The following is a 47894-nucleotide window of genomic DNA, read 5'->3' as shown; positions in this document are numbered from 1 at the left end:
AACGTGCTGGACCGGGAGGGGCTTCCCCCTCAGGAGGTGCTGAGGCGGTACAAGGACCAGGCCCGGACGGTGGAGCGGGGGTTCCGGTTTCTGAAGGACCCCCTGTTCTTTGCGGAGAGCACCTTCTTGAAGCGGCCCGAGCGGGTGATGGCCCTGGGGATGGTGATGGCCCTGGCCCTTCTGGTGTACGCCCTGGGGGAGTGGGCGCTGAGGCGGAGGCTTTGGGAGGCGGGGTCCAGCCTGCCGGACCAGAAGGGGAGACCCACAGCCAAGCCCACCTTGCGCTGGGTGTTTCAACTCTTTATGTGGGTCCGACTGGTGGAGCTGGGGGGCAGGTGGTTCGTCCTCAACCTGGCTCCCCATCACGAGACCGCGGCGCGCCTCCTGGGGGCCGGGCGATATTACCTGCTGGAGTGAAGGGGGTGCGGAATGTGGGCTGAACGTAAGAACGGGGGTTGAGGCGCGGCCCAGCCCGTGTAGCGCACCTGGGCGAGGGGGTCCGGCAAGGTTGCCGGGAGGGGACGCTCACGGGGCCGGAACGCTAGGGGCAACCTAGCTAAGACTGCTTCTGCGCCGATCCAGGACGGACGAGCCGCCCGAGTTCCGCAAAGGGAGCATCCCAGTCCTCCCCTTCGGCAAAGACCAGGAAGGGGATGCCCAAAAGGGTGAGGCGCTCCCGTATTTGCCGGTCCTTTTCGCTCCGCTCTGGGCTTAGGTGTGGGGGCCCGTCCACGTAAATGCCCAAGCCCTGCTCGTAGTAAAAGTCAAACCGGGTGAAGGTGTCCTCGAGGCTCAGGGTGTGCTGGGCTCGCTCGGGCAGGGGAAGGCCCCGCCTATGGCATTCCAGGAGCCATCGCCGCTCCAGGTCGCTTTGGCACTGCGCGAGCAAATGCGCCAAAAGGTCCGGCCCGCTCTCTTCCTGGAAGGAGGCTTGCGCCAGCTCCTGGAAGAAGGGTAGGACGAGGCGGCGGTCTAAGACGGGGTGGTCCGGCTGGTTGCTGTAGTCCATGAGGCAGTCATAACAAGCCCGTTCGCAGGCCTCCGGTTCGCCCTCGTGCATGAGGCGGAGGGCGGTCTCGGCCAGCTCCTGAAGCGGGTGGGGTTTTTCCTCCGAGGGCCATTCCGCCAAAGCGGCAAGGGCCCCGAGCCCCCCTTCCTGCCCCTCCACCAGGACGACCCGGTAGGGCACCTCTAGGGTAGGGGAAGGCTGGAGAAAGCCGAAAAGTTCGTCTTCCGCCAGCTCCAAAACCACCAGGGCCGCCTTGCGGAAAGCGGCGAGCAAGCTCTTGTAGAAGGCCACCTTCTCCGGGCCCTCGAGCCCGGGTGGAACGGGGACTTCCAGCGCTAAAACATCGCTTTCCGCCCGTGCCTCCAGGACAATCCCGCCCCGAAGATCCTCCGGCCCACCCCCGGCAGGGCACCGCCCTTCCTTCCCCTCTTGCCAGGGGTGCTCTTCCAGTTCCTTTTCCGTGAGGAGAAAGCGGCGGCACCGCCGGCAATAGACAAAGCCCTCTTGCAGGGGGTTCGCCTCCTCCTCGTCCAAAAACCAGGCCCGCAGGCCTTTGTTCATGGCCACCACTTCGGCGTTGTGCTCGTAGAGGAGCCGGACATTCCCGTGGCGCAAGGCCTTGGGCGCTTTGGGGCGCCAGTCCCACTCCACCTCGTAACCCAGGCGGGAGCGGTCCTCCTCCTCGCTACTGATGCGCCTTTTGGGGAGGCCCAGGAGGGGAGGTGGGGGCATAAGGCGGACGCTCGGGGGCTCCGTGCTCAAGTCCTTCCCACAGGCCCGGCAGCGGCCACCCAGAGCCTCCACGTGCCCGCAGGTGCAACGCTTGGCGGGCCGGAAGGCCTCCTCCTTGGGCAAGTAAGCCAGCCGGTCCAGGTGGTACCGCCGGGCGCCAAAGTAGACGCTATTACCGGGGGCGAGCTCGGTGAGGGCGATGAAGGTGGGCCGTTCCAGGCGGTGCGTCTCTCCTCGCGGGCTGAGGAGCTCGGCCCAGGCGTTCACCCGTCCGAAGGCGTAGTTGGGCAGAAAGCCCCGGGCTCCCAGGTAGTCCCGTAGCTCCAGGTCCACCAGGTGGCGGCGCTGTTGGTCAGCGCGCTTGGCCTCGGTTTCCACCTCCTCGCGGTTCGGGTGTCTGGGCCCCATGTGGGTGAGGCGGGTCATGTACTCGGTGTAGCGGGCTTGGGCGTCGTGGTACTCTTCCCGCCAGGGCCTAAGCTCAGCGTCCAGCTCGGCCACGAAGCCTTCCACCGTGGACCGGGCCAGTTCCTCCGTGAACCAGGGAAAGGCCGCCATTTCCCGGGCGAACGCTTCCCGCACCGCCTGAAGGATGGCCTCCTTGTGCCGGGCGATGCCCGCCTCGAGGGCCTCGGCGAAAGCCGCCTTGAGGGGGTAGAAGTGGGCTTCGTCGGCGGCGTCCACCGCGTCTAAGAGCTTTCCGGGAAGGGAAAACCCCCACTGGGCCAGGGTTTCCAGGACCAAGGCCCGGAGGTGGGCCTTCACCAAGCGGGGGTTGTCCAGGAGGAAGCGGGGGGCTTGGATGCTTCCCCGCACCATGCGTTCCGGGAAGCGGTAGAAGTACTGGTCGTGGCCCAAGGCCCCGGCGAAGGCCTGGATGAGGGCCGGCTGCCCCTTCCGCCCGGCCCGGCCCGAGCGCTGGGCGTAGTTGGCGGGGGAAGGGGGGATGTTGCGCAGAAAGACCGAGGAGAGCGCCCCGATGTCTATGCCCATCTCCAGGGTGGGCGTGGCCACCAAAACGCCTAAAGGATCGTTGGGGTCGCGGAAGCGTTCCTCCAGCTTGCGCCTTTCCTCCCCGGGAACCTGGGCGGAGTGGGCGCGGGCCTCGAGGGGCAGGGGAAACCGCCGCCTTTGGTACAGGGTTTCGTAGAACGGGTGAACCCCCCGCTCCTCAAGCGCCTGGGTGGGGTGTTCGGGCGAGATGCGGAGGGTGTAAAGGGGCCCGGTGTAGCCGCTCCGGGGGCAGAAGAGGTACCGCCCTTCCGTCCTTTCCAGGAGGATGGCGCTCGGGTTTAGGGCCAGGCCCGCTACCCTGCTTCGGCCCCAGGCGGGAAGTTCCCAGGGTATCAGGACCCGCTTTGCCTTAAGGGCCCCCACCACCCGCCTGAGCAGGGCCGTGGCCTCTTCCCGGGGAAGGCCTAGGGCCCGCATGGTCCAAGCCTCAAAGCGGCTTGGGCGCCGGTCGCCGTAAAGGCGGAAGGTGTGGCCAAAGCGAGGAGGTTGCGGGGCCCGGGCCTCGAGGACGATAGCCGCCCCCACAGGGTCCACGAAGATCTCGTGCGGGAATGCGAAAAGCCTTTCCTCCACCTGGTAGCGGAAGCTCGTGGGTTGCAGAAGCTCGTGGAAGATGGCCCCCCGGCGCCGCATCAGGTCCAGGAGGCCCGTGAGGTAGTCCCGGCGCACTTCCTCCGGCGCTAGGAGCCCCTGCCAGACCCCTTCGTCCTTGAGGATTTCTTCCAGGTGGCGGTAGCGGTAGCGGATGAGCCCCGCCGCTTCTAGGTTCTTGAGGTTGGGCTGGGTGTTGCGGCTTGCCTCCAGAACCGCCACCAAAGAGAGGAGGCTCCGAAAGGCCGCGCCTTCGGGGGAGAACTCCTCATAAAGCGGGCGCACCTCCGCCCGGGGATCGCTCTGGGCCCAGATGCGGTAGACTTGGCCGCCAAGCTCGGAGAGGTAGGTGGCGCCTTGGGCCAGGACCTCCATGGCCGTCTGCCGGAAGAGCACCTTGCGGAAGAGGTCCTGAAAGTGGCCCGCCTGGAACTCGGCGTCCTGGCGGTTGTCGGTGAAGACGATGATCTTCCGCTCCTCTTGGGGGAAGGTGCCCAAGGTGGAGATAAGGAGGAGGTCGGTGGCGGTGGAGCGACCCACCAGGCCAAAGGCGGCGAGCTTGCGGATCTCGTTGCCCTTGCGGGTGTGGGCCACCTGGCAGGTGGGGCAGAACTGGAAGGGGTAGGGAAGGGCAGCCACGGGAACCCCTCTTTCCGCCACCTCGCCGGAGAAGGGGTCTAGGGTGAGGTTGCGCGGGAGAAGGTTGCGGCGGTCCCGTTTCACCTGGCCGGCCTCATCCAACCACTCCTCGGGAAGGGGCTCTTGGTCGGGGATCCAGGCCCCGGGCCTCAGGTAGCGCACCTCGCCCCGGAAGGGCTCTAGCAGGGATGGACCGGGAACGAAACGGCCCCGCTCCTCCCGGGCCACCAGGTATTCCTGGCCGCAGTTGCGGCAGAAGACCACCGGGTAGGCGGGCTTGCCTTCCAAATAGCGCTCTCCCTTGAGGGACAAGGCCTGTAGGTCCAAGGTGGCGGTGAGGTCGGGGGCTTGGGCGTAAAAGGCGTGAATGCGGGGGACCAGGTATCCCGTGGCCGCCCCCACCCGCAGGGCCAAGGCCACCTCCGCTTGGGCTTGGTCTCGCGGGATGCCGTCTTCCCGAGAAAGCCCCTGGGCGAGCTCGCTCAAGGTGCGGGGTTCTGCTAATGCGCCTTCCAGGTAAAGGAGGACCCGCCGCACCCGCTTTTCCCCGTCGGGCCGAGCCCTCACGGCTTCCCCTAGTTCCTCGGGCAGGTGGCTCAGGTCTAGGGGAGGGGGGTCTTCCAGGTACTCGCCGATGACGCGGGCCACGGGGGAGCCGAAGAGGTTTTCGGCGAAGCGCCGGATGGCCTCTTCCCCGCGGTCCACCGTGGCCGAGGTACCGATCACTTGCAGGCTCTTAGTGGTGCCCGTGTGCTGGCGCAGGCGGCGGATGAGGAGGGCCACGTCCGCCCCCCGGAGGCCGGCGTAAGTGTGGACCTCGTCCAAGACCAGGTAGCGCAGCACCCCGCGGTGCTCTGGGGGAAAGAGGAAGCGATCCTCGCCCCGGGTGAGAAGAAGCTCCAGTTGCACGTAGTTGGTCATGAGGATGTCCGGGGGGTTTTGCCGGATCTCTTCCCGGCTCAACACCTCGGCGTCGCTCACGGGCCTTTCTAAAAGGAGCCGCTCCCTAAGGGCCTGGCCCTCCGCCTTGCTATAAGGGGTTTCCCCGTTGTACAGGGCGATGCGCAAGCCTGAGCCGTGTAGCCTTAGGGCGAAGTCCCGGTACTGGGAGTTGGCCAGGGCGTTCATGGGGTAGACCAGGACCGCCTTGATGCCGGGCCGCCTTTCCGTCAGGGCGTAGGCCAGGATGGGCATGCCGAAGGCCAGGCTCTTACCCGAGCCGGTTCCGGTGGCCACGACGAAGCTCTCTCCAGCCAAAGCCGCCCGCAGGGCCTCCTCCTGGTGAAGGTAGGGGTGGAAGGGGGTAAGGTTTTGGAAGTCCTCGGGGTTTTTGCGGAGAAGGGGGCGGATGCTTGGCGGCAGAAGCCCTTCCCGGATGAGTTCATCCACGCTCTTGCCCAGGCGGTAGCGGCGTTTCTGCGCCACGAAGGGCTCGCGCCAAAGGAGGTCCTCTTCCTCTATGCCCTGGCGCAGGAAGTCAGCGATCTTAGGGTTTCTCGGAGACACGAAGCTTTCGGCGTAGCCTCGGAAGCTCTCCTGGATAGCCTCTAGCTGGCGGAAGGGGTCGCGCACGCTTCCCCGCTCGGGCAAAGGCTCCACGGGAAGGCCTAAGCGGGTGGCCACGGCGGCGCGCAGGGCGTCGTTCATGGTGCTTAGGCCCAAGCGCCGGGCCAGTTCCTCGGGGGAAAGGCCTAGGGTGAGGAGGGGTTGGAGGAGGGCCTCGAGGCCTTCCGCCTTGACTTCTCCCAAAGCTGACCAGTCTAAGGTGCCACCCTGGACTACCGCGGGGAGCACTCGCACCAACCAGCGGTCTGGCCGCAGGTCCTCTGGTTGCAATGCAAGGACCATGTTGCCCCTAGTTTACTTCGGCAGGCTCTAGAAGCTTGTTGCAGCTAGACCTTGAAGAGGGGCAAGGTAAGGGGAGGTAGGCCCATCTGGGTGGTAAGGAAGTCCACGTAGAACCGAAGATACGGCCAAAGGTTTAGGGGAAGGTTGTGCTCAGCGAACATCTGGAACAAATCTCCTTCCGGAAAAACAGAGGAGCGATAGCTGGCGGCCACTTTTACCTCCAGGTGGCCAAAGAGGTCGCCGTCTTCCAGAAGTTGCGCGGTCAGGGTGAGCCCTGCCCGAAAGCCCCCATCTAGGGGCTCGGGACCAAAGGGCTTGACCTCTAGGTTTGCTCCCTTCTTACCCTCAGGCATACGCTTAAGCTCCGCTGAAAGCGCTTGAAGAGCAACACCTTGAAGTTCTAGCCCGGCGATGAACGCCTCGTATGCTTGCGGGGTAGCAGGGATTTTCTTGGGCTTTAGCAGTCCTGACCGCCTGAGCACGTTGTACACGTGCTGGTAGCTAATTCCTAGGACTTTGGCAATCTCGGAAACGTCCTTGCCTTCTTGGAAAAGCTGTCGGATTTGCTCCGATTTGCTCATGTTAAGCGGCGGTCTTCCCTAAGGCTAGAAACCCCTTACTTGGTTTTAGGCTGATTCCCCAGCCCGTTTCCTTGGCGGGCACCTCACTTAGGGGGAAGAGAACTTCAGCCCCAGCCTCGTCGGTAAAGGTTAGGTTGACCCGGTACCCTAAAACGCTGGCAAAGCGTACGAGGGTCTCCAAGGACAGGGCAAGCCCTTCAGCGTTTTCAATCTGAGCAATGCGAGAGCGGTGAACACCCATGCGTTCTGCTAGGTCCTTTTGGTTCAAGCCGCGCTTTTCCCGAAGTGCCTTTAAGACTTTCCCCAGTTCTTCGTCTAGAACCTCTCGGTACGCCTGGCGGAGTGAAGGGGTATCCAGGTCATCTTTGAAGAACTCGTCTACACTTACAAGTTTGCGTTTCATGGCTCATTCCTCCGAGTTAAATTCCTGGTACGCTCGCAAAGCGTAAGCGATGAGCTTAGGGTCGGCTTTGTTTTGCTGCTTCACCTCTCCCGCTGCTGCCACGAAGATGGTAGTTTCCTGGCGCCAGTAGTAGATGCGGATGCCCGAGTTATGACGGAGCTCCCATATGGGGCCATTAATATGCTTGGCGTAGGGCTCGCGTAGATTAGGTCCTTGACTTGGGAGAAGCTCGTAAAGCAACCACCGGGCCTTTGCGTAAGCGCTCGGGTTGCTCTTTTTGAGGGAGTGGAGCCACTCCTTAATTTGTGAATGCCCCGAAGCATCTTCGTAAAGGAGGACTTCATAGCGTACCGCCACACCTCACCTCATAGGTTAGGTTTTACTAACCTCACATGTCAACCCTCCGGTGCGAAGCCGTTCCCAAGCTTCCAGCACGAGCCTCCGGGTGCGGTACTCGCCGTAGCGCTTGATCTCCTTTTCCCTGAGTACCCGGAAGGTTTCCCCGGGGAAGGCGCTGGCTCGGTGGCGCTTCTGGTAGTGGCGCTCCTCCAGGGGGTCTTCCACCTCCTCGTAATCCGACAGGATGTCGGCGAGCTCCTTTGGCGTGAGGTCCTTGGGGTCCAGGATGTAGCGGAGTTGCTTGCGGTTCAGGCCGTAGAGCCTGGCGTAGTAGGCGTCAAGCTCGGCCCGGAGGATGGCCCGCCGCTCCTCGTCCCAGCGGAAGGGCGGGAAAGGGTAGGGGCCCTCTAACCACTCGGGGGGTTCGTCTGGGTGGGTTTTGGCCTTTTCCCGCCAGCGCCCGATGGCTTCCCGGAGGCCCTCGTCCGCTTCCTCCCAGACTTCCTGGGCGAAAGGCGCCAGGTCCCAGGCGGTGTAGGTGAGTTCCAGGACGCGGGGGACGATGAAGCGGAGGTCTTCTTCCGTGTAGCGGTCGGGGGGGAGGATGGGGAGTTGCTTCACCACGTGGTATTTAAGATGGGTTCCGCCGATTTTTTGCCGGGTGGCGTAGTCCACCACCAAGGCGTTGAGGGAGCCCAGTAGGAGAAGAGCTTCCGGGGCAAGGCAAGAAGGAAGCATCTGCAAGAAGGTATCCCCTGCACCCACGCGCGGGTACACGGAGGCGATTAGGGTGCGCTCGTTAGTGGCATTGGTAATATCCCGCCACCCCATGGACCAAGGGCGCTCCCACCGCCATATCACATTTCCCTGCCTGTCCCTGACCTCGAGGCGCCCCTCCACCTCTTGAGCCGCCACAAAGTAGCGGGGCAGGGGCAGGCGGGTGGGGTCTTGGTGCTCTTCAGGGGTGAGGTCCCGGGTGTCTTCCCCCTCGTAGGTGGCGAAGCGGTGGTCGTAGTGCCAAATCATCTTGGCCTCGTAGAGGGGGAGGAAGACCTCCTCTCCGCGTGCGAAGCGGTTAGCGATGAGGGTAAACCCTTCACCTTCCAGCTCCTTTTGCGTCCGGAAGAGGTAGGAGTCCGTGTTCATCATGAACATCAAGACCAACCGCACCCCCCATGGGTTGTCCTCCGGGTCTTCCCGCCAAAGGACGGGCACACGCCTGTAAATCGCCTTGGTGAGCTCGGCGTCCTGGCGGGTGCGGAAGACGGGGCAAGTCTTGGTGTTGGGGTTGAGGAGGGCGAAGTCCTGGGGTGCCAGGGTAAAGGTGCGGGTGGGGTCCAGGACTTGGTCGGGCTGGGTGAGGAAGAAGGCCAGTTTGGCGGGCTCTTTGGAAGGGGGGCGGAGGGCGAAGACGGCGAACTTGTAGGAGCGGTGTACGCCAGGGAACAGCGCTTCCCGGTTCTCAAAGTCCACCAAGGCCGCAAGCTCGCCTTTATGCACAAGATCCGCGAAGAAAAACTGCGTAAAGCTGTCCGTTGCTATGCCAGTGGGCACAATGAGGCCAACCCATCCATCGTTTTTCCGGAGCACACGTGCGTTTTCAGCAAACAAAGGCGCTAAGTTTAGCCTACCATTGCTAGTCAGGGGGAAACGCCCAGAGTGGTGGATAAATCCTTGAAGTGCCTTGGTTGTGTACATTGCGGCCTGGTATCGTTCCCACAAGGCGGGGTCTTCGTGCGAAAGCTTTTGGATCATGGCTTTTCGCTTAGCCATGTTTGGTGCATTGGCAATATCTGGGCGCACTTCCCTGAAAAACTCTTCGTCGTCAAACTGAACTTGGTCCCACGGCGGGTTCCCCAGCACCACGTCAAACCCCCCTTGGGCGAAGACCTCGGGGAACTCCAGCCACCAGTGGAAGAAGCGGTGTCGTTCCTTGGCCGCTCGGATGGCGGCCAAGGTGGCGGGGGTAAGGTAGGAGCTCTGGGTGAGTTGCGCCAGGGGAGCGCGGCTTTGCTGGGCAAGCCAGTTGAGGCCCGTTCCATCGGGCAGGCGCACGCCCGGAGCGGGCCGCAGGAAGAAGGCGGCGGTCCAATAGTCCGCCAGAAGCTCCATTTTGCGCACTTCCTCGCTTTCCCGCCACTCCTGGTAGCGGCGGCGCTTCTCCTCCACCTGGCTCGCCGTTTCCTCCTCGTAGTCCAGGGGCGGGGGCTCGGGGGGGCTAAAGAGCAGGGTGTCCACCCCGGGGCCGAAGCGCAGGGACTTGCGCGCTTCCTTGGGCACGTCGTCCCTTTGGTAGGCTTCCTTGGGAATGCCCCGGCGGAGGAAGTCCTGGGGGGCGCCCACCAAGGAGTTCCCCACCTTCAGGTGGTGGTCCAGGAAGGAAAGGGGCTTGCCCTTGGCGGCGGAGGCCACCCACAAGGAGAGCTTGGCGAGCTCCACCGCCATGGGGTTCAGGTCCACCCCGTAGAGGCACCGGGCCGCCACTTGGTGCCGGGCGGCGAAGAGGGCCTCGAGGTCTTCCTTGGCCTGGCCCCGGATTTCCAGGAGCTTTTCTGCCAGGTATTCCATGGCAGAGATGAGAAAGGCCCCCGAGCCCATGGCTGGGTCCACCACCTTGAGGGAAAGGAGGGCTTCTTCCTGCTTCTTGGGGTCTTCGCCCGCCTCCTTTAGCCTCGCCTCCACCGCTGGGGCCAGGGTCTCTTGGATGACGAGTTGCACAAGCTCCCTGGGGGTGTAGTAGCTTCCCGAGGCCTTCCGCTCCAGGAGGTGGCTTTCCAGGGAGTAGCGCCCGTCCACCCACTTGGGGGCCAAGGCCAGGATGCCTTCGTAAACGTGGCCGATTTCCTCCACCTCGAGGTCGCGGTAGTTGATGCGCTCCAGGGCGCCTTCCCGCTCCACGTGGGTGAGGAGGAGGATGGCCTTGAGAAGCTCGCTGTTTTTGGGGCGGGGCAGATCGGGGTGGCGCGCCCTTTCCCCCGGGTTGAGCACGCCCCCGGTGAGGATGGGCAGGGCCTCGGGGTAGAAGAGTTCCCCGTTCAGGGCGGGGACCCCCAGGCGTTCGTCCCCTTGGTGGACCAGGTGGAAGGTGAGGAGAAGCTTCTCCCACAGGTCTGTGTTGCGGTCCTCCCCGTAAGGGAGCCGTCTTGCCGCCCGCTCCCGCAAGGCGGAAACGCTATATTCCCGCTCGTAAACCCAGGAAAGCTCCCCGCCGCTGGGGATGAGGTTGCGGCTTTCGGCGTAGAGGAGGAACAGGAGGCGGTGGACCAGGCGCAGGAGCTCGGCGTGGTAGGCGCGCAGGCGCTCCTCGTCCTGGAGTTCTTCCCGGAGGGCCTCGGTGAGAAAGGCGTTGCCCAGGACCTCGAGGGCCTCCACCACCCCCTTGCGCAAGGCGTCGCGGGCCTTGATGCCGCTTTGGCGGGCCGCTTCGTAGTAAAGGTCCAGGGGGGTATTCTCGCCGTTACCTTTTTGGAAGCGGCTAGGGGAGAGGAGAAGGAGGAGGATTTGGAACTCCTTGAGGGCTTGTTCCCGAGGGGCCTCAAAGAGCTCCACCAGGTTGAAGGCCACGTACCCCGGAAGGGAGACGTGGTAATACTTCCGCAAAAGCCGCACCTCCCAGGGGGCCGCCAGGATGCCCCAGCTTTGCGTGGGGTGCAGGTTGAGGTAGGTCTGCAAAAGGGCCTGCGGGCTCTTTTCCCTGCGGCTTGGCCGTAGGTCTAGCTCGGTGGCCACCAGGTGCAAGGGTGGGGCATCCTCCCCGTCCCAGCCCCGGTGGCTGATGGGGAAGGACTGGTCCCCCGCCGCAAGGTGGCTTCGGTTGAAGACGGGCTGGAAGCCCAGGGCGCGGAAGAAGGGCAGAAGCCAGGACTCCCGGGCCCGGGAGGTGTCCCTAAGTTGGGATAAGGGCGGCTGGCGCTCGTAGAGGCTCAGCAGGGCGTAGAAGCGGTGCCGCACCTCCTCAGGGGTCAGGGCGAGCTCCTTGAGGGCCTCGAGGCGGGTCAGGCTTTGCAAGAACTCCTCGGTGAAGAGGCCGCCGGAAACGCGTATGGCGTGGAACACCCACAACCTCCTTTAGCTCGGCACAGGGGCCAAGAGGGTGATGGCGAGCAGCTCGGAGCCCAAGACCTCCAGCTGGTCTAGGGCTTGGAAGGCCTGGGGCAGGACGCCGTAGGCCCGTTCTAGGTCCCGCTTTAGGGCCGTTCGTTCGGCCTTTACCCGGGCCAAGGCTTCCTCGGCTCCCCGCTTCCCTAACTCCTCCAGGGGAGCCTTGAGGGCCCGCTCGGCCAAAGCCTTGGCCTGGTCCTGGGCGAGGGGGCGTGCCTTGAGCCGGGCGCGCCAAAGGGCTTCCGCCTCCTCGGGGGGGAGTTCGCTTAGATCCAAAAGGCGCACCGCCCGGCGCACCAGGGTTTCCAGCACCTCGCCGCCCGGTCCGGCGAAGCGGGCCCGGTAGTGGTAAAGGGCGACAGGGGGGGTACCCAGGGGGCCGGGAAAGGCCATGAGGGCGGTGCGGGCCCCGTCCAGGTCCCGGTAGGCCCGGTAGCGCAGGTGGGCTATCAGGTGCTCCACCAGGGGATGGGAGAGGTCCAGCACCTCCACCCCCAGGGGCGCTTCCGGATGGAAGCTGAAGGGGCCAAAGGCGTTGGGCAACCCGGGCACCGCTTCCCCCGTGCCCCGGGAGGCGGTGTAGGGGTCTTCCCCCTCCACGCGCCAGCCCAGGTAGCGGAGCCCGTCCAGGACGAAGGCTTGCAAGACCTGGGGACTCCCGGCCCGTTCCAGGGCTTCTTGAAGGCGGCGCTCCACGTCGGGGAGGCTAAACTCGCTGTGGCCGTAGAAGCCTTCCTGGATGGCCTTCTTTGCCGCCTGCAGCTCTGTGGCCTCTTCCTCGGCGAAAAGGGGGGTTTGCAGCCGCCGTTCGCCCCGCCAGTCCTGGGACCACAGGGCCTCGAGGCGGCGCCGCAGGTAAGCCTCTTCCCCGAAGAAGGCGGGTACCACCCCCAGTTCCTTGCGGATGCGCTCCGCCTTTTCCAGGAGGAGGCGGAAGACGGCCACGTCAAAGGAGCGTTCATAGTAGAGGGTCCGGATGCGGACCACGGGCTCGGGTTGACCGAAGCGGTCAATCCGCCCGTTGCGCTGCTCCAGGCGGTTGGGGTTCCACGGCAGGTCGTAGTGGACCAGCTGGGCCGCGTAGTGCTGCAGGTTGAGGCCTTCGGAGAACACATCCGTGGCCACCAAAACCCCCACCTGCTCCTTGGCGAAGGCCTGGAGCACCTCGTTGCGTTCTTCCTCATCCATCTCCCCGTGCACGGCGAAGACGGGTTGGGGAATGGTCTCCCGAAGCTTTTCCACCAAGTATTCCAGGGTGTCCCGGTAGCGGGTGAAGATCAGGGTCCGGCCCTTCCCGAGCCGTAGCGGGTCCTGGAGCATTTCCCGTAGGACCTCCAGTTTGCTGTCTTTGCGCCAGGTCTTCAAGTGGCGGAGGAGGGCCTCGAGGTAGCCCTTTTCTGCCTGGGCTCGGGCTTGGTCCGCCAAGCTAAGTTCCAGGCTGGCCTCCGCTTCCTCGGGCAGCAAGCGCTCCGGCGCGGTGTCAAACAGGGCCGCCACCTCGTCGGCGGTGGCGTCCATTCCCCCGGCCAGGACGCTTTCCAGGAGGGCCTTACGCCGTTCCAAACTCCTTTGCAACGCCCGGGGGGAACTGGTGGCGCGGCGCATCAGGTGCATGGCGAGCCAGCGCCCGAGAACGGGCACCTTGGCCGGGTCGGGGTCGTAAACCTCCGCTTGGTAGCGGCGCACCGCCTCAAAGAGTTCCAGCTCGGCGCGGTTGGGCTCCACCGCCACCTCCTTGGTGTCCCGCTCCGGGAAGGGGCTTTTTTTGCCTTCCTTGCGGAACCACTCTTCCACGTCCTTTCGGCGGCGCTGCACCACGTGCTTCTTGGCCGCTTCCCGGTCCAGGCTTCCCCCTTTGAAAAGCCCCAACCCCCGGGCGTCCAGGTGTTCCAGGAGGCTATAGAAGCTTTCCGTGTAGCCGTTGTGGGGCGTGGCGGTGAGGAGGAGGAGGTGGGGCACCCGGCGGGAAAGCTCCCGTACCAGGCGGTAGCGCTCCATCTGCTTGCCCTTTTCCGTGGGGGGGCGGGCGGCCATGTGGGCTTCGTCCACCAAAAGGAGGTCCCAGTCTTGCAAGAGGACCAGGTTCCGGACCTCGTCCTGTTTGGCGTAGTCCACGCTGGCGATGACCCGGTCAAAGTGGGCCCAGGGGTTTGCTCCCGGGGGGAGGGTGCGGGTGAGGCGCTTCAGGTTGGGCCCGGATAGGATTTCAAACTCCAAGTGGAAGAAGCGGCGGAGCGCCTCTTGCCACTGGGCGAGGAGGTGGGCTGGGGCCAGGACCAAGACCCGTCGGGCCTTGTTCCGCAGAAGGAGCTCCTTCACGATGAGGCCCGCCTCCACGGTTTTGCCTAAGCCCACGTCGTCGGCGATCAGGAGGCGCACCTCCGGCAGCCTCAGCGCCATGAGCAAGGGCACGAGCTGGTAGTTGGCGGGGACCACCCGCGAGCGCTGCAGGGCCAGGAAGGGGGCGTCGGCGTGGAGGGTGGAAAGCTCTAGGGCCCGGAGGAGCAGGTCGTGCAGGGCGGGATCCCCAGGGGTGGTGGGGGGAAGCCCCAAGGAGGTGAGTTGGAGGGCTTCCCCTTCCAGCGGGAGGTAGAAGAGGGCTTCCTCATCGGTGTCCACGGCGCGGGCAAAGAGCACGTCCCCGTGCCGGCGTTCCAGGCGGTAGTCGCGGCCTCGAGCCCGAAACAAGGTCCCGGGTTGGAAGGAGTCCACTGGGTTCACGTTGGCCCTCCTTTGGGTAGGGGATGGGAAAGCGCCTTGGGGGCACGGTAAAGCGCCCCATGCCAGCCAACCCAGGAGGGGGATGGCGTTCTGGCCCGTCCAGCCATGTTCTAAATCCTAGTACCTTGTGGGCCAGGCTTCCACAAAAAGCGACACTTCTGGGCTAACCCCCCGTCATGGTGCGGGGAAGCCAGGTGGCGAGCCCCGGGAAGGCCACCAGTAGGGCCACCATGAGGAGGAGGACGCCCATGAAGGGCAAGGCGTAGCGGGCGATCTGGAAGAGCTCCTCCCCGGTGAGGGACTGGAGGACGAAGAGGTTGAAGCCCACGGGAGGGGTGATCTGGGCCAGCTCCACCATGAGCACCAGGTAGACGCCAAACCACAAAGGGTCCACCCCAATGGCCTTCACCACGGGGAGGATCACGCTGATGGTGAGGACCACGATGGAGATACCATCCAGGAAACACCCCAAGACGATGTACACCAGGCTGAGGAGGAAGATGAGGGCCAAGGGGCTGATCCCCGCCTCCACCGCCCAGGTGGCGAGGGCCCGGGGGATGCCGGTGAAGCCCATGGCCAGGGTGAGCACCCCAGCCCCCGCCAGGATGAGGCCGATCATGCTGGTGGTGCGCACCGCCCCGAGGAGGCTTTCCCAGAAGAGGGTGGGGGAGAGCTCGCGGTTTAGGGCGGCGAGGAGAAAGGCCCCCGCCACCCCGATGGCCGCCGCCTCCGTGGGGGTGGCCACGCCGAGGTAGATGGAGCCCAGCACCAAGAGAATGAGGAGGAACACAGGGAGGACCCCAAGGAAGTCCCGAAGGGCCTCCCCCAGAGGCTTGACCGCCTCTTTTGGCAGCTCGTCCCGCCTGAGAAAGGCGAGGAAGGCCAGGAGGAGCATGAAGAGGAGGGTGAGGACCACCCCCGGCACCACCCCGGCCATGAAGAGCCGGGCCACCGACACCTCGGCCATGACCCCGTAGACGATCATGACGATGCTGGGGGGGATGAGGAAGCCCAATGTCCCCGCCCCGGCCAAGGAGCCCAGGGCCAGGGCCTTGGGGTAGCCCCGCCGTAGGAGCTCCGGCAGGGTGAAGCGGCCCACGGTGGCGGTGGTGGCGGCGGAGGAGCCGATCACGGCGGCGAAGAGGGCGCTCGCCACCACGTTCACGTGGAGAAGCCCCCCGGGGAGCCGGGAGAGGAGAGGGGCAAGCCCCTGGAAGAGCCCCTGGGCCAGGCGGGAGCGGTAGAGGACCTCCCCCAGCCACACAAAAAGGGGCAAGGCGGCCAGGCTCCAGCCCGAGGTGGCGGTCCAGAGGGCCGTGGCCAGGTTGGGGCCCAGGGGGGCGGTGGTGTAGAGGGCCAGGGCCAAAAGGCCCACCAGAAGAAGGGCGAGGCCCACGTAGACCCCCAGGCCCAAGAGGGCGAAGAGGGCGAGGATGAGGACCAGGCTGGCCTCGAGGAGGTTCACCGCCACCCCCTTACCGTCCGCCCGAAGGCCTCCAGGAGGGCCAAGCTGAAGAAGCTAAGCCCCAGGGCGAGAAAGCTTTGCGGAATCCAAAGGGGGAGGGGCAGGAGCCCCGGGGCCAGGTCCCCGTAGCGGTGGCTTTCCAGCACCCGGGCCCATGCGTGGTAGGTGGCGTAGAGGCTTCCCCCAAGGCCAAGGATGAGGGAAAGCGCCTCGAGGGCCCTCCTCGGTCCCGGGGGAAGCCGCTTCGGGAGAAGCCCCACCCGGATGTGCCCCCCGGCCCGCAGGGTGGGGGCGAGGCCCAGGAAGATGAGCCCCGCCGTGGCGAAGCCGGCGAGCTCCAAGGCCGAGGGGACTACGAAGCCGAGAAAGCGCCCCACCACCTGGGCCAGGATGACGAGGAGGATGAAGAGGGCCATGAGGGCCGCCAGGACCTCGGCCAAGCGGAAGAGGAGGTTCATCGCCCCAAGTACTGGCGGTAGACCTTGATCCCCGTGGCCCCCGCCTGGCGTTGCCACTCCAAGACCATGGTCTGGCCCACCTTTTTGAGTTCGGTCAGGAGCTGAGGCGAAGGCTTCACCACCTGCATCCCCCGGCTCGCCAGGGTCTTTAGGGCCTTCTCCTCCTGCTCTTGGCTGAGCTGCCAGCCCCGCTCCTCCGCTCGCCTTGCCGCCTGTAAGAGGGCCTCGCGGTCATTCGGGGAGAGGCCCTCAAAGGCCCTGCGCCCGATCACCACCATGTTCTTGGGGATCCAGGCCTTCACGTCGTAGAAGTAGCGGGCGAAGTCCCAGGCCTGGCTGTCCACGCCGGTGACGGGGGAGGTGACCATGGCCTCCACGATCCCGGTGGCGAAGGCCTGGGGGATGTCCGCCGCCTCCACCTGCACCGGGGTCATGCCCAAAAGCTCCGCCAGCCGGGCGGTGGCGGGGTTGTAGGCGCGGAAGCGCATCCCTTTAAGGTCTTGGGCCGAGTTCACCGGGCGCTTGGTGTAAAGGCCCTGGGGCGGCCAGGGGACGGCGTAGAGGAAGACCACCCCCCGCTGGGCGAGCCACCGCTCCACCTCGGGGCGCTGGGCCTGGTAAAGCCGCCGCGCCTCTTCGTAGCTCGTGGCCACGAAGGGGATGGAGTCCAGGTTGAAGAGGGGGTTCTCGTTGGCCAAGAGGGACATGAGGACCTCCCCCAGCTGGACCTGCCCGTTGCGCACCGCCGGGAGGATCTGGGGGTGGGGGAAGAGGGACCCCCCGGGGTGGACGGTGACCTTGACCCGCCCCCCCGTGGCCTCCTCCACTTCCTTGGCGAACTGGAGGATGTTCTGGGTGTGGAAGTTGGCCGGGGGATAGGGGGTGGCCATGTTCCAGGTCTGGGCCTGGACCGTGAGGGAAAGGGCTACCAGGGCGAACAGCGCCTTTCGCATCGCTACTCACCTCCCTTCCTGTTCACCGCTTGGGCACCTGGTCCACGAAGGCGTTGGTGTAGGTGCGTTTGAGGTCTATCCGCGCCCGGGCTACGTTGGGGTCAAAGGCGGAGAGCACGGTGAGGGGCCTCAAGGGAGCGGTGTCGCTGAAGCGCCCCGTGGGGGAGAAGCTTTCCAGGGAGTTCCGAAGCACCTTCAGGTAGAGGGCCTTATCCCCCAGGAAGTACTCCTCGGGCAGGATGGCGGCGATTTCCTCGGGGGACTTGCCCTGCATCCAACGCAGGCCCCGCACCATGGCGTTCACCAGGCGCTGGGCCGTGTCGGGGTTCCGCTCCAGCCAGGCCCGGGTGGTGTAGAGGACCGCGGCCGGGTACTCCCCGCCCAGGACCTCCCGGGTTCCCTTGGTGGTGCGGGTGTCCGCCAGAACCTTGATGAGGCCCCGCTCCTCCAGGAGGGTGATGGCGGGCTCCACGTTGGAGATGGCCTCCACCTGCTTGTTCTGCACGGCGGCCACCGCCTGCGCCCCCACGGACACCCCCACCACCGCCACGTCCGTGGGCTTAAGGCCGTTTTTGACCAGCAGGTAGTTGAGGAAGAAGTGGGTGGAGGAGCCGGGGGCGGTGACCCCCACCCGGCGCCCTTTGAGGTCGGCCACCGTCTTCACCTGGTCGGCCAGGTCGGTCCGCACCCCGAGGACGATGGCGGGGTAGCGCCCCACCTCCACGAAGGCCACGATGTCCCGGCCCTGGGCCTGCATCTGAATCGTGTGGTCGTAGTAGCCCATGACCACCTCCACGCTCCCCCCGATGAGGGCCTGGAGGGCCCGGGAGCCCGCTTGGAGGTCCTGGATCACCACGTCCAAGCCCTCGTCCTTGAAGTAGCCGAGGCGCTCCACCACGGTGAGGGGGAGGTAGACCACGGCGGTCTTGCCCCCAACCCCCAGGACCACCCGCTTCTGGGCAAGGCCGAAGGCCAAGAGCACCAAGAGCGTCCACACCCAAAACCGCTTCATCTTCCTCCTCCTTCCTTAGGGCGCCACACCAGGAGCCTGCGCTCCAGGGCGCCCACCAGGGCGTCCAGCGCCAGGACGAAGGCCATGAGGACCGCCATCCCGGCGAAGACCCCCGTGGTGTCAAAGACCCCTTCCGCCTGGGCGATGAGGTAGCCGAGCCCGGCGGCGCTCCCCAGGTACTCCCCCACCACCGCCCCGATGACGGCGAAGCCGATGGAGGTCCTTAGGGAGCTGAAGATCCAGCTCGCCGCCGCCGGCAGGTAGACGTGGGCCAGGAGGTGGCGGCGGCGCGCCCCGAGGAGGCGGGCGTTCTGCAGGACGATGGGGCTCACCTCCTTCACCCCTTGGTAGGTGTTGAAGAAGGCCACGAAGAAGACCAGGGTCACCCCCAGGGCCACCTTGGAGAGGAGGCCGAGGCCGAACCAGAGGGTGAAGATGGGGGCGAGGACCACCCGGGGGATGGCGTTCAGGGCCTTCACGTAGGGGTCCAGCACCGCCGCCACGCCGGGGGCCAGGGCGAGCCAAAGCCCGAAGACCACCCCAAGGAGGGTGCCGATGGCGAAGGCCAGGAGCATCTCCGCGGTGGTCACGTAAAGGTGGGGGTAGACCTCCCCGGTGGCGAACCAGCGCCAGACCCGTTTGGCGATCTCCGAGGGGACGGAGAAGAAGAAGGGGTCGATGCGGCCGGTCCTCGAGGCCCACTCCCAAAGGAGCAGGAAGCCCAAAAGGAGCCCCGCCTGCCAAAGCCTCGCCCTAAGCCCCGGCATGGGCCCGCATCACCTCCCCTCTGAGGAGCTCCCAGATCTCCCGGTGGAGCCGCAGGAACTCCGGGGTGAGCCGGACCTCCGCCACGTCCCGGGGCCGGGGGAGGGGAATGGGAAACTCCCCGATGGGCCGGGAGCGGGGCCCGGCGGAAAGGACCACCACCCGATCGGAGAGGGCGATGGCCTCCTCGAGGTCGTGGGTGACGAAGAGCACCGTCTTGCGGTCCTCCTGCCATAGCCGCAGGAGCTCGTTTTCCATGAGCTGCCTGGTCTGCACGTCCAGGGCCGAGAAGGGCTCGTCCATGAGGAGGAGCTTGGGGCCGGCGATGAGGACCTGGGCTAACCCCACCCGTTTGCGCATCCCCCCCGAAAGCTGATGGGGAAAGTGGCGGGGGAAGCGCCCAAGCCCCACCTTCTCCAGCCAGGCCGTGGACCGCCGCCGGGCCTCGGGCCAGGGGAGGCCGCGGAAGACCAGGGGAAGGGCCACGTTGTCCAGGGCGGTCTTCCAGGGCAGGATGGCGTCCTGCTGGAAGAGGTAGCCCGCCAGGGGGTTGAGGCCCTTGAGGGGCTTCCCCTCCAGGAGGACCTCCCCCCGGCTTGGGGCAAGGAGGCCCGCCGCCACGTTGAGGAGGGTGCTCTTGCCGCACCCCGTGGGTCCCACCAGGCTCACGAACTCCCCGGGGGCGAGGCGGAGGGTAACCCCCTCCACCGCCACGTAGTCCCCAAAGGCCACGGAAACCTGGCGGAACTCCAGCAGGCTCATGGGTAGTACTCGGGGTTGGGCCGGATGCCCAGGGCGTTCAGGAGGCGGTTGGTGAAGTTGAACATGGCGGCCACCTCGGCGGCCTCGAGGATGGCCTCGTCCGAAAGCCCCGCCTCTCTTAAGGGCCTCAGGTCCTCTTCCGTCATCTCGTGGTGCCGGTGGGTCATCTTCAGGGCGAAGTCCACCAGGGCCCGCATCCTGGGGGGAAGCTCCGCCCGGTGGGGATTGGCGGCCAGGACCTCGGAAAGCCGCCAGTCCCCCGTGAGGTCCTTGAGGTAGCGCTTGTGGCTCGCCACGCAGTACTCGCAGCGGTTCTCCCCGCTAATGGCGATGGCCATGGCCTCCCGCTCCTCCCGGGTGAGGAGGCCCTCTTCCCGCATGAGGGCGTGGTAGTAGCGGAACCAAAGGGGGAAGCGGGGGCTTAGGGCGAAGGCCCGGGCCACGTTGGGGACGAAGCCCGTCCGCTCCCGGAACTCCTGGAAAAGCGCCCGCACCGCCTCGGGGAGCTCCTCCTCCTCGGGCACCCGGAGCCAGGAGATCACCATACCGCCACCGCCCGCACCGGGCCGCCGGAGGCCTTCTGGTGCTTGGGCCCGCCCACGAAGAGGAGGGCCCCGGCGGGGGGTACCTGGGCCAGGTTCGCCAGGTTTTCCAGCCCGTACTTCCCCGCTCCAAGAAGGGTGACGTGGGCCTTGAAGTCCTTGGAGGGGCCGTGGTCCAGGGAGAGGGTGTCCACCCCCACCCCCACGATCTCCCGCTCCCGTACCAGGAACTCCGCCGCCTCGGGGGAGAAGCCGGGGAAGTGGAGGGTGCCGGAGGCGTCCTGGTTGAGGAAGGCCTTGGGGTTGCGCCAGCGGGCCTCCCAGCCCGAGTGCATGGCCACGAAGGCCCCCTTGGGCAGGCGGCCGTGCTGGCGCTCGTAGGCCAGGATGTCGTCCACGGTGACCTGGGCGTCGGGGTCCTTGGCCGCCCGCTCGTGGATGTGGATCACCGCCAGGGGGGCGATGAGGCTGGCCACGGGGAGCTTCTCGGCGGTGAGGCCCCCTTCGGCGAAGTGGGCGGGGGCGTCCATGTGGGTGCCCGAGTGCTCCCAAAGGTCCAGGCGGTTCCCGTAGTAGCCGTTTTGCCGCACCGTGACCAGGGTGGTGATGCGCATGGGCTCGGCCCCGGGAAACAGGGGGATCTCAGGGGAGAGCTCGTGGGTGAGGTCCACCGCCCTGCTGAAGGCCTTGCCCTGGACCTCCGCCTGCGCCAAGGCCTTAACCGCCAAAAGCCCAAGGCCCATCCCCAGGAAAGCCCTGCGGGAAAGGGCGCGGGCCACCTCTTCCATCACCAAGGGCGCGCACATGCTGGCCTCCTTTCTTGCCGTATAAACTTACCACGGGGCGGCAAAGGTAGGCAAGAGCTTGCCGGCCTGTCCTTTACCCGCTTTCCCCGACCGAGCCTGGTGCAGTGCGGAATTCACCCCTATTCCATGACCACCTAAACCTTCGGGGGGCCTCCGCATGCGTAAGGGTGGGCCCTCATGAAACCAACACCCTGCGCTCAGGAACGGGCGGTAGCATAGAACAAATGGGGCGATGGGGGTTTCCCCAGGGGGGGTTTAGGCGGTGGGGACGGGGGGTCCTCTGGCTGACCTTGTTGCTCCTCGCCCTCGCCGCTTGTCGCGGGACGGGCGAGGCCCCTGAGCCTCCTGGAAGCCCACCTCCTGCGCCTGGTCCTGCGCCGAGCGTGCGTACTTGGATCTACCAGCTCACGGGCTATCCGGCCTCGGGGCTCGCCGCCTTGGGAGCCGCAGCCGCCGACCTTTACGTGATTGACCTCACCAAGGACGGGGCGACGCCTTGGTCGGGCGATGATCTTGCCGCCCTCGAGGGAAAACCCGTCTTGGCCTACATGGAGATCGGGGGGATGGAAAACTACCGGCCGGAGTATTCGGTGGTCCAAAAGGATGCGCCCGATCTACTCCTGAACTCGGTGCCAGGCTGGAGTGGGGAGTGGTATGCCAAGTACTGGGACGAGCGCTGGTGGAACCTAGTGGTGCGGCCTAGGCTGGACAAGGCCTTTGCGGCGGGGTTTAAAGGGATCTACCTGGACCTGGTGGATGCCTACGAGGGGATCAGCCTAAATTTGGTCCCGGGAGAAACCCGGGATAGCTTGGCGGCCAAGATGGTGGCCCTCCTGGGGCGGATCAGCCAGTATGTCAAGGCCAAAAGGCCCGACTTTTGGGTCTTTCCCCAAAACGCCCCGGAACTCAGGATGCGGCCGGGATATCTCTCGGCCATAGATGGGATTGGCCTCGAGGAGCTCTTCTTCTACGCCACCGACAAACCCTGTACGGATTCGGGTTGTCAAGAACGCCTCGCCCACGCCCGCGCCATCCGGGATGCGGGCAAGCTGGTCCTCACGGTGGACTACGCCACCCGGCCGGAAAACGTGCGGGCGGCGTGCGAGAAGTCCCGCGCGGAGGGGTTTGTGCCGTACGTGACCGTGGTGGACTTGGATCGGATTAGCCCCTTGTGTCCGTGAGGGTCAAAAGGTGCCGCTCCTGGGCGAGGACCGGCGTTAGCCCATAGGCCAGGGCCCGCCTCCTTGCGAAGCGGGCGAGCCTAGGGTCTGGGGCGTAGTCTAGGCTGTACCGCTCCCAGGGGTATTGGGCAAGGGCCAGGGCCCAGCGGGCGTTGGTGCGGAGGGCAGACCGGGGAAGGGGCTTTCCGCCCCCTTCCCAGGTGGTGGAGAAGGCCTCAAAGACGATCCCGTCCACGAGTTCCGCCAGGTGGGGCAGGAGGGCGAAGCCGCGGTTGGCGAGGAGGAAGCAGGGCCCCACCGCCCTGCGGAGTTCCAAGAGGAGGCGGAGGGTGCCTTCCCGGTTCGTGGCCGCCCCTTGGTCCAGGGTGTCTAGGAAGAGGCCACGAAAGCCTCGGGCCAAGTAAAGCAAGGCGCTTTCCACCACCTTGGCCACCCAGGCTGGGTGGGTGGGGTCCACGAGCCTCGTGTTCCAAAGGGGGTTCAGCCCCCGCTGCCAGGGCGCCTCGGGGCCCGGATCCTCCCCGAGGCTCAGGTAGGCCAGGGGCTCGGTGGGGGCTAGGGCCGCTAGCTCCTCTGGGGTGTAGGCCCAAGGCTGCAGGACCACGCGGCGGAAGACCCGAAGCTCGGCAAGCCTTCCTTGGCCGTAGTAAAAGGCGAGGGGCTTAAAGAAGGTAGACGCCATAGCGCTCCGGGTGGCGCAAGTACTCCAGGAAGTAGAGGAGGAGGGAAAGCCCCACGGCCCCCAGGATCAAGGGGTTTCCCGTCAGGTGGAGGAGAAGGGCGCTTGCCAGCAAGGTGAAGGCACTGGCCCGGATGCCCCCTAGAGCGTTTAGGCCCAAGGCCACGGCGCTCGTGAAGCCCAAGAAGCCAAAGCCGAGGAGCGCCTTTCCGTAAACGTCCGACCAGGGAAGCGCTAGCAGAAGGACCAAGGTGGGGACCGAGGCGGTGAAGGCGTAGGTCCAGAAGGCGCGTTGGATGGCAAGAACGAGGGATTCCGGGCTCGCCTTTTGCCAAAGGGTTTTGCCCAAGGCCTGCACGAAGGCGGCCAGGCGCATCTCTATCAGCAAAGCGGCGAGCAGGTAAGCGGCTAGGCCCAAAAGCGCCCCTTGCCCTGCTCCTTCCACAAGGCGCCAGAGCACGAGGCCTTGCCCCAAGCCGTATGCGGCGTAGACCCATTCGGTTAGAAGGGCGTGGTACAAGAACAAGAGGCCGTGCGCTTTGGGCAGCCCCACTTCCCGAAGGAGGAAGGTTAGGGGGAAAAGCCCCACCCAAAGGGGAGAAGTTCCCACCATCCGGAGTACAATCGCCCCCAAGAGGAAGCCGGCGGCTACCCCTGTGGCCTTGCCCTCGAGGCCCTTAAGCGTCAAGACCCCCACCGCCACCCAGGCCACGCCCACGCTCCAGGAAGCGGCCGGGCCCAAATCCCAAGGGGCGGTGAGGGAAACGCCCACTACCCCCAGCCAGGCAAAGGCGGCGTGGACGCTTGGGATTTCGCCCGGGCCGAGCTCCACCACCGCCTTGAGGGCTCCCCGGGCGGCGAGCTGGCTCCAGACCAGGAGGAAAAGGGCGGGAAGCCACCCCACCTCCCCCGCGCCTTGAAAAGCCACCAGGGTACCCAGCAGGGTGAGGGCCACCGCCAGGTGCCGCAACCCCAGGCCCCCTTGCGGCGTTGGGGCCTTTGCTCGGGGACGAAAATCGCGCTGGGCCAGGGCGAAGAGGGCTTGGGCCAGGGCAAAGGTGCTCGAAAGCCCAAAGAGCCGTTCCACGCGGTAGCGGTTGTAGCCCAAAACCTCCAAGTGGGCGGCAAGCTCGTAGGGGTCGCTCGCTTGGGCGAGGAGGTCTGGGAAGGAACGGGCCAGGTCCTGTAGCCCCTGGGGGTTAGGGGGCGGGAAGGTGGGGGGGCGGTACTCTCCTCGGGCGCTCATTCCGGCACCTCCACCGCCCCGCGCAGGACGAGGCCCTTGTAAATGGCGGAAAACTCTTGCAGCATTCGCTCCAGGGTGTAAAGGGTGAGGACCTTTTCCCGCGCCTTTTTGCCTTGCTCCAGGCACCGCTCGGGGTCTTGTAGAAAGCTTAAAAGGGCTTCCGCCAACGCCTCGGGATCCATGGCAGGCACCACCTCGCCCACCCCCTCCAAGACTTCCCCCACGCTCCCCACCCGGGTACCCACCAGGGTTCGGCCCACCGCCATGTTTTCAATGACCGTGTAGGGGAAGCCCTCGGAGATGCTGGAAAGAACCCCCACCCATCCCTGGTGGTAAGCCTGGTACACGGGGCTCGCGGGGCCCATGAAGCGCACGTTCGCTCCCAGGCCGAGTTCTTCCACGCGGGCCCTGACGCTAGCGGCGTACCCCTCGTTGCCTCGAGGCACGGGGCCGAAGAGGAGGAGCCGGGCCTCCGGCAGCGCCTCCCGCACCCTGCCGAAGGCTTCCACCAGGGTGAGGAGGTCCTTCAAGGGGTCAATCCGCCCCACCCAGACGGCGGTGGGGGGGCCTTCCAGGTGGGGAGGTGCCTCGGGGAACTGGGCGGGATCTATGCCGTTGGCCACCACCCGGATGCGCTTGGGGTCAGCCCCCAGCTCCACCTCCCAACGCAGGTTGAAGCGGCTCACCGTGGTGATGAAATCGGCCTTCTGGTAGGCCAAGCGGCTCGTGAGGTGGTAGAAGCGGGCCTGAACCAGGCGCTCCGCCGGAGAAGGGTTGGTTTCCGAGAAGGCCAGGTACCGCTCCCGCAGGAAAACCCCGTGCTCCGTGAGGAGGAACGGCACCCCCAGGTGCCGGGACACGAGCCAAGCGGGGATGACGGCCAGGCCCCCGCTGGTGGCGTGCACCAGGTCCACCTCGGGAATGGGGTCTAAGGCCAGGAGGGGAAGCAAGGTGGAGCGCAGCCAGTGCAAGACGGCAAGCCCCTCCCCCAAGGTGGGGGGGCGGCCAAGGAGGAGGCTGAGGCGTTGGCTGAGGAGCCCTTGGACCTTGGGATGGAGGAAGAGGTCGTGAAGGTGGCGCTTGCGCAGAAGGAAAAGCTCCCAAAGCCCCTCTTGGAAGCTGGCGAGGTCAAGCTCCAGAAAGGAGAAGAGCTTTTCCAAGGCGGGAAGAAGGGCGTGCAAGGGAGCGGGGGAGAAGGGAAAGGGTCGGGGCGGGCGGAAGAGGTGAAGGGTCCGCAAGGTGGTTCCGGGGGGAAGGGGCAGGGCCGGCTTGGTCTGTTGGGGGCCCCAAAGGGCGAGCACCGTGAAGGCCCCTTCCAGGCCGAAAAGGAGCTGCTCGCACCAGCGGCTTACCCCGCCCACGGCGTAGGGGTAGGTCCCTTCGGTGATGAAAAGAACCCTAAGGTGTTTGGAAGGCATAGGTGCCCGTTCCGACAAAGCAGCGGTTCACGCCAGCGTAGGCTTCGCAGGCGGGGCCTTGGATGCCTGTCACCCAGACGGGCTTGCCCTGGAGGGTGAGGGTGCGGGCGGCCGGGTCAATCAGGGCCTTCACGCTTCCCGTCCGCACCGCTTCGTAGTGGCGGTAGCGCTTCAGGGCGTGCTCCCCGTACTCCCTCCAGGTGGGGGAGAGAAGGGGGAGGGTGGTGTAGGTGGCGTACTTGGCCACAAGGGTTTCCACCCAGTCAAAGACCAGGTTCTTGCCCGGGGCGTACTCGTGGAGGTTGGCCTGGTGGAAGTAGTGGCTTCCCCCGTCGGTGAGAAGGTGCCAGAGCGCCAGGTTCGTTTCCTGCTGCAGGTATTCCGCGTAGGTCAGGTCGCGGGGCCAGTAGGGGTCAGTGCCGCCCGGGCCATAAACGCTGTTGTAGGCGGCTAGGGCTTCCTGCGCCGTGGTGACGTTGTAAAAGACGTTAGTGGGCCGGTCCGCCACCAGGTAAAGCCCGGGGGCGAGGGGGTGGGGGTAGGCGCAAGTGCGGCAGGGGGGCTTTTGGCTATTCACCGACCAGTTGACCTTGGCGAAGCGCACCTTGTACTCCGCAAGGGCCTGGAGGAAGAAGGGGTTGGAGGCCCCAAGGCCGTTGTCCGTGCGGGGGAAGTCGTAGGGGTTTTGTCCCTTCCAGCCAAAACCGGAGTACTGGCCGCTTTTGAACACGGTGTGCTCGTAGCGGAGGCCGAGGAGGCTCGCCACCCTGTTGTTCTCGGCGATCTCGCGCTCCGCCTGAGCCAGGTCGGTGAAGTCCATGTCCCAGTGTGTGTAGGAGTGGTTGTAAAAGCGGAAGGTGTCCTTTAGGGCCTGGCTGGCCTGGACCAGGTCGTCCGCCAAGTTCAGGGGCTCTTGCGCCAGGGTTTCGGACGGGTCGCAGGGGTCTTGGTTGTCGTTGGGGTTGGGGTCCAAGACGGCTCCGCAGCCGTTAAGCACCAGATCCAGGGTGAAGGCCTGAGCCACGGGGTAGGTTTGGCGGAGGATCGCCTGCTTGGCGGCGACGGCCTGGGCCTCGGCCCCGCTGAGGCGGAAGGTGAGGGTGTTCCCCACCCCGGAGCTATCCCCAGAGACCTCGGTGGAGAGGAACCAGTCGTCCACGTCTACCCTGAGGTAGCGGCTGTACTCCCCCACGTACACCCCTCGGGTGAGCCAGCGGATGAGCCCGGGGGCGAGGAGCCAGGTGTGGACGAGGTAGGGGCTTTGGTCAAAGGTGAGGACGAGTTGCTCCCGCCCGTCAGCAGTGGCGCGCACGATGCCGAAGAGGTTGCCATCGGCGTCCGTGAGAAGGGGGGTGGCGGCGCACGTGCCGCTTAGCGTCGCCTTGTAGGCATAGGCGTGCCGGAGGGGCAGGGTGCCCGTGAGGTCCGGGAAGAGGGTTTGGCCTTCTTGCGTCAAGGTGAGGGGGTAGCTTTGCGTGGCGAGGTCTATGCCGTTTGGGTCGTAGGCTGCGGGGCTTGGGGTTAAGAAGCCGGCCACGTTGCTCAGGCAGTGGTCCTCGGGGTAGGTTCCGGGATAGGTGTAGAGGACGAGTTCCCGAACGCCGTAATCCCGCTCGTAGGCCCAAAGGCGGTTCCAGTCGTCCGCGGACATGTGGTAGGTGGGTCCCGAGTCGGACCAGGTGGCCAGCTGGCCCTCCGCCAGGATCACCCCTTGGAAGCGCCCGGTGCCGTCGGGGTTGGTGAGGGGGACCTGGCTGAAGGGCGTCTGGCTCACGTTCACCACCTCGTAGGGGATGAGAAACGTTTCCAGGATGTCTTGGGCGGCGGCGAAGTGGGGGGCTTGCTCGGGGTCGGTGGAGGTGGTCAGGACCAGGATGCGGGCCTCGTACTTGGCCCCGGGAAGGGCCTGGGGCCTTAGGGGAAGCGTGAGGGGTACGGGCCCCTCGAGGGCCGGCAAGGGGCGGCTTGGAAGCACCGGCAAGGCCGGGGGGGCGAGGGGCGGGCCCTTCACCTGCACCTTGGGTGCCTGGGAGGACGGGCCTTGGAAGCTGCAGGCGGCGAGGAGGAGGGCAAGGAGGGCGAGGCGGCGCATGGCTTCACCTTCCCTTCTGGGGCAGGTTCAGGGGGCTTAGCCCCAGACCCTGCGGCTGGATGCTCGCTACCCCGCTTCCTTGCTGGACCCCGTTGGCGTCCAAGGTCAAGACGTGCCACCAGGTGTTGTACCCGACACCGCTTGTGGGGGCGGGGAAGTTGGCCACGGGGTAGCCCGCGTTAAAGACCTGCACCTGAGCCCCTGAGGTGCTCCAACTACCCCCGCCGAAGTACCAGTGGACGTAGACGCGGTAGCTTCCCCCTTGGTAGGCGAAGCGGAGGGTTTCCTGCCCGGGGCCTTGGGGGGTATCCCCTTCCAGGCAGGCGGGGCCGGTGGGGGGGCAGGTGCCCGGGTTGTTCCAGTAGATGTGGTTCGCCGCCGGGCTGTCGGGGTAGAAGAGGTGGAGGTCCAAGTCGGCGGCGTTGTTCCAGGAGAGGAGTATGCGCCACTCGGAAGCGTAGGTGACGGTGAGGGTGAAGTCCCAGATCCCTGGGGTGCCGCCCCCTTGGGGCGTGGCCCGAAGGCGCAAGGGGTAGGTGCCGGGGGGTGGGTTTTGCACCTGGAGGGCCACGGGTCCGCCGCTCGCCGGAAGGGTGGTGCCGGAGAGGGCGATGCCGGGAGGAGGAGGGGTTCCGTCCTGGCGGGTGAGGGTGAGGTCCAAGGGGGTGTTGAAGCCGTTTTGCGGCGTTACGTTGACCTGGAGGCTTCCTGACCCGCCCCAGGGCAGGGTTAGGGCGGTATCCCCGCTTAGGGTGAAGCCCGTGGCCCTCAAGGTGAAGCTTGCCTCCCGCACCCGGCCTCCTCCTTCCGCCCGGAGGGTGAGGGCGTAGTCCTGAGGACTCAGGCTCGGGGCCAGGGCGAGGGTGAGGGCAAGGGTGAGGGGGTTTGGGCCAAGGCTTACCTGGGTGGGGCTCAGGAGGATGCCCGAGGGCGGGTTGACCAGGCTCAGGTTTACGGGTCCGGTGAAGCCGTTTAGGGGGGTGAGGGTGAGGGTGGCCTGGGCGGTGCCGCCCACGGGGGCGGTGGGGGTGCCCGAAAGGCTTAGGACGAAGTCGGGGGCGGTGCTGTTCACCGCGATGGCCCGGCTTCCCGCGCTCCCGGCGCTGAAGAGGATGGCCCCTTGGCTCACGCTTTGGTTGGCGGAAACCCGGTAGACTTTGCCCGCGTAACCCGAAGGGGTGGTGTCCTGGACGACGAGCCCCTCGGCCGCCTGGAAGGTAAGGGGGGGAAGCGTGCCGTGCCCGGAGTTGCCCACCAGGACCAGGGCGGTTTCGCCGGGGTTGAGGTTAAGGGCCAGGGGCGCCACCTCGAGGCCCGGCCCCAGGTTCGGATTCACCACCTTGCGCAAAAGCCGTACTAGGTCCTGCTCGTCCGCGTAGCCGCTGGAGTCCAGGTCGGCGTGGTAGCGGCGGTAGGGGGTGGGGGAGGCCGCACCCGTGAGGAGGTCGGCGAGGAGGAGGGCGTCCGACAGGCTCACCCCTCCGCTTCCGTTCAGGTCACCCAAAGGGTTTTGCGCAAAAGAGGCCTCCACCTCGTTCTGGGCTATGCCAGGAAGGGGGGTGTAGCCCTGGGGGGCCAGCTGGCCTTGGGGGGCCGGGCCTCCCCCTTCCCAGGAGGGGGTGATCCGGGCTGCCTCCGCTTCCAAAACGCGGACCTCGGGTCTTGCCCCCGGCCGAAGGACCTGGAACTGGACCCGAAGCACCTCGCCGGAGCGGGCTTGGTAGGAAACCCCTGCCAGGCGCACCCGGCCCGCCTCCTGGTACGCCTCGGTGAGGAGGGGGCTTTGCAGGCCCAGGTAACGGAGGGCGCTTGGGTCAAAGGTGATGTCCACAAGCAGACCCCGCGTGGCCTCGCCACGCAGGACCAGGGTGTCGGGAGAAGGGGCATGAGTCCCTTGCGGACCCCCGCAGGCGGCGAGGAGGAGAAGGACGAGCAAGTAGGGGCGTTTTGCCATATGAGCACCTCTTAGGGGCCGAGGGAAAGGCTACCCCCAGCCACGGATTCCTCTTCGTAGGAGCCTGCTTGCACCAGGATTCCTTCTTCTAGGGAGAGCACGCCCCCGCCCGAACCCGTCAGGGCAACCACTCCCACCTGACCGGGACCTTGGAAGGCTTGGGTGGCTTCGCAGGCCACCAAGGCGTTCCAGAGATTCGGGTTCCGGGAAACCTGGTGGAGGTCGGTGAGGCATCCTTGGGTGAGGGCACCTGGGCTGAGGGTAAGGGTGAAACCCAAGGGGACATCGAGGCGAAACCCCGCTCCTTGGTGGGGCCGGAGGGTTTGGCCGAGGTGGGTGGCCACGAAGTAGCCGTTCTCCCCCCGCCCCGGGAGTCTTGGCTTAAGGGCCAACAGGACCAAAACCCCGAGGTCCTTTTCCTGGGCGAGGTGGCCGCTTTGCGCCCGGAGCTTGAGGGCGTAACTTCTGGGCGCAAGCGTGTCTAGGGCAGAATCCCCCAGGGTTTCGTGGACTGCGTTGCCGGAAAGCCACACGGAGGAGGGGGTCAGGGCGAAACCGGGCGCAGAGCTGCCGTCCCAGTGGGCCAAGGTGAGATGCACCGAGCCGGCGAAACTCTCTTCTGGCGTGAGGGTGATCCAGGTGGCCTGGTTCCCCCCTTGGGGAATGGTGAGGGTGGAGGGGAGGGGGCCTGAGAGGGTGAAGGAGGGACCAGGCACCCGGGGAAGCTGGGTATAAGAGGTAAGCCCTAAAAGCACGAGAAAACCCCGCATCCAAGCTGCCTTCATGGGGTCAGGGTGAGGCTTCCTCCGCTCACCGAGGTGTCCTCGGTGTAGTCGGGCTTGGTAAGCGCCACGTTCCCCACGCTCAGGGTTCCGCCGCCCGTTCCCGTGACGGTGAGGACTGCGAGCTGGCCGGGTCCGGTGAAGGAGCTGTTGCACACGAGGGCCACGTTCCACTGGTTGGGGCTCGTGGATACCTGAACGAAGTCCAGGGTGCATCCTGAGGTCAAGGCACCCGTGCCCGCGCTCAGGCTGAAGCCTGCGGGTAGCGTGACGCTAAAGAGAGCGGCGCGGTAGGCGTCCGTGGTGCCCACCAGGTTCACCCCCACGCTGTAGGTGTTGCCCGTGCGGCCCAGGAGGGTGGGTTGGAGGGCCTTGGGGGCGGCGTTAACCGTGAGGGTAAAGGCCTGGCTCCGGGCGAGGCCGCCACCTGTGGCTTGGAGGGTAAGGGTGTAGTTGCCGGGGGGCACGTTGGGCCCCACGTTCAGGACGAGGGCCACGTTGCCATTGGTGGTGGGGTTTTCGGCGAAGGCGTAGGTCACCTGGTTGCTCCCGTTGCCGAGGATGGTCCCGCTCAGGCTCAGGGACACGGGTCCAGAGAAGTGGGTGCGGTTGAGGGTGATGTTCACTGTATCCGAAGCGCCTTGTGTTATGGCGATGTCGCTTGCACTCACGGTGAAGTCGTAAAGGGTGACGCTCAGGGGCTGGCTGCGGGAGAGGCTCCCCCCGGTTGCCCGCACTTGGAGGTTGTAAACCCCAGCCGGGGCGCTTCCCGCCTGCACGGTCAAGGCCACGGGGCTGCTTGCGGGCAGGGTGGCGCTAGCCGGGCTTAGCGTGAGGGGAGTGGGGTTGCCGTTGGTGTCGGTGAGCCCCAGACTCACGCTCCCACTGAAGCCGCCGTAGGTGGAGAAGAACGCTTGTAGGTTTGCCGTTCTCCCCACTGGGAGGGTGAGGGCGTTTTGGTCTAGGTAGAAGTCAAACCCTGGGCTTTCTTGAACCACCAAAGCGAAAGGTTTTTCTTGGGAGTTGCTTCCGCTTTCCGCCCTAAGGCGCAGGGTGTAGGTGCCCGGGCTGACCCCGCTTCCTACGCTAAGGGTGAGGGTACCGCTGAAGGGGCCACTCAGGTTCACCGTGGACGGGCTTTGCAGGCTCACTCCAGAGGGGGCGTCCAGGAGGCTCAGGCTCACGGTACCCGTGAAGCCGTTGACCGGGGTAAGGCTAAAACCTAGCGTGGCGGTTCCCCCGGGGGTAGTGCTGGTGCTTGGGGCGGCTAGGTCCAGGGTGAAGCTGGGGTAGGGGGCGTGGACCCGGGCGGTGCGGGTGCCGGCGGCGCCGGCTTGGCACTGAATGCTGCCTTCCAGGGTGTTGCTCTGGGCCTGCAACCTGTAGGCCTTGCCCGCGGCTCCCTGGGGGGTTTCGTCCGTCAAGGCGATCCCTTGGGGGTGGGTGCAGGACACGGTGGGAAGGGTGCCATTCCCGGAGTTGTTGAGGAGGAGATAGGCGGACGCGCCAGGGCTCAGGGTGAAGTCCTGCGGGGCGAGCTCCAGGTTAGGTTCTAAACCCGGGTTCACGATCTTCCGCAAAAGAAGGGCCAGGTCTTGGCCTGTGAGGGTGCCGCTGGAGTTGAGGTCCCCGTGGTAGCGCTGGTAAGGGGTGGGGCTCGTGAGGTTGCCGGCCAGAATATCCGCGAGCAAAACGCCATCAGCAAGGCTTACAGCCCCACTTCCGTTGAGATCGCCCAAGGGGTTTCGCACGAAGGAGGGATCGGCCTCTGCCTGGTCAATTCCTTGGACCACGGATTCCGGCAGGACCAGGGTCTGGGATTGTAGGGTTCCTCTTCCCCAGGTTTGCCTTACCGTCTGGCCTTCAGGGTAGGTTTCCACCACCCGCACCTCCGGCCGTGCCCCAGGCCGAAGCACCTCAAAGGTGAGCGCCAAGATGGGGCCCGAGGGCGCATTGGGGGCCACCGCTGCCGCCCGGACCTTCCCCGCTTCGGCGAAGGCCTCGGCGGCGTAAGGACCTTCTGTCCCCATGTAGCGCAACGCCGCGGGGTCAAAGGTGGCCTCCACCAAAACCCCCCGCACGCCGTTACCCTGGAGCGCCAGGGTCCAGGTTTCCGGGGACCGGCTCGCGGGTTGTGAGCAGGCCCCAAGCAAGAGGCCTAGGGCCAATCCTAATACCACACGCCAACGCTCTTTCATGACACCTCCCGAATACAACAACCCAAATCTTTTGCGGGATGGAAGACGAAAGACCAAGCCTCCCCAGAGGAGGGAAAGGGGAACCGCTACGCTGCGGGGCAAGAAATCATCATCTATGCATTTCTGCTTCCACCCCGCTATTACAACTTTAAAGAAAGTTGAGACGCTTGTCTTCCGCCTTTGGGCTTAGGCCATAGGGACCTTAAAGTCTTAAGACTTTAACGCAAAAAGCCCTAGGTTTCTTAGGGAGGATCCGTTAGCCGGCCTAGGGCCACGTAGGGCACAAAGCCGAGTTCCAGGGCGCGCTGTTCCGCCCAAGCCCTGGCCTCGAGGCTTGGGGCCACGTCCAAGCTCAAGGCGGGAAGCCCCCGGCTTCGGAAGGGCCAGACGGGGCTCGGGTCGGCCAAGCTGGGCCTTCCGGCGGCGTCCAGGGAGAGGCCCGAATAGACGACCCCGTCTAGGTAACGGGCGGTGCGCCGCAAGACCCGGAAGCCCCGGTGTTGCAGAAAAAGGGCTCCGGGCTCGGCCTGGCGTAAGCCCCGCACCAAGGCGGCTAGGGCGGAGATTTTCTCAGGGTAAAGGTCGGCCAGGTCCAGCCCGTCCAGGAAGAAGCCTTCAAACCCCAAGGCGAGCAGCCGGGCCGCCTCGGCCCGCACGTAGGCCCGCCAAGCGGGGGACGCAGGGTCCATGAGGAGGGCGTCCGGCGCATAGGGGTTGGGCCCCAAAGCGGCGTGCTGCCACCCTCGGGCTTCCGCCTCCTTTCGGGGAACCACCCCCAGGGGCAGGTAGGCCACCACCTTCGTTCCCCCCTCCTTGAGCCCCCGCACCAGGTCCAGGGGAGCTTCTCGGGCCAAGACCACCAGGTCGTACGCCCGGAGGCGGGCAAGGGTTTTGGGATCTCCCCCGTAGTAAAGCGCCCAGCGCTTAAGCCCTTGGAGGCGGCTTGGAATGGGGGGAAGGGCCGCTTCCCGGGCCCGCACCTCTGCGGTTAGGGCCTCGAGGTCCTGCGGGGCCTGGAGGAAGACCAGGTAGCCGTAATTGCCCGGGGAGTGGAAGCTTCCCCCCATGGGCCAGAGGGTGTACTCCTGGGCACTCGGGTGGCCGCGGCCCACCTTGAGTTGCCACAGGCTCCCGGGCTTGGGGGGAGGAAGGGCTTCCCCGAAGGGGATGCGCAGGGCCGCCCACCACCCCCCCGGGAACGTCCCGGTCCGGGCCTCGTAGGAAAGGGGAGCGGTGTAGCGCCGGAAGCGCACGCCCTTGGGGTTCACCGCCAGGTGCAGGTCCGGGGCCTCCTCGTCAAAGGGGTCCCACCGCAGGAAGACCTCGAGGGTATCGTCCTGCCACCACTCGGGGTCGTCCGGGCCCCGCTCCGCCTTGGGCGGCGCCTCCTGCTCCAGGCGGGCCAGCACGTACAAGGCCTCGCCGTCGTAGGCCACCTGGAAGCTCCCGGGAAAGCGGGCGGTTTCGGGGGGGTACGTGGTGGTGAGGCGAAGGGAATAGACGGGAAGCCCCGGGTAGCTTTCCACGCCCCAGGGGCCTTGCGGGCGGGGCAGGGCTTGGGCCACCACCACCCTTTGGGCCAAGGCCAATCCACCCAGGGTCAATAGGGCTAGCAAAATTCGGAGCATGGATTCACTATAGCCCCTTAGCGCCTGGGGTCCAGCCGGTCCCTTAGCCCGTCCCCCAAGAGGTTGAAGCCGAGCACCGCCAGGGTGAGGGCGAGCCCCGGCACCAAGGCGGGGAAAGGGGAGAGGGGCAGGAAGCTTTGCGCCTCCCGGAGCATCCGCCCCAGGCTCGGGGCGGGGGGCTGGACGCCGAGGCCCAGGTAGGAAAGGGCGGCCTCGGCCAGGAGGGCGGCGGCGAAGGCCAGGCTGGCCTGGACGAGGAGGGGCCCGAGGAGGTTCGGCAGGAGGTGGCGGAGGAGGATCCGCCCCCTCGAGGCCCCCAAGGCCACGGCCGCCTCCACAAACGGGGCGCTCCGGAGGCTTAAGGCGTAGGCCCGGGCCAGGCGGAAGAAGGCGGGCACCATGGAAAGCCCCACGGCCAGCATGCTGCTCAGGGCCCCAGGCCCGAGGAGGGCGGCGAAGAGGAGGGCGAGGAGAAGCCCGGGGAGGGCGTAAAGCGCCTCCATCAGGAGGCTAAGCGCCCCGTCCCATGGCCCCGCCAAATAGCCGGCGAAAAGGCCCAAGGCCACCCCCAGGGTAAACCCCACCCCCACGGCGATGCCGCCCACCCAGAGGGCGTTTTTGGCCCCGTGGAGGACCCTCGCCAGGAGGTCCCGGCCCAAGGGGTCGGTGCCCAGGGGGTGCTCGGGGGAAGGGGGGCTCAGGCGGCGGAGGAAGTCGGGGGCGTTGGGGTCCACGGGGTAGAGGAAGGAGGCGAGGGCCAGGAGGAGGAAGAGGCCCACCAGGAGGCACCCCAGGAGGAGGCTTGGGCTACGCATACTCCACCCTCGGGTCCAAAAGCCCGTAGAGGAGGTCCACCAAGACGTTGAAGAGCACGATGAGGGCCGCCATGGTGAGGACCAGGCCCTGGAGGAGGGGGTAGTCCCGGGCCTCCAGGGCGGTGAGGGCCAGGCTCCCCAGGCCCGGCAGGGCGAAGACCGCCTCCACCACCACCGCCCCCGTGAGGAGGAAGCCCCCCTCGAGGCCGAGCAGGGTGACCAGGGGAAGGCTTGCCGGCTTCAGGGCGTGCTTGAGGAGGACGGAAGGCTCCGGCACCCCCTTGGCCCGGGCGGTGCGGATGTAGTCCTGGGAAAGCACCTCCAGGAGGCTCGCCCGGGCCATGCGGAACAGGATGGCGGCCCGGGAAAGGGCCAGGGTGAGGGCGGGGAGGAGGAGGTGGCGGAGGGCCTCCCTGGGGCTCGCCCAGCCCGGGAAGCCGCTTGCGGGCAGGAGCGGGAGATGGACGGCGAAGAGGTAAAGGAAGACCACCCCCAAAAAGAACGTGGGGAGGGACTGCAGGACGGTCACAAGGCCGCTTAGGGCAAGGTCCAAAGGGGGAAAGCGCACCGCAAGGAGCGCCAAGGGGAGGGCCAAGGCCAAGGCCCCCAAAAGCCCCAGGAAGACCAGGGCCAAGGACAGGGAAAGCCGCTCCTCTAGGAGTTCCGCCACGGGCTTGCCGTAGCGGATGGACTCCCCCAGGTCCATGCGGGCAAGCCCCCCGAGCCAGTCCAGGTAGCGCGCCAGGGGGGGCTTGTCCAGACCCAAGGACCTCTCCAGGGCCGCCCGGGCCTCGGGGGAGGCCTCGAGGCCCAGGATGGCCTGCACCGGATCCCCAGGCAGGAGGAGGAGGGAGGCGAAGACCAAGGTGGCGGAAAGCCAAAGGGTGGCCAGGGCGAGGAGGAGGCGCCTGAAGAGGAAGCCCCGCATCTAGCGCGCCAGGTAGACCCGGGTCACGTTGAGGCTCGGGGTGGGCTGGTTCTGCCACCAGCCCATCACCTCCCGGCGCATGGCGGCGATGTAGGGGGCGTTCATCACCCAGACGTTCACCGCGTCCTGGGCCAGGAGGCGCTGCATCTCCTTCATGAACTCACAGGCCCGGTTGGGGTCGGGAGTGCGCAGGTACTGGGTGTAAAGCTCCCGGAAGCGAGGGGAGTCGTAGCGGAAGTAGTAGCTCGGGTTGGCGTAGATCCCGATGTCGTGGGGCTCGGAGTGGCCGATGATGGTCATCTGGTAGTCCGCCCCGCGGAAGACCCGGGAAAGCCAGGTGGCCCACTCCACCACCTCCAGCCGGGCCTGGACCCCGATCTGGCCCAGCTGGGCGGCGATGGCCTCCCCGAGCCGCCGCTCATAGGGGTAAGGGGCCGCCAAGGTGAAGGTGAAGCGCAAGGGGTTATTTGGCCCGTACCCCGCCTCCTGCAAAAGGGCCCGGGCCCGGGCGGGGTCGTAGGGGTAGAAGCCGGAGAGGTCTTCATAGCACCGCTCTCCCGGCGAGCGGTGGCTGCCGATGGGGGTGCCATAGCCCAGCATCACCCCCTCCACCAGGGCCTTCTTGTCCACGGCGTGCTGCATGGCCCGGCGCACCCGGAGGTCGTTGAAGGGGGGGCGACTGTTGTTCATGCCCACGGTGATCTCCGTGGTGGTAAAGCCCGTGACCACCTTGAAGGCGGGGTCCCGCTGCAACACCAGGGCGTTTTCCGGGCTCACCCCCAGGCCGATCACGTGGATGTCCCCGGCCCGGAGGGCGGCGAGCTGGGCGTTCGGGTCGGGGAGGAAGCGGAAGAAGACCCGGTCCAGGTAGGGAAGGCCGGGCTCGTAATAGCCGTCAAAGCGCTCCAACCGCACCCCCACCCCCCGCTCCCAGGCCACGAAGCGGAAGGGTCCGGTGCCGATGGGGTTCGTGCGTTGCTCCTCCACCCGCCCTTTGGGCCCGATGACGGAGTCAGGGCGGGCCAGGTTGAAGAGGAAGTCCTGGTTGGGCTGGCGCAGGCGGAAGACCACGGTGTAGGGGTCCTTGGCCTCCACGCTTTGGATGTCCTGGTAGTACTCGGGGTGGGTGTGGCCGGACTTGGGGTCCCGGGCGCGGGTGAACTTGAAGACCACGTCCTCGGCGGTGAAGGGGCTCCCGTTGTGGAAGTGTACCCCCTTGCGCAGGTAGAAGGTCCAGGTGAGGCTCGTGGGGCTTCCCTGCCAGCGCTCCGCCAAGGCTGGGACGATCTCCCCCTTCTCGTTGAACTTCACCAGGCCTTGGAGGACGTTGTCGTAGAGCATGCGGGGGATCTCTTGGCTGGTGGAAGCGGTGGGGTCCAGGACCGGGGGCTCGGCCAGGATGGCCACCCGAAGCTCCCCGCCCCGGGTCTGGGCCAGGGCGAGGGAGAATCCGAGGGCAAGGAGCGCCAGGGTGCGTTTCATGGGTTCCTCCCTTAGGGAAAGCGTATCACAGGGTTCCAGGGGTGGGGCCCTCGCCGCCGAAGAGCCCCTGCTTCCTGGCCTTCAGGTCCAGCCCCACCGCCTCCAAAAGCCGCTTCGCCTCCATGAGGTCGTGGGTCCAGGTTTCCACGTAGCCCCGAAGCGTTTCCTGGCTCAGGGGGCGGAGGAGGCTCGGCTCGAAGCGGTTCCGCCCCCCGATGAGGAGCCAAGCCTCGTTCCCCCGGAACGCCGCCCAAAGGGGCTTCCTCAGGCTCCGCCGGAGTTCCACGAGGGCCTCCTGCACCCTGGGGGTGAGGAGCTTCCTCGCCTCGATCTGGTCGCCGTACACGTCAAAGAGGCGCTCGAAGGAGCTGGACTCCAGGGCCACCCGCTCCCTTCCGCCGAACCTCCAGCCCAGGCCCCAGAGGAGGAAGGGGAGGGACACGAGGGCCATGAAGCCCACCACCGGGGGCACCTGGCCAGCGCTCCCCTCCACGGGCTCTCCCAGGGCGAGGAGAAGGAGGAGGACCCCCCAGAAGAGGGCGAGGAAGAGGAGGACGGTCTTACGGGAGGCCCCGCCCGCCTGGAGGGGCGCCCCTTGGGGGGCGAGGCGGGTTTCGCCCGGGACGGCGAAAGGAAGCGAGAAGCGGTAGAGGGTGCCCGAGAGGAGGCGGACGTGGTAGGTGCCGTTCTTGGTGCGCACCTTGCGGTAGAGGGCGATGTCCGAGGAGCGGAAGGCGAAGGGACCCACCGTCCCCTCCAGGTAGTCCTCGCCCTCGTAGCGGTCCGCCCGGGGCAGGAGGCCCGAGGCCTCCGCCTCGTGCCAGGGCAGGCCCGGGACGGGGCGGTAGGTGAAGCCCAGGGCCTCCGCCAGGGGGGCTACCAGGGCTCGCTTGAGCCGCAGGCGCAAGGCGCGCAAGAGCCCAAGGGCGAGGCCCGGGGGAAGGGCCACGAGGAGGGCGTAGAGGAGGCCCGCTCCCCGGAGTTCCAGGGCCTGGAAGAGGCGGAAAAGGAGATAGGCCCAGAAGGGGGTGGCGAGGAAGAGGAGGAGGGCGAGGAGGAGGGTGCGCTGGCGGTGGGCCTCGAGGGGGGCGAGGTCTTCGGAAAGGCGCTCCATGGGCTAGGCGAAAAGCTTGCCCAGGTCGGGCCTTTCCCGCTCCTCCTCGGGGATGGTGAAGACGGGCTTCCGACCCAGGCCCATGAGGGGAGCGAGGAACCGACCCGGGATCTGCTCGATGGCGTTGTTGTAGTCCGTCACCGCCTGGTTGTAGAAGCGCCGGGCGGCGGCCAGGGAGTCTTCCACCTCCGTGAGGGCCGCCTGGAGCTGGAGGAAGTTCTGGCTCGCTTTGAGGTCTGGGTAAGCCTCGGCCCGGAGGCGCACCTGGGCGAGGAGGCGGGAAAGCTCGCCCTCCAGGCGGAAGGCCTCCTCGGGGCCCTTCCCCTCCGCCTCCTTCGCCCGCTCCCGGAGTTCCACCAGCCTCTCCAAAAGCTCCCGCTCGTGGGCCATGTAGCGCTTCACCGCCTCCACCAGGTTGGGGATAAGGTCGTGGCGCTTCTTGAGGTAGGCTTCCACGGCGCCGTAGGCGTTATCCACCTGGTTTTTGCGGGCGATAAGGGTGTTATAGGTGAGGAAACCCCCCAGGACGAGGAGCGCCGCTACCCCGAGCACGAAAGCCAGGTCCATGCTCTTCCCCTTCTCCATTCTAGCGCTGAAGACTTTCCAGCGGCCCTACGCTAGGTAGAGCGCCGCCAAGGCGGCGTAGACCCGCGCGGCCAGGACCACCTCCTCCAGGTCCACCCACTCGTCCACCTGGTGGGGGAGCGTCTTTCTCCCCGGGCCCATGACCACCACGGGAAGGCCGCCCCAGGCCCGGAGGAAGGTGCCGTCCGTGGCGCCGGGCACGCCGCCCAGGCGCGCGGGAAGGCCCAAAAGCCTCAGCGCTTCCTCGGCCGCTTGCACCAGGGGGTCTTCCCTGGGGGTTTCCACCGGGGGGCGGTCTTCCAGCACTTCCACCCCCACCCCGGCCAGGGCCTCCAGCTCCTTGAGCAGGCTGGGGTGGTCCACCCCGGGCACGGTGCGCACGTCCAGGGCCACCTCCGCCTGGGCGGGGATCACGTTCAGCTGCCCCTCCCCGGCGCTGGCCAGGAAGCGGGTGGGGGTGAGGTAGGTGGGGCCCAGATAGGGGTGGGGATGGGCCTCCTGCAGGCGTGCCTCCAGCTCCCGGAGGGCCACGACAAAGCGGGCCGCCTTGGGGATGGGGTTATCCCCGGCGTAGGGCATGGCCCCGTGGGCCATCCTCCCGGGGAAAAGGAGGCGGATGCGCAAGGCCCCCTTCTGCCACAGGCACATCTCCATCTCCTCGGGCTCCGCCACCAAGGCCCCGCGGAAACCCTGGGCAAGCCCGGCCTTTAGGAAGGCCTTCACCCCCAGCATCATCCCCTCCTCGTCCGCCAAGGCGGCGAGGCGCAAGGGGCGCTTGGGCCTGCCCAGGGCCCGCTTCACCGCCAGCATGGCCCCCACCAGGGCGGCGAGGCCCCCCTTCATGTCGCATGCCCCCCGGCCGTAGAGCCTTCCCCCCTCCACCACCCCGGCGTAGGGAGGGTAGGTCCAAAGGGCCTCGTCCCCCGGGGTGACCACGTCGGTGTGGCCCTCGAGGAGTAGCCCTCCTTCCCCCTCCCCCAGGTCCGCCACCAGGTTGGGCCTCCCCGGGGCCGCCTCCTGGAGGAAGACGGACAGGCCCCGCTCCTTCAGGTAGCCTTCCAGATAGGCCACAACCCCCGCCTCCCCCGGCCCGGGGTAGTGGCTCGGGATGCGAACGAGGGCCTGGAGGAGGTCCACCACCTCCTTCTCCTCCACCGCCTCCGCCGCCCGCAGGGCCTCGGTCACCACCGTTCCACCACCACCTTTCGTTGGGTGTAGAAGAGGAAGGCATCGGGCCCGTGGGGGTGGAGGTCGCCGAAGAAGGAGTCCCGCCAGCCGGAGAAGGGGTAGAAGGCGAGGGGCTGGGCCACCCCCACGTTCACCCCCACCATGCCCGCCTGCACCCTTTCCCGGAAGGCCCGGGCCGCCTTGCCGCTTTGGGTGAAGACGCAGGCCATGTTCCCGTAGGGCACGGCGTTGGCCTGGGCGATGGCCTCCTCCAGGGTCTGGGCGTAGGAGACGGAGAGGACCGGTCCGAAGATCTCCTCCCGCCCCACGGCCATCCTGGGGGAGACCCGGTCCAGGACCGTGGGCCCCAGGAAGAAGCCGGGCCCCTCCACGCCCCGCCCGTCCAGGGCCAGGCCCGCCCCCTCCTCCAGGCCCCGCTGGATGTAGCCCACCACCCGCCTGCGGTGCTCCTCCCGGATGAGGGGGCCCACCTGCACCCCCTCCTCCCACCCGGGGCCCACCTTGAGCCTCTGGGCCGCCTCCACCACCCGCTCCAGGAGGAGGGGCCCCACCTCCCCCACCGCCACGGCCACGCTCCCCGCCAGGCACCTTTCCCCGGCGTTGCCGAAGGCGGAGTTGAGGATGGCGGGCACCGCCTGCTCCAGGTCGGCGTCGGGGAGGACCACCAGGTGGTTCTTGGCCCCCCCGGCGGCGGAGACCCGCTTGCCGTGGGCGGCGGCCAGGGCGTAGAGCCTGCGGGCCACGGGCTCCGAACCCACGAACTGGACCGCCCGCACCTGGGGATGGGCGGCCAGGGCCTCGGCGGCCTCCTTGCCCCCGTGGACCAGGTTGAGGACGCCCTCGGGGAAGCCGGCCTCCAGGAAGAGCTCGGCCAGGCGCACCGCTCCCAGGGGGGTGCGCTCGGAGGGCTTGAGGACGAAGGTGTTGCCGGCCACCACGGCGATGGGGAACATCCAGAGGGGGATCATGACGGGGAAGTTGAAGGGGGGTATGCCCGCCACCACCCCCAGGGGATAGTGGAAGAGGTTCTGGTCCACGCCCCCCGTGACCTCCCGCAGGGTCCTTCCCTGGAGGAGGGTGGGGGCGGAGAGGGCGAAGTCCACCACCTCAATGCCCCGGCGCACCTCGCCCCGGGCCTCCTCCAGGGTTTTGCCGTGGTGGAGGGTGACCAGGCGGGCCAGGTCCTCAGCGTGCTTTTCCAGGAGCTCCTTGAAGCGGAACATGAGGCGCACCCGCTCCAGGAGGGGTGTCTGGCTCCAGTGGGGGAAGGCCCGGTCCGCCGCCCCCACCGCCCGGTCCACCTCCTCGGGGCCCGAGAGGGGGACTTCCTCCAGCACCTCCCCCGTGGCGGGGTTGTAGACGGGGAGGGTGGGGCGGTTGGCCTCTTCCCAGCGGGCGCCAATGAGGTTTTTGAGCATGCCTTTCCCCCTTTGCCCTCATCATCCTCCGCCGGGCCTTGCTTGGCAAGGGAGGGCGTGGAGGGGTAGGATGGGGCCAAAGCCTATGGACTACCGGCGCCTTTTTGATCTGACGGGACAGGCGGCCTTGGTGGTGGGGGCGGCTTCGGGCATTGGGCGGGCTGCGGCGGAGGCCTTGGCCGCCTTTGGGGCCCAGGTGGCCCTGGCGGACCGGGACGAGGCGGGGCTTTTGGCGCTTCTGGAAACCCTCCGGGCCCAGGGCCACGCGGCGGAAGCCTATCCCCTGGACATCGCCGAGAAGGAGGCGGCGGACCGCCTCGTGGCCTGGGCCCTGGACCGGTTCGGCAGGCTGGACACCCTGGTCACCACCCCGGCCATTAACGTGCGCAAGCCCCTCCTGGACTACACGGACGAGGAGGTGGACCGGGTGGTGGACCTGAACCTGAAGGCCACCTTGCGCCTCCTCCGGGCCGGAGGGCGGGTGATGGCGGAGCAAGGCTCGGGAAGCCTCATCGCCTTCGCCTCCATCCGCGCCTTGGTGGTGGAGCCGGGCCAGGGGGTTTACGCCGCCACCAAGGCGGGGATCTTGCAACTGGTCCGGGCCCTGGCGGCGGAGCTTGGACCCAAGGGGGTGCGGGCCAACGCCATCGCCCCCGGGCCCATCGAAACCCCCCTCACCGCCCCCATCAAGGCGAACCCCGAGTGGTACCGGGTCTACGCCGAGAAGACGGCGCTTGGGCGCTGGGGGAGGCCGGAGGAGGTGGCCATGGCCGTGGTCTACCTGGCCTCCCCCGCCAGCAGCTACGTCACCGGGACCCTCTTCCTGGTGGACGGGGGTTGGACGGCGGTGGACGGGCGCTACTGGCCCCCCCTTTAGGGGGTGGGGGCCGGGCTTGCCGCCCCGTGGCCCCAGGGAGGAGGGGGGCGCCCCGTACCCCGCTGGTGGGCCCTCCGGGGCTTGGGTGTGACCGCTACGCTGGGCGTTCTGGCCGGGTCCTTGCGGCGGGCGCGGGCCTGAGCCTCGCCGGAGCCTGCGGGGGTGGGTACCGGCCCAGGCGCCCCGAACCGGGGTCGGGCGAAGCCTAGCGGGTAGGCGGGTTCTTCCGAAGGGACGCCCGCCCCAAGAGGGCGGTTGACCCCTGTGGCCTTCTTGGATAACATGACCCCCAAGGGTTATCGCCCGAAAGGAGGCGGTATGTGGCGCTGGTTATGGACGGTGCTCTTGTTGGCGGGTATTGCCTTGGCCCAGGACCGGACCCAGGTGCTGGTCTACGGCGGGGACTGGACCGATCTCATCACCCTGGACCCGCAGGTGGTTTACGAGTTCAGCGGGGTGATGATCGCCGATAACATGTACGAGACCCTGGTGCGGTTTGAGGGGAACGACCTCGCCACCTTGCGCCCGGGCCTGGCGGAGAGCTGGAAGGTGGAGCGGGGAACCACAGACTGGATCCTCACCTTCAAGCTTCGCCGGGGAAGCCGCTTCTCCAGCGGGCGGGAGGTCACGGCCAAGGACGTGGTCTTTAGCTTTGAGCGGGCCCTGGCCCTGAAGGGCCCGGGCTCCTTCCTCTTCACCGACATCGCCCAGCTCAAGCCCGGGGCCACCAAGGCCCTGGACCCCTACACCGTGGAGGTCCGCATTCCCAAGTCCGCCTCCCCGCAGTCCTTCCTTTCCATCCTCACCTTCACCATCGGGGGCGTGGTGGACTCGGAGGAGGTCCAGAAGAACGCCAAGGGCGGGGACTTGGGCAAGGACTGGCTCACCAACAACTCCGCGGGTTCCGGCCCTTACCGGCTCGTGCGCTGGGACCGGGGGAATCAGGTGATCCTCGAGGCGAACCCCTATGCCCGGGTCAAGCCCAAGATCCCCCGGGTGGTCCTGCGCTACATCCAGGAGCCCGCCGTGCTCCGCACGGCCTTGGAGTCGGGGGAGATCGACATCGCCGAGGGCCTCACCCCCGAGGGGCTCAAGGCCATCGCCGCCAACCCCCGCTTCAAGGTGGTGCGGGCCGAAACCCTGCGCCTCCAGTACCTGGGCATGAACATGAAGGCGGGGAGCCCCTTCGCCAACGCCAAGGTGCGGGAGGCCCTGCGCTACGCCGTGAACCAGGACGAGCTCATCCAGGGCCTTCTGCAGGGGAACGCCATCAAGATCCAGACCTTCATCCCCAAGGGGCTTCTCGGCTACAACCCAGCCACGCCCTACACCTACGACCCCAACCGGGCCCGCAAGCTTTTGGCCGAGGCGGGCTACCCGCAGGGGCTTGAGTTCGAGCTTTTGGTGAGCACGGGCATCTGCGGGGGTGGGGTGCCCTGCCCGGACGTGGCGGCCAAGCTCCAGGCGGATATGGCCAAGGCCGGGTTCCGCGCCCGGATCCGGGCCATCGCCAACGCCGAGGTCCTCGCCACCTACCGGGCCCAGAACCACCAGGTAGTCCTGGCGGGCTGGAGCCCGGACTTCCCGGACCCGGATGGGAACGCCACCCCCTGGGCGGACTACGGAGCCCGCTCCCTGGCCTGGCGCAACAGCTACAACGACGAGGTGGCGGCCAAGCTGGCCCGCCAGGCCGCCCTCGAGGCCGACCCCCAAAAGCGCAAGGCGCTCTACAAGGTTCTCACGGAAAAGGTGTTGCGGGAAGGTCCCTACGTGGTCCTCTACCAGCCGGCCCAGCCCATTGGCGTCTCGGCGAAGGTGGAGGGCTTCTTGAAGAACCCGATGATGTCCGCCCCCCTCTGGCAGGTGAGCAAGCAGCCCTGAGCCTTTGGGGTATAGTGGAGCCCGTGGCCGCGAGCCACGGGTTTCCCTTATGGTCGCTTACCTGGTCCGACGGCTCTTCATGGTCCTCTTCGTGGGCGTGGGCATCACTTTCGTGACCTTCGTCATCGCCCAGGTGATCCCCATCGACCCTGCGGTGGCCGCCCTGGGAGAGAATGCGAGGGAGGAGCAGATCCGGGAGTTTAGGGAGCGCTACGGGCTGGATCAGCCCATCCTGGTGCAGTACGGCATCTACCTAAGGCGGCTCTTGCACCTGGACCTGGGCCGCTCCCTGCGCACGGGCCGCCCCGTGGCGGAAGACCTTAAGGAGTTCTTCCCGGCCACCTTGGAGCTATCCTTGGCGGCCTTTTTTGTGGCGGTGGCCTTGGGGCTTCCCGCAGGGATCCTGGCCGCCCTCCGGCAAAACCACCTGCCCGATCTCCTGGTGCGCTTCTTCGCCCTCCTCCTTGGTTCCACCCCGGTCTTCTTCCTGGCCATCCTGCTGCTGGACGTGTTCCACCGCCAGCTGGGCCTCCTGCCGGGCCCGGGGCGGCTGGACCCCTACCTCATCCCCCCGCCCCGGGTGACGGGCCTCGTCACCCTGGACGCCCTCCTGGCCAGGGACCTCGCCGCTTTTTGGGATGCGTTGCACCACCTCCTGCTTCCCGCCTTCGTCCTGGGGTCCGCCTCCGCCGCCCTCCTCGCCCGCATGACCCGGGCGGCCATGTTGGAGGTCCTCTCCCAGGACTACGTGCGCACCGCCCGGGCCAAGGGCCTGGCCGAGGGACAGGTGGTCCTGCGGCACGCTCTTAAAAACGCCGCCCTGCCCATCCTTACCCTGTTGGGCGGCCTCCTTGGGGGCCTCCTTTCGGGGGCGGTGCTCACGGAGACCATTTTTTCCTGGCCGGGCCTTGGGCGCTACGTGACCCAGTCCGCCACCAGCCTGGACTTCCCGGCGGTGATGGGGGTGACCCTGCTGGTGGGCGTGGTCTACTCCCTGCTGAACCTGCTGGTGGACCTCCTTTACGCCCTCTTGGACCCGAGGATCCGCTATGCGTAGGCTTGCGCGGCGCTTTCTTCGCAACCCCGGGACGGTGGTCGGTCTGGTCCTCCTCCTTTTCCTCGTCCTGGTGGCCCTTTTCGGCCCGGGCTTGGTGGGGGACCCCTTAGAGCAAAACGTCCTGGAGCGCCTCAGGCCCCCGAGCCTAGAGCACCCCCTGGGCACGGACCAGCTGGGGCGGGACGTCCTGGCCCGGGTGGTCCACGGGGCCCGCATCAGCCTGGGGGTGGGTTTCGGCGTGGTCCTGCTGGCGAGCCTCCTGGGCACAGCGGTGGGCCTTTTGGCCGGGGGGCTTGGGGGGCGGTGGGATAACCTCCTCATGCGCATCACGGACGTCTTTTTCGCCTTCCCCTCCCTGATCCTGGCCATGGCCATCGCCGCTGCGTTAGGGCCTAACCTGGTGAACACCGTCTTGGCCGTGGCCCTGGTCACCTGGCCCATCTACGCCCGTTTGGTGCGGGCCCAGGTTCTGGCCTTAAGGGAAAGGGAGTTCGTGGAGGCGGCCCGTGCCCTAGGGGCGGGGCAGGGGCAGATCCTCCTCCGCCACCTCCTCCCAAACGCCCTCACCCCTGTCCTGGTCCAGGCCAGCTACGAGGTTGGGGCGGCCATCCTCACGGCGGCGGGCCTTTCCTTCATCGGCTTCGGAGCTCAACCCCCCACCCCGGAGTGGGGCGCCATGGTGGCGGAAACGCGCAACTACATGGCGGAGGCGCCCTGGGCGGCCACGGCTCCCGCCCTCGGCATCCTCCTCACCGTCTTGGCCTTCAACCTCTTGGGGGACGGGCTCAGGGACGTCCTGGACCCGCGGGGGCGCTAGGCCACCCGCTGGCCCCCCAGGTAGACGGCTCGCACCCGCAGGTCCTCGTCCAGGATCACCAGGTCCGCCCGCTTGCCCGGGGCGATCTCCCCTCGGTCGGCGAGGCCCAGGTAGCGGGCGGGGTAGAGGGAAAGCCGCCTCGCCGCCTCCTCCAGGGGGATGCCCCAGGCCACCAGGTTCCTGAGGGCCTGGTCCTGGGTGAGGGTGCTCCCCGCCAGGCTCTCTCCCAGCCACACCCCTTCCCCCCGCTTCTCCACGCGGTGGGCCCCGAGGGGATAGGTCCCATCCGGCATCCCCGCCGCCGCCACGGCGTCCGTCACGAAGTAGAGGCCGGGGATGCTCTTCAGGGCCAGGTGGATTGCGGCGGGGTGGACGTGGAGCCCGTCGGGGATCAGCTCGGCCCACGGGCCCCGCTCCAGGGCCAGGCCCACCACCCCGGGGGCGCGGTGGTGGAGGCCGGTCATGGCGTTGTAGAGGTGGGTGAAGCCCGCGGCCCCGGCCTCCATGGCGGCCAGGGCCTCCTCGTAGCCCGCCTCGGTGTGGCCGAGCTGGACCCGCACCCCTCGTGCCACGAGGAGGCGCACCAGGTCCAGGGCCCCGGGAAGCTCGGGGGCCAGGGTCACGGCCCGAACGGGGGCCAGGGAGAGGAGGCGGGAGGCCACCTCCGGGTCGGGGAGGAGGGGGTAAGGGGGCTGGGCCCCAAGGCGCCTTGGACTGATGAAGGGGCCCTCGAGGTGAGCTCCCAATAGGGCCTCTCCGAAGGGGCCTTCGGCCGCTTCCCGGATGCCCCTTAGGGCCCGCTCCAGCTCGGGCAGGGGTGCGGTGACCGTGGTGGCGAGAAGCCCCGTGGTGCCGTGGCGGAGGTGGAAGCGGAGGGTTCCTTCCACGCCCTCCCTACCCGCCATGACCTCGTACCCCCCGCCCCCGTGGACATGGAGGTCCAAAAAGCCGGGCAGGATGTAGGGTCCTTCCACCGCGGCTTCTTCCACTGCCACAATACGTTTGCCAAAGTGAAGGCGGCCCCGGCGGAAGCCCTGGTCTGTAAGGATTAATCCTTCCACGCTCATGGCATGCATTTTGGCATCTTCTGCCCCTGAGGAGTTACGGCGGAACAGGGATGTTTTCGGTCCTATACCTGCCCAGTCCGATCCATGCCAGAGCTGGCTGTCTGGTTTGATACCCGGATGTGGTGTCCCTGTCCGGGGATTCGGACACTCATCTACCCAGGCCACCCTGAGACGCCAATCCCCGCCACGGCTCACCTCCTCGGTCTGCCCTCGCCTTCTTAGAGAGAAGAGGGGGTGGGGAGGAGCTATAACCCCCTCTTCTTCGGAGCGGGGAGGATATGCGGCCACTAGGCTAGACAGGAAGCGCATGGTAGGATTGCTCCATAGCAGAGGACGGGAGGACGAAGCTTAAGGATAACCCAAGTTGCCACCTATTCTCTGCCTCGGGGATGCAAAAATAGAGGCCGCTAGGCTCAGAGAAACGATAGCGGCCTTCCGCATTATGGACGACCCGCTCCAGGCCATGGGCCACAAGGACGACCCCCAGACCAAGACCCCCTCCAGCGTCGTCCTCACCCTTTGCGTGGTCGCCGCCATGCACTTTGGGGGGAACCACAGAAAGACCCTGGTCTTCGCCCGCCTCTGGAAAGACCTGCATCAAGCCCAGGGGTACGCCCTGGATACCTTCCCCCTTCCCACCCGCAAGAACATCTGGGCCCAGAGGTCCAGGCCGACATTCCGCACCCCTCTCCCTTGGCCTTAGGATTTTGGGATGGAAACCACACCCAACCTACAGGTGTACGACC

The 47894-nt window shown here is 66.9% G+C and carries 35 protein-coding genes and 2 pseudogenes; 7 read left to right on the top strand and 30 right to left on the bottom strand.

Annotation, left to right across the window (positions count from 1 at the left end; all coding sequences use genetic code 11):
- Positions 1-417: pseudogene (locus L0D17_RS07485) on the top strand (IS1634 family transposase); the annotation flags it as partial.
- 139 nt (positions 418-556) lie between these two features.
- Here L0D17_RS07485 and L0D17_RS07480 read toward each other — a convergent pair.
- The 14 genes from L0D17_RS07480 to L0D17_RS07415 form a co-directional block, all read right to left on the bottom strand.
- On the bottom strand, positions 557-5734 hold the full coding sequence (locus L0D17_RS07480) for a DEAD/DEAH box helicase (protein WP_243094645.1): 5178 nt from the start codon (positions 5732-5734) through the stop codon (positions 557-559).
- 143 nt (positions 5735-5877) lie between these two features.
- On the bottom strand, positions 5878-6414 hold the full coding sequence (locus tag L0D17_RS07475; RefSeq protein ID WP_243094644.1) for a helix-turn-helix domain-containing protein: 537 nt from the start codon (positions 6412-6414) through the stop codon (positions 5878-5880).
- A 1-nt stretch (position 6415) separates the two neighbouring features.
- The gene (locus tag L0D17_RS07470; protein ID WP_243094643.1) at positions 6416-6817 is read right to left on the bottom strand and encodes a helix-turn-helix transcriptional regulator; all 402 of its coding nucleotides are present in this window, start codon (positions 6815-6817) and stop codon (positions 6416-6418) included.
- 3 nt (positions 6818-6820) lie between these two features.
- A complete protein-coding gene (locus L0D17_RS07465) occupies positions 6821-7174 on the bottom strand; it encodes a type II toxin-antitoxin system RelE/ParE family toxin (RefSeq protein WP_243094642.1) in 354 nt (117 codons plus the stop codon).
- Between the two features lie 15 nt (positions 7175-7189).
- Positions 7190-11212, bottom strand: a complete 4023-nt coding sequence (locus L0D17_RS07460) for an Eco57I restriction-modification methylase domain-containing protein (RefSeq protein WP_243094641.1) — start codon at positions 11210-11212, stop codon at positions 7190-7192.
- A 12-nt stretch (positions 11213-11224) separates the two neighbouring features.
- On the bottom strand, positions 11225-13978 hold the full coding sequence (locus L0D17_RS07455; protein ID WP_243094640.1) for a helicase-related protein: 2754 nt from the start codon (positions 13976-13978) through the stop codon (positions 11225-11227).
- A gap of 163 nt (positions 13979-14141) precedes the next feature.
- Complete coding sequence (locus L0D17_RS07450) at positions 14142-15443, bottom strand: TRAP transporter large permease (RefSeq protein WP_243094639.1); 1302 nt, start codon at positions 15441-15443, stop codon at positions 14142-14144.
- Complete coding sequence (locus tag L0D17_RS07445) at positions 15440-15901, bottom strand: TRAP transporter small permease (RefSeq protein ID WP_243094638.1); 462 nt, start codon at positions 15899-15901, stop codon at positions 15440-15442. The genes L0D17_RS07450 and L0D17_RS07445 overlap by 4 nt, the downstream gene beginning before the upstream one ends.
- Positions 15898-16854 (bottom strand): TRAP transporter substrate-binding protein, encoded by a 957-nt coding sequence (locus L0D17_RS07440; protein ID WP_039460517.1) that lies wholly within the window; start codon positions 16852-16854, stop codon positions 15898-15900. The genes L0D17_RS07445 and L0D17_RS07440 overlap by 4 nt, the downstream gene beginning before the upstream one ends.
- A gap of 22 nt (positions 16855-16876) precedes the next feature.
- Entirely contained in the window at positions 16877-17866 is a 990-nt protein-coding gene (locus L0D17_RS07435) for an ABC transporter substrate-binding protein (RefSeq protein ID WP_243094637.1), read from the bottom strand.
- Complete coding sequence (locus tag L0D17_RS07430; RefSeq protein WP_039460520.1) at positions 17863-18633, bottom strand: ABC transporter permease; 771 nt, start codon at positions 18631-18633, stop codon at positions 17863-17865. The genes L0D17_RS07435 and L0D17_RS07430 overlap by 4 nt, the downstream gene beginning before the upstream one ends.
- Positions 18620-19393 (bottom strand): ABC transporter ATP-binding protein, encoded by a 774-nt coding sequence (locus tag L0D17_RS07425; protein WP_243094636.1) that lies wholly within the window; start codon positions 19391-19393, stop codon positions 18620-18622. The genes L0D17_RS07430 and L0D17_RS07425 overlap by 14 nt, the downstream gene beginning before the upstream one ends.
- Entirely contained in the window at positions 19390-19938 is a 549-nt protein-coding gene (locus tag L0D17_RS07420; protein WP_243094635.1) for a peroxidase-related enzyme, read from the bottom strand. Before L0D17_RS07420 ends, L0D17_RS07425 begins: the two co-directional genes overlap by 4 nt.
- The gene (locus L0D17_RS07415; protein ID WP_243094634.1) at positions 19932-20741 is read right to left on the bottom strand and encodes a cyclase family protein; all 810 of its coding nucleotides are present in this window, start codon (positions 20739-20741) and stop codon (positions 19932-19934) included. Before L0D17_RS07415 ends, L0D17_RS07420 begins: the two co-directional genes overlap by 7 nt.
- A gap of 383 nt (positions 20742-21124) precedes the next feature.
- Between L0D17_RS07415 and L0D17_RS07410 the strand changes: the two genes are divergently transcribed.
- Positions 21125-21922, top strand: a complete 798-nt coding sequence (locus tag L0D17_RS07410) for a glycoside hydrolase family 191 protein (RefSeq protein ID WP_243094633.1) — start codon at positions 21125-21127, stop codon at positions 21920-21922.
- On the opposite strand, the gene L0D17_RS07405 is transcribed toward L0D17_RS07410, so the two are convergent.
- The 15 genes from L0D17_RS07405 to L0D17_RS07335 form a co-directional block, all read right to left on the bottom strand.
- Entirely contained in the window at positions 21903-22604 is a 702-nt protein-coding gene (locus L0D17_RS07405; RefSeq protein WP_243094632.1) for a hypothetical protein, read from the bottom strand. The two genes, L0D17_RS07410 and L0D17_RS07405, sit on opposite strands and share 20 nt — an antisense overlap.
- Positions 22585-23847 (bottom strand): hypothetical protein, encoded by a 1263-nt coding sequence (locus tag L0D17_RS07400; RefSeq protein ID WP_243094631.1) that lies wholly within the window; start codon positions 23845-23847, stop codon positions 22585-22587. The genes L0D17_RS07405 and L0D17_RS07400 overlap by 20 nt, the downstream gene beginning before the upstream one ends.
- Entirely contained in the window at positions 23844-25265 is a 1422-nt protein-coding gene (pelF, locus tag L0D17_RS07395; protein WP_243094630.1) for a GT4 family glycosyltransferase PelF, read from the bottom strand. The genes L0D17_RS07400 and pelF overlap by 4 nt, the downstream gene beginning before the upstream one ends.
- On the bottom strand, positions 25246-27357 hold the full coding sequence (locus L0D17_RS07390; RefSeq protein WP_243094629.1) for an Agd3-related carbohydrate-binding protein: 2112 nt from the start codon (positions 27355-27357) through the stop codon (positions 25246-25248). The genes pelF and L0D17_RS07390 overlap by 20 nt, the downstream gene beginning before the upstream one ends.
- 4 nt (positions 27358-27361) lie before the next feature.
- Complete coding sequence (locus tag L0D17_RS07385) at positions 27362-29311, bottom strand: hypothetical protein (protein WP_243094628.1); 1950 nt, start codon at positions 29309-29311, stop codon at positions 27362-27364.
- Between the two features lie 11 nt (positions 29312-29322).
- The gene (locus tag L0D17_RS07380) at positions 29323-30081 is read right to left on the bottom strand and encodes a hypothetical protein (protein ID WP_243094627.1); all 759 of its coding nucleotides are present in this window, start codon (positions 30079-30081) and stop codon (positions 29323-29325) included.
- Between the two features lie 11 nt (positions 30082-30092).
- Entirely contained in the window at positions 30093-32174 is a 2082-nt protein-coding gene (locus tag L0D17_RS07375) for a dockerin type I repeat-containing protein (protein ID WP_243094626.1), read from the bottom strand.
- Between the two features lie 359 nt (positions 32175-32533).
- Positions 32534-33919 carry an endo alpha-1,4 polygalactosaminidase gene (locus L0D17_RS07370; RefSeq protein WP_243094625.1) on the bottom strand — a complete coding sequence of 462 codons (1386 nt, stop codon included), beginning with the start codon at positions 33917-33919 and terminating at the stop codon, positions 32534-32536.
- 17 nt (positions 33920-33936) lie between these two features.
- The gene (locus L0D17_RS07365; protein ID WP_018112014.1) at positions 33937-34734 is read right to left on the bottom strand and encodes an ABC transporter permease; all 798 of its coding nucleotides are present in this window, start codon (positions 34732-34734) and stop codon (positions 33937-33939) included.
- Positions 34727-35662, bottom strand: a complete 936-nt coding sequence (locus L0D17_RS07360) for an ABC transporter permease (protein ID WP_243094624.1) — start codon at positions 35660-35662, stop codon at positions 34727-34729. Before L0D17_RS07360 ends, L0D17_RS07365 begins: the two co-directional genes overlap by 8 nt.
- Positions 35663-37144: an ABC transporter substrate-binding protein gene (locus L0D17_RS07355; RefSeq protein WP_243094623.1), complete on the bottom strand. Its 1482-nt coding sequence runs from the start codon at positions 37142-37144 to the stop codon at positions 35663-35665. It abuts the gene before it with no gap.
- Positions 37145-37169: 25 nt separating this feature from the next.
- Complete coding sequence (locus L0D17_RS07350; RefSeq protein ID WP_243094622.1) at positions 37170-38258, bottom strand: DUF3137 domain-containing protein; 1089 nt, start codon at positions 38256-38258, stop codon at positions 37170-37172.
- 3 nt (positions 38259-38261) lie between these two features.
- Positions 38262-38825, bottom strand: a complete 564-nt coding sequence (locus tag L0D17_RS07345; RefSeq protein WP_243094621.1) for a LemA family protein — start codon at positions 38823-38825, stop codon at positions 38262-38264.
- Positions 38826-38870: 45 nt separating this feature from the next.
- Positions 38871-40028 carry a M20 family metallopeptidase gene (locus tag L0D17_RS07340; protein ID WP_039460551.1) on the bottom strand — a complete coding sequence of 386 codons (1158 nt, stop codon included), beginning with the start codon at positions 40026-40028 and terminating at the stop codon, positions 38871-38873.
- Positions 40025-41449, bottom strand: coding sequence for a CoA-acylating methylmalonate-semialdehyde dehydrogenase (locus L0D17_RS07335; protein WP_039460538.1), 1425 nt, complete (start codon positions 41447-41449; stop codon positions 40025-40027). Before L0D17_RS07335 ends, L0D17_RS07340 begins: the two co-directional genes overlap by 4 nt.
- 85 nt (positions 41450-41534) lie before the next feature.
- Between L0D17_RS07335 and L0D17_RS07330 the strand changes: the two genes are divergently transcribed.
- The 4 genes from L0D17_RS07330 (at position 41535) to nikC (ending at position 46081) form a co-directional block, all read left to right on the top strand.
- The gene (locus tag L0D17_RS07330) at positions 41535-42326 is read left to right on the top strand and encodes an SDR family NAD(P)-dependent oxidoreductase (protein WP_039460540.1); all 792 of its coding nucleotides are present in this window, start codon (positions 41535-41537) and stop codon (positions 42324-42326) included.
- Between the two features lie 318 nt (positions 42327-42644).
- On the top strand, positions 42645-44207 hold the full coding sequence (locus L0D17_RS07325) for an ABC transporter substrate-binding protein (RefSeq protein ID WP_243094620.1): 1563 nt from the start codon (positions 42645-42647) through the stop codon (positions 44205-44207).
- A gap of 49 nt (positions 44208-44256) precedes the next feature.
- A complete protein-coding gene (locus L0D17_RS07320) occupies positions 44257-45264 on the top strand; it encodes an ABC transporter permease (protein WP_243094619.1) in 1008 nt (335 codons plus the stop codon).
- Entirely contained in the window at positions 45257-46081 is an 825-nt protein-coding gene (gene nikC, locus L0D17_RS07315; RefSeq protein WP_243094618.1) for a nickel transporter permease, read from the top strand. Before L0D17_RS07320 ends, nikC begins: the two co-directional genes overlap by 8 nt.
- Here the strand turns inward: nikC and nagA are convergent.
- Entirely contained in the window at positions 46078-47148 is a 1071-nt protein-coding gene (gene nagA / locus L0D17_RS07310; protein ID WP_243094617.1) for an N-acetylglucosamine-6-phosphate deacetylase, read from the bottom strand. The two genes, nikC and nagA, sit on opposite strands and share 4 nt — an antisense overlap.
- Positions 47149-47590: 442 nt before the next feature.
- Between nagA and L0D17_RS07305 the strand changes: the two are divergent.
- Positions 47591-47818, top strand: a pseudogene (locus L0D17_RS07305) (IS982 family transposase); the annotation flags it as partial.
- Positions 47819-47894 lie beyond the last annotated feature (76 nt).

This window comes from Thermus thalpophilus (genome assembly GCF_022760915.1).
GTDB classification, from domain to species: Bacteria; Deinococcota; Deinococci; order Deinococcales; family Thermaceae; genus Thermus; species Thermus thalpophilus.
The sequence above is the reverse complement of the archived record's forward strand: the minus strand, read 5'-3'. Positions and strand labels throughout refer to the sequence as shown.

What these genes read in the sequence shown, in the direction of transcription:
- L0D17_RS07475 (WP_243094644.1), bottom strand. Translation starts at nt 6,414, where the DNA reads ATGAGCAAATCGGAGCAAATCCGACAGCTTTTCCAAGAAGGCAAGGAC.
- L0D17_RS07470 (WP_243094643.1), bottom strand. Translation starts at nt 6,817, where the DNA reads ATGAAACGCAAACTTGTAAGTGTAGACGAGTTCTTCAAAGATGACCTG.
- L0D17_RS07445 (WP_243094638.1), bottom strand. Translation starts at nt 15,901, where the DNA reads ATGAACCTCCTCTTCCGCTTGGCCGAGGTCCTGGCGGCCCTCATGGCC.
- L0D17_RS07440 (WP_039460517.1), bottom strand. Translation starts at nt 16,854, where the DNA reads ATGCGAAAGGCGCTGTTCGCCCTGGTAGCCCTTTCCCTCACGGTCCAG.
- L0D17_RS07435 (WP_243094637.1), bottom strand. Translation starts at nt 17,866, where the DNA reads ATGAAGCGGTTTTGGGTGTGGACGCTCTTGGTGCTCTTGGCCTTCGGC.
- L0D17_RS07430 (WP_039460520.1), bottom strand. Translation starts at nt 18,633, where the DNA reads ATGCCGGGGCTTAGGGCGAGGCTTTGGCAGGCGGGGCTCCTTTTGGGC.
- L0D17_RS07425 (WP_243094636.1), bottom strand. Translation starts at nt 19,393, where the DNA reads ATGAGCCTGCTGGAGTTCCGCCAGGTTTCCGTGGCCTTTGGGGACTAC.
- L0D17_RS07420 (WP_243094635.1), bottom strand. Translation starts at nt 19,938, where the DNA reads ATGGTGATCTCCTGGCTCCGGGTGCCCGAGGAGGAGGAGCTCCCCGAG.
- L0D17_RS07415 (WP_243094634.1), bottom strand. Translation starts at nt 20,741, where the DNA reads ATGTGCGCGCCCTTGGTGATGGAAGAGGTGGCCCGCGCCCTTTCCCGC.
- L0D17_RS07405 (WP_243094632.1), bottom strand. Translation starts at nt 22,604, where the DNA reads ATGGCGTCTACCTTCTTTAAGCCCCTCGCCTTTTACTACGGCCAAGGA.
- L0D17_RS07400 (WP_243094631.1), bottom strand. Translation starts at nt 23,847, where the DNA reads ATGAGCGCCCGAGGAGAGTACCGCCCCCCCACCTTCCCGCCCCCTAAC.
- pelF (WP_243094630.1), bottom strand. Translation starts at nt 25,265, where the DNA reads ATGCCTTCCAAACACCTTAGGGTTCTTTTCATCACCGAAGGGACCTAC.
- L0D17_RS07390 (WP_243094629.1), bottom strand. Translation starts at nt 27,357, where the DNA reads ATGCGCCGCCTCGCCCTCCTTGCCCTCCTCCTCGCCGCCTGCAGCTTC.
- L0D17_RS07385 (WP_243094628.1), bottom strand. Translation starts at nt 29,311, where the DNA reads ATGGCAAAACGCCCCTACTTGCTCGTCCTTCTCCTCCTCGCCGCCTGC.
- L0D17_RS07380 (WP_243094627.1), bottom strand. Translation starts at nt 30,081, where the DNA reads ATGCGGGGTTTTCTCGTGCTTTTAGGGCTTACCTCTTATACCCAGCTT.
- L0D17_RS07370 (WP_243094625.1), bottom strand. Translation starts at nt 33,919, where the DNA reads ATGCTCCGAATTTTGCTAGCCCTATTGACCCTGGGTGGATTGGCCTTG.
- L0D17_RS07365 (WP_018112014.1), bottom strand. Translation starts at nt 34,734, where the DNA reads ATGCGTAGCCCAAGCCTCCTCCTGGGGTGCCTCCTGGTGGGCCTCTTC.
- L0D17_RS07360 (WP_243094624.1), bottom strand. Translation starts at nt 35,662, where the DNA reads ATGCGGGGCTTCCTCTTCAGGCGCCTCCTCCTCGCCCTGGCCACCCTT.
- L0D17_RS07355 (WP_243094623.1), bottom strand. Translation starts at nt 37,144, where the DNA reads ATGAAACGCACCCTGGCGCTCCTTGCCCTCGGATTCTCCCTCGCCCTG.
- L0D17_RS07350 (WP_243094622.1), bottom strand. Translation starts at nt 38,258, where the DNA reads ATGGAGCGCCTTTCCGAAGACCTCGCCCCCCTCGAGGCCCACCGCCAG.
- L0D17_RS07345 (WP_243094621.1), bottom strand. Translation starts at nt 38,825, where the DNA reads ATGGACCTGGCTTTCGTGCTCGGGGTAGCGGCGCTCCTCGTCCTGGGG.
- L0D17_RS07335 (WP_039460538.1), bottom strand. Translation starts at nt 41,449, where the DNA reads ATGCTCAAAAACCTCATTGGCGCCCGCTGGGAAGAGGCCAACCGCCCC.
- L0D17_RS07330 (WP_039460540.1), top strand. Translation starts at nt 41,535, where the DNA reads ATGGACTACCGGCGCCTTTTTGATCTGACGGGACAGGCGGCCTTGGTG.
- L0D17_RS07325 (WP_243094620.1), top strand. Translation starts at nt 42,645, where the DNA reads ATGTGGCGCTGGTTATGGACGGTGCTCTTGTTGGCGGGTATTGCCTTG.
- L0D17_RS07320 (WP_243094619.1), top strand. Translation starts at nt 44,257, where the DNA reads ATGGTCGCTTACCTGGTCCGACGGCTCTTCATGGTCCTCTTCGTGGGC.
- nikC (WP_243094618.1), top strand. Translation starts at nt 45,257, where the DNA reads ATGCGTAGGCTTGCGCGGCGCTTTCTTCGCAACCCCGGGACGGTGGTC.
- nagA (WP_243094617.1), bottom strand. Translation starts at nt 47,148, where the DNA reads ATGAGCGTGGAAGGATTAATCCTTACAGACCAGGGCTTCCGCCGGGGC.